The organism is Sorangium sp. So ce145 (genome assembly GCF_051525985.1).
Lineage (GTDB): Bacteria > Myxococcota_A > Polyangia > Polyangiales > Polyangiaceae > Sorangium > Sorangium cellulosum_B.
Window position 1 is genome coordinate 7,495,352 of sequence record NZ_CP150315.1, and the last position, 57,671, is coordinate 7,553,022.

37 protein-coding genes (1 of these 37 cut by a window edge) are annotated in these 57,671 nt (G+C 71.8%); 18 read left to right on the forward strand and 19 right to left on the reverse strand.

The window, feature by feature from the left end; all coding sequences use genetic code 11:
* The first annotated feature begins 676 nt into the window (after positions 1-676).
* Complete coding sequence (locus tag WMF34_RS27530; protein ID WP_231864274.1) at positions 677-1,573, forward strand: fatty acid desaturase; 897 nt, start codon at positions 677-679, stop codon at positions 1,571-1,573.
* 436 nt (positions 1,574-2,009) lie between these two features.
* On the opposite strand, the gene WMF34_RS27535 is transcribed toward WMF34_RS27530, so the two are convergent.
* The 6 genes from WMF34_RS27535 to WMF34_RS27560 all read right to left on the reverse strand — a co-directional run bounded on the left by WMF34_RS27535 (position 2,010) and on the right by WMF34_RS27560 (position 9,350).
* Positions 2,010-3,350 (reverse strand): IS4 family transposase, encoded by a 1,341-nt coding sequence (locus WMF34_RS27535; RefSeq protein ID WP_012237105.1) that lies wholly within the window; start codon positions 3,348-3,350, stop codon positions 2,010-2,012.
* Positions 3,351-3,632: 282 nt separating this feature from the next.
* Positions 3,633-5,324, reverse strand: a complete 1,692-nt coding sequence (locus tag WMF34_RS27540) for a hypothetical protein (RefSeq protein WP_437989644.1) — start codon at positions 5,322-5,324, stop codon at positions 3,633-3,635.
* Between the two features lie 180 nt (positions 5,325-5,504).
* Entirely contained in the window at positions 5,505-6,497 is a 993-nt protein-coding gene (floA, locus tag WMF34_RS27545) for a flotillin-like protein FloA (RefSeq protein WP_012237964.1), read from the reverse strand.
* Between the two features lie 50 nt (positions 6,498-6,547).
* A complete protein-coding gene (locus tag WMF34_RS27550) occupies positions 6,548-7,021 on the reverse strand; it encodes an NfeD family protein (RefSeq protein ID WP_012237965.1) in 474 nt (157 codons plus the stop codon).
* Positions 7,018-8,526, reverse strand: a complete 1,509-nt coding sequence (locus WMF34_RS27555) for an NfeD family protein (protein ID WP_012237966.1) — start codon at positions 8,524-8,526, stop codon at positions 7,018-7,020. The genes WMF34_RS27550 and WMF34_RS27555 overlap by 4 nt, the downstream gene beginning before the upstream one ends.
* 116 nt (positions 8,527-8,642) lie before the next feature.
* The gene (locus WMF34_RS27560) at positions 8,643-9,350 is read right to left on the reverse strand and encodes an alpha/beta fold hydrolase (RefSeq protein ID WP_044965904.1); all 708 of its coding nucleotides are present in this window, start codon (positions 9,348-9,350) and stop codon (positions 8,643-8,645) included.
* 472 nt (positions 9,351-9,822) lie between these two features.
* Between WMF34_RS27560 and WMF34_RS27565 the strand changes: the two genes are divergently transcribed.
* Positions 9,823-11,886 (forward strand): hypothetical protein, encoded by a 2,064-nt coding sequence (locus WMF34_RS27565; protein WP_437989645.1) that lies wholly within the window; start codon positions 9,823-9,825, stop codon positions 11,884-11,886.
* Between the two features lie 2 nt (positions 11,887-11,888).
* Here the strand turns inward: WMF34_RS27565 and WMF34_RS27570 are convergent, their stop codons facing one another.
* Together WMF34_RS27570 and WMF34_RS27575 are read right to left on the reverse strand one after the other, a co-directional pair.
* A complete protein-coding gene (locus tag WMF34_RS27570) occupies positions 11,889-15,896 on the reverse strand; it encodes a serine/threonine-protein kinase (protein ID WP_437989646.1) in 4,008 nt (1,335 codons plus the stop codon).
* A gap of 8 nt (positions 15,897-15,904) precedes the next feature.
* Positions 15,905-16,789 (reverse strand): hypothetical protein, encoded by an 885-nt coding sequence (locus WMF34_RS27575; RefSeq protein WP_437989647.1) that lies wholly within the window; start codon positions 16,787-16,789, stop codon positions 15,905-15,907.
* Positions 16,790-16,976: 187 nt separating this feature from the next.
* On the opposite strand from WMF34_RS27575, the gene WMF34_RS27580 reads away from it, so the two are divergent.
* Positions 16,977-18,383, forward strand: a complete 1,407-nt coding sequence (locus tag WMF34_RS27580) for a serine/threonine protein kinase (protein WP_012237971.1) — start codon at positions 16,977-16,979, stop codon at positions 18,381-18,383.
* 43 nt (positions 18,384-18,426) lie between these two features.
* Here the strand turns inward: WMF34_RS27580 and yddG are convergent, their stop codons facing one another.
* From yddG to WMF34_RS27595, 3 genes are all read right to left on the reverse strand, one after another.
* On the reverse strand, positions 18,427-19,422 hold the full coding sequence (yddG, locus tag WMF34_RS27585; RefSeq protein WP_157906942.1) for an aromatic amino acid exporter YddG: 996 nt from the start codon (positions 19,420-19,422) through the stop codon (positions 18,427-18,429).
* A gap of 143 nt (positions 19,423-19,565) precedes the next feature.
* The gene (locus WMF34_RS27590; protein WP_437989648.1) at positions 19,566-20,357 is read right to left on the reverse strand and encodes a helix-turn-helix domain-containing protein; all 792 of its coding nucleotides are present in this window, start codon (positions 20,355-20,357) and stop codon (positions 19,566-19,568) included.
* Between the two features lie 132 nt (positions 20,358-20,489).
* Positions 20,490-21,317, reverse strand: coding sequence for a matrixin family metalloprotease (locus WMF34_RS27595; protein ID WP_437989649.1), 828 nt, complete (start codon positions 21,315-21,317; stop codon positions 20,490-20,492).
* Positions 21,318-21,867: 550 nt separating this feature from the next.
* Between WMF34_RS27595 and WMF34_RS27600 the strand changes: the two genes are divergently transcribed.
* The 5 genes from WMF34_RS27600 (at position 21,868) to WMF34_RS27620 (ending at position 27,526) form a co-directional block, all read left to right on the forward strand.
* Positions 21,868-22,695: a TIGR02452 family protein gene (locus WMF34_RS27600; protein ID WP_044965908.1), complete on the forward strand. Its 828-nt coding sequence runs from the start codon at positions 21,868-21,870 to the stop codon at positions 22,693-22,695.
* Positions 22,696-22,908: 213 nt separating this feature from the next.
* Positions 22,909-24,573, forward strand: coding sequence for a serine hydrolase domain-containing protein (locus WMF34_RS27605; RefSeq protein WP_437989650.1), 1,665 nt, complete (start codon positions 22,909-22,911; stop codon positions 24,571-24,573).
* Positions 24,574-24,669: 96 nt separating this feature from the next.
* Positions 24,670-25,932 (forward strand): glucose-1-phosphate adenylyltransferase, encoded by a 1,263-nt coding sequence (glgC, locus tag WMF34_RS27610; protein ID WP_012237977.1) that lies wholly within the window; start codon positions 24,670-24,672, stop codon positions 25,930-25,932.
* Positions 25,933-26,107: 175 nt separating this feature from the next.
* Entirely contained in the window at positions 26,108-27,142 is a 1,035-nt protein-coding gene (locus tag WMF34_RS27615) for an aspartate-semialdehyde dehydrogenase (RefSeq protein ID WP_437989651.1), read from the forward strand.
* 9 nt (positions 27,143-27,151) lie between these two features.
* The gene (locus tag WMF34_RS27620; RefSeq protein WP_437989652.1) at positions 27,152-27,526 is read left to right on the forward strand and encodes a DUF4406 domain-containing protein; all 375 of its coding nucleotides are present in this window, start codon (positions 27,152-27,154) and stop codon (positions 27,524-27,526) included.
* 62 nt (positions 27,527-27,588) lie between these two features.
* On the opposite strand, the gene WMF34_RS27625 is transcribed toward WMF34_RS27620, so the two are convergent.
* Positions 27,589-28,596 (reverse strand): hypothetical protein, encoded by a 1,008-nt coding sequence (locus WMF34_RS27625; RefSeq protein WP_044965910.1) that lies wholly within the window; start codon positions 28,594-28,596, stop codon positions 27,589-27,591.
* A 488-nt stretch (positions 28,597-29,084) separates the two neighbouring features.
* On the opposite strand from WMF34_RS27625, the gene WMF34_RS27630 reads away from it, so the two are divergent.
* The gene (locus WMF34_RS27630; RefSeq protein ID WP_437989653.1) at positions 29,085-30,530 is read left to right on the forward strand and encodes a right-handed parallel beta-helix repeat-containing protein; all 1,446 of its coding nucleotides are present in this window, start codon (positions 29,085-29,087) and stop codon (positions 30,528-30,530) included.
* A gap of 217 nt (positions 30,531-30,747) precedes the next feature.
* Here the strand turns inward: WMF34_RS27630 and WMF34_RS27635 are convergent, their stop codons facing one another.
* A complete protein-coding gene (locus tag WMF34_RS27635; RefSeq protein WP_012237982.1) occupies positions 30,748-32,490 on the reverse strand; it encodes a glycoside hydrolase family 5 protein in 1,743 nt (580 codons plus the stop codon).
* A 631-nt stretch (positions 32,491-33,121) separates the two neighbouring features.
* On the reverse strand, positions 33,122-33,874 hold the full coding sequence (locus tag WMF34_RS27640; RefSeq protein WP_012237983.1) for a TVP38/TMEM64 family protein: 753 nt from the start codon (positions 33,872-33,874) through the stop codon (positions 33,122-33,124).
* 268 nt (positions 33,875-34,142) lie between these two features.
* Between WMF34_RS27640 and WMF34_RS27645 the strand changes: the two genes are divergently transcribed.
* Positions 34,143-36,053: a DUF4215 domain-containing protein gene (locus tag WMF34_RS27645; RefSeq protein WP_437989654.1), complete on the forward strand. Its 1,911-nt coding sequence runs from the start codon at positions 34,143-34,145 to the stop codon at positions 36,051-36,053.
* Positions 36,054-36,218: 165 nt separating this feature from the next.
* On the opposite strand, the gene WMF34_RS27650 is transcribed toward WMF34_RS27645, so the two are convergent.
* Complete coding sequence (locus WMF34_RS27650) at positions 36,219-36,998, reverse strand: hypothetical protein (protein ID WP_012237985.1); 780 nt, start codon at positions 36,996-36,998, stop codon at positions 36,219-36,221.
* A gap of 156 nt (positions 36,999-37,154) precedes the next feature.
* On the reverse strand, positions 37,155-38,381 hold the full coding sequence (locus WMF34_RS27655; protein ID WP_437989655.1) for a sigma-54-dependent Fis family transcriptional regulator: 1,227 nt from the start codon (positions 38,379-38,381) through the stop codon (positions 37,155-37,157).
* Between the two features lie 162 nt (positions 38,382-38,543).
* On the opposite strand from WMF34_RS27655, the gene WMF34_RS27660 reads away from it, so the two are divergent.
* Entirely contained in the window at positions 38,544-40,634 is a 2,091-nt protein-coding gene (locus WMF34_RS27660) for an ATP-binding protein (RefSeq protein ID WP_437989656.1), read from the forward strand.
* A gap of 113 nt (positions 40,635-40,747) precedes the next feature.
* On the opposite strand, the gene WMF34_RS27665 is transcribed toward WMF34_RS27660, so the two are convergent.
* Complete coding sequence (locus WMF34_RS27665; RefSeq protein ID WP_437989657.1) at positions 40,748-41,512, reverse strand: Kelch repeat-containing protein; 765 nt, start codon at positions 41,510-41,512, stop codon at positions 40,748-40,750.
* Positions 41,513-42,742: 1,230 nt separating this feature from the next.
* Between WMF34_RS27665 and WMF34_RS27670 the strand changes: the two genes are divergently transcribed.
* The 3 genes from WMF34_RS27670 (at position 42,743) to WMF34_RS27680 (ending at position 48,726) form a co-directional block, all read left to right on the forward strand.
* The gene (locus tag WMF34_RS27670) at positions 42,743-43,246 is read left to right on the forward strand and encodes a hypothetical protein (protein ID WP_437989658.1); all 504 of its coding nucleotides are present in this window, start codon (positions 42,743-42,745) and stop codon (positions 43,244-43,246) included.
* Between the two features lie 231 nt (positions 43,247-43,477).
* Positions 43,478-45,073 carry a carboxypeptidase-like regulatory domain-containing protein gene (locus WMF34_RS27675; RefSeq protein WP_012237990.1) on the forward strand — a complete coding sequence of 532 codons (1,596 nt, stop codon included), beginning with the start codon at positions 43,478-43,480 and terminating at the stop codon, positions 45,071-45,073.
* A 110-nt stretch (positions 45,074-45,183) separates the two neighbouring features.
* Positions 45,184-48,726: an AgmX/PglI C-terminal domain-containing protein gene (locus tag WMF34_RS27680; RefSeq protein WP_437989659.1), complete on the forward strand. Its 3,543-nt coding sequence runs from the start codon at positions 45,184-45,186 to the stop codon at positions 48,724-48,726.
* 19 nt (positions 48,727-48,745) lie between these two features.
* Here the strand turns inward: WMF34_RS27680 and WMF34_RS27685 are convergent, their stop codons facing one another.
* Entirely contained in the window at positions 48,746-49,786 is a 1,041-nt protein-coding gene (locus WMF34_RS27685; protein ID WP_437989660.1) for a Gfo/Idh/MocA family protein, read from the reverse strand.
* A gap of 449 nt (positions 49,787-50,235) precedes the next feature.
* On the opposite strand from WMF34_RS27685, the gene WMF34_RS27690 reads away from it, so the two are divergent.
* A complete protein-coding gene (locus WMF34_RS27690) occupies positions 50,236-51,006 on the forward strand; it encodes a hypothetical protein (protein ID WP_437989661.1) in 771 nt (256 codons plus the stop codon).
* Positions 51,007-51,022: 16 nt separating this feature from the next.
* Here the strand turns inward: WMF34_RS27690 and WMF34_RS27695 are convergent, their stop codons facing one another.
* A complete protein-coding gene (locus WMF34_RS27695; RefSeq protein WP_437989662.1) occupies positions 51,023-54,043 on the reverse strand; it encodes a PEP/pyruvate-binding domain-containing protein in 3,021 nt (1,006 codons plus the stop codon).
* Positions 54,044-54,379: 336 nt separating this feature from the next.
* Between WMF34_RS27695 and WMF34_RS27700 the strand changes: the two genes are divergently transcribed.
* The 3 genes from WMF34_RS27700 to WMF34_RS27710 form a co-directional block, all read left to right on the forward strand.
* Positions 54,380-55,312 (forward strand): hypothetical protein, encoded by a 933-nt coding sequence (locus tag WMF34_RS27700; protein WP_437989663.1) that lies wholly within the window; start codon positions 54,380-54,382, stop codon positions 55,310-55,312.
* A gap of 214 nt (positions 55,313-55,526) precedes the next feature.
* A complete protein-coding gene (locus WMF34_RS27705) occupies positions 55,527-55,871 on the forward strand; it encodes a hypothetical protein (RefSeq protein ID WP_437989664.1) in 345 nt (114 codons plus the stop codon).
* Between the two features lie 1,166 nt (positions 55,872-57,037).
* A protein-coding gene (locus WMF34_RS27710) for a hypothetical protein (RefSeq protein WP_437989665.1) crosses the window boundary here: on the forward strand, positions 57,038-57,671 show its start. The gene runs 2,777 nt beyond the window's last position; 634 of the gene's 3,411 nt are visible here — the first part of the coding sequence; the start codon lies at positions 57,038-57,040; its stop codon lies off the right edge, out of view.

A 57,671-nucleotide genomic window follows, 5' to 3' on the forward strand; every position in this document is an offset into this window, starting at 1 on the left:
CGTCGATCACAACGGTCGTAACCGACGTAACCGACGTGACCGACGTAACCGACGTGACCAACGTGACCGACGTAACCGACGTGACCAACGTGACCGACGTAACCGCCACGAACCGAAACAAACGACGCTGTCTCTGGAATCCAGCCAACCAGAATGCCCGACGCAACGCTCCGAAAGTCCCGTTGTGCTCCTGTTGCTAGGCTGCTAGATTGAATTCGTGCTCGTCTGCGAGCGTCTCCCGCCTTCTCTCGCAGTGGGACCGCCCATGGCGCTCCTTTGTTCGTCTGAGGGAATGGCCGTGGACGGCCTCGCCCTGGAGGTCGCTAACCCCTGACGGCCTCTCGGTGCCATCCCTGGATCGCGGTCCCGAGTGGTCGAACGTTCGTTTGCGCTTGATCCGGTGTCCACCGTTCGCTGTCACCCACGTGAAGATCCGAAGCTTCCCCGGGGAGTTTTGAGCGCCATGAACAACGACGAGAATCGACTCAGTCGTCCATCGGGGCGGCCAGCCGTCTGGAGTTTCACGAGGAGCAACGACGAGATTTGCCCGAGCCGCCCCTCGGGGAGGCCGTCGGGGAGACCCTCGGTCAGGCCGTCAGGGCGGCCCTCGGGGAGGCCGTCGGGGAGACCTTCCGGGCGGCCGGCCCTCTGGAGCGTCCTGCCGCTCGACAGCGGCTTGCTGCAGACCCGGACGATCGAGTGGCCGACGGTGGCGCTGTTCGCCGGGTCGTACGCCCTCTGGGTGACGGCCGTCTACGCGGGCATCGCGGGCTCGGTGTCGACCGTTCCGGCCGTGCTCGCGGCGGCGGTCGCCGCGTATGCCGCCTTCACGCCGATGCACGAGGCCTCGCATCGGTCGCTGGCGCGCTCCGCGCTGCTGAACGGCGTGATCGGGCGGCTGTCCGGGCTGCTGCTCGGGGCGCCGTTCCTGGCGGTGCGTCACTTCCACCTCGAGCATCACAAACACACGAACGACGCGGACCGGGATCCCGACTACTGGAGTGGGCGCGGCCCGTGGTACCTCCTGCCGCTCCGCTGGGCGACACAGGATCTCCACTACTACTATCTATTTTTGCGCTCCTACCACGCGCAGAAGCGCGCGGAGCGGCTCGAGACGGTCGCTTCGCTCGCGGCCATGCTCGCGCTCGTGGCGCTGGCCTTCGGGCTCGGCTATGGCGAGCTCGCGCTCCTCTACTGGATTTTGCCGGCGCGGCTGGCGATCTTCTTCCTCGCGTTCGCCTTCGACTACCTGCCTCACTACCCGCACGAGATCACGGCGACGCAGAACCGGTACAGCGCGACGCGCGCGGTCGACAGCGCGCTGTTCAACGTGCTGCTCTTCGGGCAGACGTATCACCTGATCCACCACCTCTACCCGGCCGTGCCGTTCTTCCGCTACAGGACCGTGTGGAAGCACCAGCGCGAGGAGCTCATGAAGCTCCGCTCGGAGAGCATCCCCCCGCCGCGGGCGCCGCTGCCCCTGATCGCGGCGGGCAGCCTCGCCGCGCCGCGGGCGCCCACGATCCAGACGGCTCACCCCACGCAGGGCGCGGCCGAGCTCGACGTCATCTGATCCGCGCCGCGCGGCGCCCCGCTCCACGGCGGTATCCGCCCACCTCTCTGCACCATGCCCAGCAGAGCGACGGTCCCCCGCACAGGAGACCGGCCCAGCCACCATGCCCAGCAGAGCGGCGGTCCCCCGCACAGGAGACCGGCCCAGCCACCATGCCCAGCAGAGCGGCGGTCCCCCGCACAGGAGACCGGCCCAGCCACCATGCCCAGCAGAGCGGCGGTCCCCCGCACAGGAGACCGGCCCAGCCACCATGCCCAGCAGAGCGGCGGTCCCCCGCACAGGAGACCGGCCCAGCCACCATGCCCAGCAGAGCGGCGGTCCCCCGCACAGGAGACCGGCCCAGCCACCATGCCCAGCAGAGCGGCGGTCCCCCGCACAGGAGACGGGCCCAGATCGGCGTTTTCGGCGCGCAAGCGCACCGGAGTCTCAGGATTGATCATATTTTCCCCACCTCCCTCGCGGCGCTCCAGCCCTGGACGAGGGTGAGCAGCTGCTCGTAGCCACGGCCCAAGGTCTGCCAGCCGGGCTCGCCGTTTCGCCGGAGGTGTCCGCCGAGCCCGGCGATCGCCAGGAAGGCATCGCGGGCCGTGGCGTTCTCGGGCAGGGGCTTGCGCGCGAAGACCCGCAGCACCTCGAGCTGGGTGGGCGTGAGCACGGCGGTCGCGGGCTGCTCCGGAGCGCGCCGAGCCTCGCTGCGCAGCAGCAATAGCTGCCAGGCGATGGGCGCGAAGAGCGCCAGCACGTTGCGCAGGCCGTGCAGGTCCTCGATCTGGCGCTTCTCGTAGGCGCATCCGGTCTTCAGGGCCTTGAAGAGCTCCTCCACCATCCAGCGCGCCCGGTACCAGTCGACCAGCTGCGTCAGCTGCTCGACGGACTCGACCGGCTCGCTCGTGAGCAGCACCCACTCGACCGGCGCTTCGCCCGGCGGCGGCTCGATCTCCCAGACGCGTACGACCCGCAACGAGAGCGTCGCAGGCAGCTCGCGCGGCTGGGATCTCGGTCGCCGCAGGGTCACGCGCGTGCTTCCAAGGGCGAGCTTGGCCAAGCGTCCTGCACGCGGAGGATGCAGCCGTTTCTGTTGAGGGCTGCGATTGCCTGCCGGCCGCGGCGAAAGCTCTACCTCGCGCACGGCCACCGCTTGAACATGCGCGAGCGCCTGCTCGAGCTTGGCCTCCGCTCCGAGGGCGTCAGCCTCGACGAGGCGATTGTGCGCGAGCCGAATCACGAACCGATGCCCTGCGCTCAAAAGCTGCGCGAACAGGCCGTAGTCGTCGCCTTCGCGGTCCATGACGTGCACCACATCGTGCGGCGCAGCGCCCAAGACCGCGACTCGCTCCACCTGCTCTCCCCAGCGGTCGTGCTCGTTGTCCGTCGTGCCGTCGTCGCGCACGTGCGTGCTCAGATCGAGCACGCCGAGCGGGCGGCGCGTTCCATCGCCGCTGACCGCCAGCGTGAAGTGGGCGAAGAACGTCTGCCCCGAGGAGCGCAGCCGTCCGAGCCCCTGCCGCTGGCCGTCCGAGCGGAAGGAAAGGGTCGTGGTGTCATGGATGGCGAGCACGACCGGCTCGGCCTCCATGCGCGCGAGGGTGGCGCGCACATGCGGAGCCAGAATCGCCGCGGGCGTGACGGCGTCGTTGCCGAAGAAACGGTACGCCGCCTCCAGCTCGCTGTCGGACAAGAGCGAGGGGAAGCTCTTGTCCGGCGCCTGCGCCAGCTTCTGCACCAGCTTGGTCTGGCGCTTCGAAAGCCGCGCATCGCCGAAGTGCGCGTCGCTCATCTCCTCGGCGAGTGCCGCTGCGTGCTCTGCTGCAGGTGAACCCATCCGCAGCTTTGATCACGTCGCCCAGCACACATCAAGCGAGATGTGTAGGATCTTGAGACTCCAGTGCGCTGAGCACCGAAAACGTCGAGGCGGCCCAGCCACCATGCCCAGCAGAGCGGCGGTCCCCCGCACAGGAGACGGGCCCAGATCGGCGTTTTCGGCGCGCAAGCGCACTCCAGTGCGCTGAGCACCGAAAACGTCGAGGTGGGCCCGTATCCGAAGCGGGTGACCGCCGCTCTAGAGGCGCGCGCGGCGGCGGGTGCGCAGCGCTCGCGGCGGCAGCAGGACCTCTCGGAAGAGCAGCGCCTCCGCCACGGCGCGGCGGTCCAGCGCGACGCGGGACGCGTCGAGGCGCGACCCGAACGCGTCGGGCCGTCGCTCGCTCGTGCCGAGCGCCGGGATCGCGGCGCGCGCCCTGATGAGGATCGACAGCGACTGCGCGGGCGCCCGGTGCGCCGCCAGGACCGCGCCCGCGAGGAGCGCCCGGGCGTCGAGGACGGCGGGGACCCGGCCGGCGAGCAGCGCGTCGCGCGCGCGCGACGCCTCCTGGCGCTCGTGGGGGCCGTAGTCGAGCCCGCTGATGTCCTGCAGACCGAAGCCGGACAGGGCGGTGAGCGGGCCGGCATAGAGGCGCTCCACGATCCACGCGGCCATGGCGGCGAAGGGCGCCAGCGGGACGGGGCGAAAGGCGCCCCTCACGGGCAAGAGCAGGTCATCGAGGCTCACCTCGGCGTGGCGGCGCGCCCACGCCTCCCGCAGGGCGCGCGCGTCCTCGTTGAGCCCGCCCCGCTCGAGGACCATGCACCCGATGAGCACGCGAAGGTGCGGCGGAGGATGCTCGTCATAACGCGCGCCGGTCACGTCGGTCTGGACGGCGATGGACGCGTACGGCTCGTCCTCCTGGAAGAACAGCTCGCTCATCGTGAGCACGTAGGCGGGGCCGAACATGAGCGTGCCGAAGACGTCACAGAAGATCTCCTCGAACCACACGCCGAACACCCGCCTGAGCGCGGGAGCCCCGATGCGATCGCCGTCCGGCGCGAGCGGGCGCATCTGCTCGCCCCCCAGGCCGAGCTCGCGGCGCAGGGCCGGCTCGAGGCCGTCGACCGAGGCCAGGAAATCGTGCCCTATCTCGTGCGCGAGCGCCGGCCAGCGCAGCGGGGTCGAGAAGAAGTCGACAGGGAGGAAGATGGGCGCGATCGACGTCGGGATGAAGCCCGTCCAGATCGCGAGATCGAACCCCGTGAGCTGCGTGGCCGGCGCTCCGCTCCGGAGCGGCAGCCCCTCCGCCCGCGCGAACGCGATCACGGGGGCGTAGCAGGCGTCGGCGAGGGCGTCCGCGTCGCCGAGCTCGGGCAGGAGCGACGGGTCGCGGCGCTGCCGCACGAGCACCGCGATCTCGCCCACGACGAGCTCGATGGTGTCCGCCGCGGCCTCCGCCTCGCGGGCCGCGAGGCCCGCGTCGACGGCGGCGCGCAGGCTCCCGATCTCGTGCGGGACGGCCTCGAGGAGCACGTCGGTGAAGCGCCGGTTCGCCCGTTCGTGACGCACCACGTGGCCGAGCGCCGCGGCGCTCTGCTCGAGCTCGGCGAGCCGCAGGAGCACCACGCGCAGCCGGTCGGCGTCGGGCGCGCGCGGGGCGCCGAACGGCATCCCCGCCCACGGCGCAGCGCTCGGCGGCCCGACATCAACGAGCCCCGTGTCGCTCCCCGGCGCGACGTCGACGAGCCCCGTGTCGCTCCCCGGCGCGACGTCGACGAGCGCTGGTTCGCTCCGCGGGGCGTCCTCGCCGCCGGGCCGCGCGGCGGCACGCGCAGCGCGCTCGGCGAGCCTGGCTCGCACGCTCCCGACCAGGCTCGCGAGCTTGACGATCGCCCAGATCACTCCGACGAGGGCGCCGACGTATTTCTCGAGGTCGATGTCACGCATGGCGCCCCTCCAGCGTCGTCGGGGCGCGGCCCTCCGGCCGCGCGGCTCTCCGGCCGCGCAGCGCGCGGAGATAGCGCCCGGGGCGGGCCAAGCACCTCGGCGAGGACGAAGCGCCGCACGAGCGCGCCGCGGCGGCCGAGCCACGCGAGGAGCGGGCTCGGTGGGTCGCGCGGCGGCACCTCACGACTCCCCGGCGGGATCGGGCTTGCCCCCCGTGGTGCCGGCGATGCCCTGGCGCATCTCGGTGTCGGCGATGACGTTGCGCATGTTGTAGTAGTCCATGACGCCGAGCTTGCCCGTGCGGAGCGCCTCCGCGACGGCGAGCGGGATCGTCGACTCCGCCTCGACGAGCTTCGCCCGCATCTCCTGCGTCTTGGCCTTCATCTCCTGCTCCTGCGCGACCGCGAGCGCGCGGCGCGACTCCGCCTTGGCCTGCGCCACCTGCTTGTCCGCCTCGGCCTGCTCCGTCTGGAGCTTCGCGCCGATGTTCGAGCCGACGTCGACGTCGGCGATGTCGATGGAGAGGATCTCGAACGCCGTCCCCGCGTCGAGGCCCTTCTTGAGCACGTTCTTCGAGATGGTATCGGGGTTCTCGAGGACGTGTTTGTAGTCGTCGGCCGAGCCGATCGTCGAGACGACGCCCTCGCCGACGCGGGCCAGCACCGTCTGCTCGCCCGCGCCGCCGACGAGGCGATCGATGTTGGCGCGCACGGTCACGCGCGCGATCGCGAGGAGCTGGATACCGTCCTTGGCCACGGCCGAGACCTTCGGGGTCTCGATGACGCGCGGGTTCACCGACATCGCCACCGCCTCGAGCACGTTGCGGCCGGCGAGATCGATCGCGGCCGCGCGCGAGAAATCGAGCTCCATCCCCGCCTTGCCCGCCGAGATGAGCGCATTGACGACCGCCTCCACCCGGCCGCGGGCCAGGTAGTGGGCCTCGAGCATGTCGACGGACACCTCCTCGAGGCCCGCCTTCACGGCGCTGATCCGCGCGTTGACGATCTGATCGGGCGGCACCCGGCGCAGGCGCATCGCGATGAGCGTGAGCATCGAGACCCCGGCGCCCGACGCCTGCGCGGCGATCCACAGCCGGAGCGGCACCATGTACAGCGTCGCGACGATGGCGACGAGCACGAGCCCGCCGATCACGATGACCGAGATGATCTCCATATCCCTCTCCACCCGTCCCTGTCCGTGAAGGGCCGCCTCTCGCGCGCTCTCTAGGGCTTGCGCGGCTCGACGACGACCCGATTCCCCTCCACGCTCGCGACCCGCACAGGCGTGCCAGCCTCCACGTAGAGGCCGTCGGTCACGACATCGACCGCGCGATCCTCGATCTCGACCGTGCCGGCGGGGCGGAGCGGCGTGAGCGCCCTGCCCTCCTTGCCGGCAAGCGCGGCGAGCCGCGCGTCCGGGCCACGCCCGCTCCGCTGGGTCTCGAGCAGCACCATCTTGCGGCCCACCGGCGTCCTCGGGACAGCCCAGAACAGGAGCCCCGTCACGCAGACGCCGGCGCCCAGGGCGAGCAGGCCGTAGCCGATCCCGAGGGCCACCCACGCGAGCGCGACCGCGCCGAGCACGGCGGCGCCGCCGAGGAGCCCGACGAGGCCGACGCCGGGGATGACCAGCACCTCGATGGCGAGCAGCACGAGCCCCGCCACGAGCAGCGCGACGACGAGCAGCGCGGGCGTCACGCTCCGCGCTCCTCGTCCGCGCTGCGCGCGACCGCCCTCACGACGACCCGGCCCCCCTCCGCGCGGATCACCCGCACGCGGGCGCCGGCCTCGACGTAGCCGAGCTCCGAGAGCGCCTCCACGCGGCGGCCGTCGAGCGCGACCTTGCCCGAGGGGCGCAGATCGGTCGCGGCCGTGCCGAGCCGGCCCACGAGCGACGCGGGCGCCGCGGGGCCCTCGGGAGGTCCTCCGACGGCGACGCCGCGGATCGCCGCGTCCAGAACGAACCGCCGCCCGAGGCGCGTCCTCGGCGCGACGCGGGCGGCGCCCACGGCGAGCGCCGCCGTCGCCGCGAGCGAGCCGCAGACCGAGGCGAGGGCGCGCGGCAGCCAGCCGGCATGCCAGGCGACGTCGACCGGCACGCGCTCGAGATCGAGCAGCGAAAGGAGGAGGGCGCTCGCCACGCACGCGGCGCCCGCGACCCCGGGGACGATGTGCCCCGGGACCAAGATCTCCACCGCGATGAGGATCGCGCCGACCGCGAAGAGCGCGAGCTCCTCCCAGCCGGCGAGCTTCACGACGTGGTGCCCGAAGAAGAACAGCGCGAGGCACGAGAGCCCGACGGCGAGCGGGACGCCGTGGCCCGGCGCATACAGCTCGAGGAGGATACCGAGCATCCCGAGGGTCATGAGGACCCCGGAGAGCGTGGGATCCGAGAGGAAGCGCGCGAGCTCCTCGGCGAAGCTGGGGCGCGGGCGGATGATCTCCGCCGGCTGGGGGCGGCCCAGGGCGCCGAAGAGGTCTGCCTCGCTGCCGGCCTGCACCTCGGCGACGCCCCACGCGAGCGCCTGCGCGCCGTCCAGCGTGAGCAGCTTCCCCTTCTCGTCGAGGCCGGGGACCTCCACGTCGGCGTCGACCATGGCCTCGGCGATGTCGCCGCGCCGCCCCTTCGCCTCCGCGGTCGCGCGCATCTCCTTCCGCATGTAGGACACGACCTTCTCGGCGACAGGCTTCATCTCGCCGCCCTCGCCGAGCTGCACGGGCGTCGCCGCGCCGAGGGTGGCGCCGGGGGCGACCGCGATGACATCGCAGGCGAGCGAGATGAGCGCTCCGGCCGAGATCGCGCGCGGGTTGACCCAGCACACCGTGCGGACGCGCGCCCGGAGCAGCGCGTCCCGGATGGCGAGCGCGGCGTCGATGCGTCCGCCGAGCGTGCTGATGTCGAGCACGAGGAGGTCGCCCTCCCCCTGGGCGGCGACGACGCGCTCCAGGAAGGGAGAGAGGCCGAGATCGATCGTCCCGGAGATCGCGACCACGGTGACCTTCCCCGCGCCGGGGATCGGCGGGAGCGGCCGCGGGCCCGGCGGCGCGGGGGCTCCGGCCGCGCTGCCCGGGACCGCGGCGGGCGCCGCCGCCTCGCCGCGGGCGGGGAGGCACAGCGCCATCGTCGCGAGGAGCGCGAGGAGCGGGGTCGCGCGCCGCGCCCACCTCGCGGCCTGTTCCAGCAGGCGCAACAAACCAGTCAAGCCCCGCTCCCTGCTATGGCGGCTCGGCTCGCGCCGCGCGCCATGCTCCCTGAGGTTCACGCCGAAGACCGCCGCGACAAGGGTAGCGCATGGCGGCGCTCCACGATACCCCCTGCTCAGGCGGCTCCGCCGCTGCCCGCCATGAACCGCGCCACCACGTCCGCGAACTCGGCTGGTCGCTCCACGATCCAGTCGTGGCTTCCCTTCGAGGAGACGACAAGGGTCGAGTCGGGGATCAAGCGCTGGATGGCGAGGGCCGAGCCGAGCGGCACCGTGAGATCGCGCGCGCCCCAGGCGAGCAGCGTCCTCACGCGCACCCGCGCCGCGTGGCCGCTCAGATCCGCGGTCGCGGCGATCCGCAGCAGGCTCAGCGCGCTCCGCGCGTGGAAGCGCAGGTTGTGGAGGAGCGCAGGCGTCCCCCGCGCGACGAAGCGAGGCGCCAGCAGCACCTCGGCCGCGCGGGCGAGGACGAGCGAGAGGACCGAGCCCGGCGGGTCGAATCCGATGGAATCGACGAGCACGACCCCGGTCAGGCGCTCGGGGTACAGCGCCGCGACGATCAGCGCCACGGCGCCAGACAGCGAGTGGCCGATCAGCGTGACGCGCTCGAGGCGCAAAGCCCGCAAGGCCTCGGCGACGCAGCGCGCATACCGCTCCAGGGTCCACGGCGCGCGGAGCCGCGAGGCGCGGCCCGAGCCGGGCAGCTCCAGGACGAGCACCCGCGCGTGGCGCGCCATCGCCTCGACCGTTGGCTGGTAGGTCGCGCCGTCGATCAGCATGCTGGGCAGAAGCACCGCAGGCTTGCCGGTGCCCGTCTCGGTCACATAAAGGATCTCGCCTCCGACCCGGATCTCACGCCCACGGCCTTCCGCCCGAGCCCCCCGCCTCGCCGCGGGGCCGGCGGAGATGGGCAGGATCTTCTCTCCTCGACCCGACCGGGGGACATACGAGCCGGCGACAAGGAGCGAGCGTCCGGCGCAGGATCCCGTCGTTCCGCTTCGTCGAACGCGCTTTCCCATGATCGGCGAGCCGTTGCCGGACGCGTGCCAGCGCGGGCTGGTTCGCCGCGAATCCGCCGCGGGGATCGCATGAAAACCTGGAAGGCCGTTGAGCCTGTCGCGCGCCGCGCTAAGCTCCTCGACACAGGCTTCGAGACATCAATCTCCAGGCTGATTGGGGGCCAGCTGGCATGTCGCCGCGGGCCGAGAGCCGGACGGCGCCTGCTCGGACAACCAGCTCTTCTGGAATGACAGAGGCGATATGTTGAGGTTCCGCTCCACGTCCGGAGATCGGAAGATGGCCGAGCTCAGCGTCTCGGCGCTCTCCGTATCCGCTGCGATGTCCGTCCTCTCCCAGGGTGCATGGGGGACGGACGCGCCGCCCGCAGCGGAGGTCCAGTGGGCCTATGCGCTCGTCGCTGCGCTCGGGTATCTGCCAGTCGCGATCGAGATCGCCGCGGCCACGCTGCGGCGGACGGGCATGTCGGTCGAGGCGTATTTGCGGAAGAACGCGGCGCAGCTGGACCCGGGGGGACCCGAGGGGGAGATCGTGGGTCTGGTGCTCGGCGACGCGCTGGCGTCGCTCGGCGAGGAGGCGCGCCGGGTGGTGCATGCGCTCGCCGTGCTGCCTGCGGCGGGCATCCCGCTGGAGGTGGTCGCCGCCGCGGCGGGGAAGCCGGCGCCCTCCGTTGCGCGGCCGCTCCAGCTGCTCGTGCATGGGCGGGTGGTGTCGCTCGAGCAGGGCCCGCAGACCTTCACGATAACCCCCCCCGTGCGCGCCGCGGCCCGCGAGGACGCGGCGGCCGACGCGAGGCGCTGGGACGCGCTCCACCGGGGGTCGGCGGACGCGATGCAGGCGCTGCTCTTCTGGACGGCCGCTGTCGAGGGGCGGCCGGAGGCGGCGTCGCGCCGGCGCGTCGCCTGCGACCTCTTCGCGGCCCTCGACCTCGCGCCGTTCCGGGACGGCGAGCGCGGCGCCGAGGTGCTGGCGCGGGCGCTCGTCGACGCCTGCACGGTGGTCGATCTCGGGCTCCCGGCCGAGCTCCAGCAGCGCTTGCTCGACGAGGCGGCGCGGCTCTCGGGCGACGCGCTCCCCGAGCTGCGCGAGCGCGCGCTCGCGGCGCTCGAGGGCGCGCGTCGCGCCGAGCTCGCGAGCAAGCGGCGCGGCACCTTCGGGACGCTCCGCGCGACGCCGGCCGCCCGCGAGCGCGGCCGCCCGGGTCACCGCGACGTCCTCCGCAAGGCGGTGCGCGCGAACGCGCAGCGCGCGGCGGCGCGGAGCTCGCCGCCGGCCGACGACGAGGTCTTCCGCAGCGCAAAGGAGCTGCTCGCTCGCGGCAACCGGCGCCTCGCCGAGGGCGCGCTCGAGGCCGCGGTGGCGGACTACGGCGAAGCGCTCGCCGGGTTCGAGGCGGCCACGCACGGGCGTGGCCAGGCGACGGCGCTGCTGCTCCGCGGCGACGTGCACCGGCGGCAGGGGGACCTCGCGGCCGCCTCGAGCGATCATGAGCGGGCGCTGTCGCTGTTCAAGGCGGCGTCCGACCGGGCCGGAGAGGCGATGGGTTTGCTCGCGCGCGGCAACCTCCGGCTCGACCAGGACGAGCTGGCGGGGGCGGCGAGCGACTACGGGTGCGCGCTCACGCTCCTCAGGGCTTGCCGCGATCGCCTGGGCGAGGCCAACGTGCTGAAGGCGCAGGGCGATCTGTGCTTCAGGGAGGGGGACCTCGCGGGCGCCGCGCGCGCCTACGACCGCGCGCTCTACATCCTCGAGGGCGTGGAGGAGCGCGTCCTCAGCCAGCTGCGCTCGCCCCCGCCGAGCAGCCGCGATGAGCGTCGCGGGGGGAGCTCACGCGCCCGCGCCGCGCGCGAGGTGCTCCCGCAGCCCGATCTCCTCCGGGCGCTCGGGTGCGAGCAGACCCATGCGCGCACGTGGCAGGCCCGCGGCGACCTGCGCCTGCGAGAGCGGCAGACGGCGCTCGCGGCGCGCGACTATGGCAATGCGATCTTGCTGTACCGGGACAGCGGAGATCGCCGCGGCGAGGCCGCCGCGCTCAAGGCCCGCGGCGACCTGCGCCGCCAGCGGGGCGCGCTCCCGGGCGCGCAGCGCGACTACGAGGATGCGCTGCGGCTCTTCGAGGAGCTCGGGGACAGCGCGGGCCAGGCCGCGGTGCTCCACGCGCGCGCCGATCTGCGCTGCGAGCGGGGCGATACCGCCGGGGCGGCGCTCGATTATTCGAGGGCGCTCGCCCTGTTCGACGCGACGGGCGATCCCGCTGCGCACCCGGGCGCCAGGGGCGCCGTCACGGGCGTCTCCCACCGCGAGGACCCACCGCGCCGCGCCGCGGCGGCTGTCCCGCGGTGAGGCTAGCTCCCTCGCTGCCGCTCGAGCCGCTCCCGCATCATGTTGGGGATACTCCCTGCGGCCTCGATCGCCCTCGCGAGCGCCGCGCTCGCCTCCGCGTGACGGCCTCGCCGAGACAGCGCGCGCGCCCGCGCCTCGATGACCTCGATCCGCTCCTGCCCCACGGAGAACCGGGCAGACCGCGCCTCCAGCTCGTCCCACTCCTCGGCGCTCGCCTCCCGCGTCGCCAGGTCGATCATCGACCAGTGCACCTCTTCCGCGGGGGCCATCACCGTGTCCTCGCGCCCCGCCGCGGCGGCCTTCGCCTGCTGAGCCCGGATCGCCTCGATGACCTCGCGCGCCCTGCTCTCCTCGCCGCGGTAGAGGAGCAGCCTCGCCAGGAGGAGACGCACCACCGGCCGCGCGTCCTCCCCGCGCTGCTGACGCTCCAGCGACACGGTCCGCTCCACGTGGGGCGTGGCCGCATCCAGGGCGCCCATCAGGTAGAGATACTCGCCCAGGTTGAACTCGCTCACGAGCTCCAGCATCCCGAGGCCCAGCTGGCGCGAGATGGTGAGCAGGCGGCACAGATCCGCGATCATCCCATTGGTGTCCCCCTGGCAGGCTCTGAGCAGCGCCCGGCCGTTGAACGCCGGCCCGAGGTGCAGGAGATCGCCGCGCTCCTCGCACATGTGGATCGCCCGATCCAGCGCGGCGCCTGCCTCGTCCAGCTTTCCCAGCCCCGGGTAGATGGCGCCCAGGAGGAGCAGCGACACCACGAGCGTCTCGTAACCCTCGTCGCCTAGCCCTTCTGCCTGCGCCGCCGCGCGCTCGAACTGTTGCGCCGACTCCTCCTCCCGGCTCTCACGGTGCAGCGAGCGCGCCACCCCCATCGAGAGCCGCGCCGCCAGCGCGGGCGGCAGATCGCCGCGCGCGAGCGCCCCCGCCCCCTCCACACGCTGCTTCGATCGGCCGTAGTCGTCCATCCAGTCGAGCGCCGTTGCCTCGTCGAGCAGGATCTCGATCTGCTCGATCACGTCGCCCTCCAGGGTCGCCATCGTGCGCGCGCGATCGAGATCGCCGAGCGCGTCGTGGTAGCGGCCCAGGCGGTAGCGCATCAGCCCCCGGCCCCTGTACGCCTTCCTCCGCCGCACCCCAGGCGCCTCGACAGGCTGCGCGAGCGCCCGGCTGTAGTAGAGCTCCGCCTCCACGTAGGCGTGCCGCGCGCGCGACCGCTCGGCGAGCTCCAGGTAGGCGTCCTCCGCGACCGTCGCGAGCCCCGCCTCGGCCGCGTGGTGCGCGATCCTGAGCCGCCGCTGCTCCCGGCCCTCGTGGGCCGCCTCGCGGTGGTGCTCGTACGCTGCCAGGTGGATCCGCCGCCGCTCGGCCTCGGCGACGTCCTGCGCCACCGCCTCCCGCACCAGCGCGTGCCGGAAGCGCAGCCGATCCTTCCGATCGCCGACCAGCACGCCCACCTTCAGCAACCGCTCGGTCCCGACGCGCGCGTCGAGCGGGAAGGCCGCGCCGTCGCCGCGGAGATCCAGCTGGCGCAGCACACCCGCGATCTCGTCGATCGACACCTCTGCGCCAAGCAGCGAGACGAGCCGCGCGTGCGCCCCGAGCGCCGGCCCGAGCGCCGCGATCTCCGCGTGCGCCAGCGGATCGAGCGACGGCAGCACAGGGAGGCGCTCGAGCTCGTCGGTCGCCAGGTACCACGCGTCACCCCGCAGGTGCCGGCGCAGGATCCCCTCGCGCTTGAGCCCGTGCACGAGCTCCACGAGCAAGAGCGGCACCCGCTGCGAGCGCTCGAGCAGGCGATCGATCGCCGGCTCCGGCACGTCCCGCGCGGGCAGGAGCAGCCGCCGGCACAGCGCCCGCGCGCTCTCGTCGTCCAGCGGCTCGAGCCGCAGGGCCTCGTATCGTGCAGCGCGCTCGCCCCAGGAGGGGTGCGCCTCGGCGAACGCCGGGCGCCCCATTGCGCAGATCCACAGCGACGTGGCCTCGTCCGCGAGCGCCGCGTACTCGAGCGCGGCGAGCGTCGCGTCATGAGCGAAGTGCGCGTCGTCGAGGAGGAGGATCACGGGCGACGCGGCCGCGCACTGGCGCAGGCACTCGCCCGCCGCCCGCACGCGCGCCGAGCGAAGCGCGCCAGGCGCGGCCCGGAGCGCCTCGAGCTCTGGGAAGATGTCGACGCCCGTCTGCTCGTCCACCCATCCGAGCGCCATCGCCAGCCCCAAGCGGAGCTCCTCGCCGAGCACGGCGCCGAGAGACTCCGGGAGCGCCCCGCGGACGCCGCTCTCCGGCGGCTGATCCGGCACGCAGAGCGCCTTGCGCACGAGCTCGTGGAGCGTCGCGTCCGACACGCCACTCGTGGGTTCCTGCCCGCGCAGCTCGATGATCCGGGCGTGCGGCAGGCGCTCGCGGAGCTGCTTGCCGAGCTCGACGAAGAGGCGGCTCTTCCCGTGGCCAGGCCCGCCCGTCACCGAGACGACCGTGGGCTTCTTCGTGCCGAGCGCCTCCTCGGCGCTCTGCAGGAGCTGCTCGAGGATGTCGCGACGGCCGACGAACCCGCCGGGGCGCGTCGCGTCCCGCGACTGGTCCTCGATGCCCGGCGGGAGCTCGTCGCCCGCCGCGGCGTGCGACCGCTCGGGGAGCGCGGCCGACGCCTCGGGCGTGAGGAAAGGCCCCAGCGGCCCGGAGGCGGACGGCCACCGCTCGGCGCGCGAGAAGAGCGGGCTCAGGAACCGCCGCGTCCCGTCCGGGCGCACCTGGATCGAGACAGACGCGAGATCGATGAGGACCCGCGTGCACAGCCCGCGTCGCAGGAGCTCGTCGGCCGCCCGCTGCGCGCGGCGCGCGGGGCTCGCCGTCCCCTCCTGGCCGAAGATGCCCACGTAACGAGCGCCGGAGGCGTGCGCGAGCTCGCCGCCGAGCGCCAGGAGCCTGCGCTGCACCGCGATGCGATCGGCCGCGCTCTCGAAGAACAGGAGCCCCATCACGCGGCGCTCGATGCCGGCCACGGAGCGCGACCCCTCCCGCGCGCTCGCCGCGACCTCGTCCCGGAGCGCGCGCTCCAGCGCCACGCGGAGCTCGCTCGCGCTCGCGAACCGCTCGCTCCGTTCCTTGGCCAGGCAGCGGTGCACCACCTCCTCGACCGCCCGCGGCACGGCCGCGCTGGCCGAAAGGCGCGGCGGTCTGCGGCTCCGGTGGTCCTCCAGCACCGCCGCGCGCGGCCCCCAGAACGGCGGCCGGCCCGCGAAGAGCTCGTACAGGATGACGCCCATCGCGTAGATGTCGGCGCGCGCGTCGAGATCGGGCCACCCGGCCGACTGCTCCGGCGCCATGTACTCGGCCGTCCCTACGGCGAGGTCCTCGTCCTGCCCGTCGTAACGCCACCCCACGACGCGGGCGATGCCGAGGTCGATCAGGGTCGCCCTCGCCTCATCGACGAGGATGTTCTCGGGCTTGAGGTCGCAGTGCACGTAGCCGCGCGCGTGCACAGCCTCGAGGGTCGCGAGCGTCGCGAGCCCGAGCCGGGCGGCCTCCTCGAGCTGCGGCGCTGGGCGCGCCGCGAGGCGGGAGGCGAGCGTGGGCGCGGCGATGTGCTCGATCACCGCGTAGGGCGAGCCGTCGTCCAGCGCCCCGCATGCGTGCACGCCCGGCACGTGGGGGGCGCCGATGGCCGAGAGCGCCTCGACCTCATCCCGGAGGCGCTGGCCTGTGCCGCGGCGATCGGCGCGCGCGAGCTTGATGGCCACGCGCGCGCCACCGCCCTCCGGCTCGGCCTCGAAGACGAGGCCGAAGCCGCCCTGCCCCAGCGTCCTGCGGGTCCAGTAGCCGGGGAAACGAGGCAAAGCGACGGGGACGACCTCCGTGATCTCCGGAGGAACCGACGACTGGCCGGACGGCGGCCGAGCGGACTGCGCGCACTCGGGGCACGCGCCCTGATTCCGCCGCCCGCAGGCCGGACAGCGCCCCGCTCCCTGGGTCGCGCGTTCCGGCTCCTCGTCTCGCAGGGCTTCCGAGCGCATTCACGCTCCTAGGGGCCGGCCGTCAAGAACGTGGTAACCACCTGGTCCGTGCGCACGTAAGGGCTGACGGAATGGTTCGTGACACACCCCCTGAAGTAGCCGGCCGTGGAGTCTACCCCGTTGCACATCTGATTGCACGGGCCCCAGATCACCATGGAGCCGCACTGCTGCCAGGTGACCTCCCCGGTGGTAGGGTCGGTCTCGACGTGGCCGGCCGCGCAGTCGCGTTGCACCTGGCGCGCACGAACGTAGCCCACCGAATCGTAGCAGGCTCCCAGGTAGGGCGTCGCGGCGAACAGGTTGCCCCAGAACGCGCCCTCTCTCACCGGATAGGCCGCGCGTTCCGCCGAAGTCGACGCCAGCTCGTTGTTTCGAAGGGAGATGTTCACCGAAACACCGTACCAGTTTACCCGCGCGGCGATGCAGGCCGAGATCTGATGCTGGACATAGGTATCGTTACCGATGCCATGGTTCGCCCACCAGTGCGCGTAGCCGAGATCGCCGTGGTACACCTCCGGGTGGGCGACCCCGCTGCTGTCGGTCCATGAGAACGCGAACGTCTGGTCGGGGCGCAGAGAACAGCTCACGATATAGCGCATGAGCTCCCGCGCCAGGGCGCCGCTCGTTCCCGGGTTCTTGATGGCCGCCAGCGCGGTCGAGTTCAGCGCGGTCGGGCTCAGCGCGTTCGGGGTCAGCCCGTTCGGGGTCAGCCCGTTCGGGGTCAGCCCGTTTGGGGTCAACCCGTTCCAGAGGTAGCCGTTGTGAGCAATGAGCTCGCTCTCGGCTTCCCCGACGAGCTCCTCCGCCTGCTCGTCGATCTCGGCGCCGATGCAGGCAGCAGTAAGCAGAGGTAATGCGAAGACCGCGACACTTCGTGAACAGCAAAGAACCATGACGGTCCCCCTTTTCATCGCCGCGTTTTGGCGTTTAAGGTCGAGTAGCCGCAAAGTTTAAGTTACCATTTCGAAATGCTTCTGCATAGCGCTTTAGTAAAGGATGCGTTCGATCCAGAGCGCTCGCTGGCAGCAGGGCTGTAACGCACCGCGACGCATCGCGACGCACGGCGCGGAGGAGCAGCAGATGAGCGACGAAGAAGACGAGACCAGGCCGTTTTCGGATTTCGAGAGGTCGGCCGCGCGCGGCGAGTTCCCGCCGGGCACCCTGGCGGGCGAGTACATCCTCGAAGGCTTCATCGCGCGTGGCGGCTGCGGTGTGGTCTACGGGGCGAGGCACGTCCAATCGGGCAGGCCCGCCGCGGTCAAGGTGCTGAGCGAGGCGGTGGCCCACTCTCGCCGCGTGGTCGATCGGTTCGCACGCGAGATCGAGGTGCTGCGGTCGATATCCCACCCGAACATTGTGGAAATCTACGGAGTAGGTGAGCTGAACAACTATCAGCCATTCTATGTCATGGAGCGCCTCGATGGCCAGACGCTCGACGCGCTGATCCGGTCCCAGACGCGGCTCACGCCGCGCGAGACCCTGGAGATGATGGAGCCTGTGTGCGCTGCACTAGCAGCCGCGCACACAGCGGGCATCGTTCACAGGGATGTGAAAGCGAGCAACATCTTCATCTGCTCGAGCCCGCCACGTACCGTGAAGCTGCTCGATTTCGGTATCGCAAAGATGATGGCGCCCGAGGAGGGGTCGACATGGCTCACCACCGCCGGACGTATGCCCGGGACGCCATCCATCATGGCTCCAGAGCAGATCCTCGGCGGTCCTATCGATGCGCGGGTGGACGTCTATGCGCTTGGCGTCCTCCTTCATCGTATGCTGGTGGGCCGGTTACCGTTCCACACACACGACATGGACGAGATGGTGCGGAAGCACCTGGAGGAGCAGCCGCTGCCCCCGAGCCTGCGGGTCCCGCTGCCCATCGAGCTCGACGCGGTGGTGCTGCGGTGCATGGAGAAGCGGCGGGAGCGGCGCTTTGCATCGGTCGAGGAGCTGATGTGCGCGCTCAGGGACGCCATCGGCGGGCCCGCGTCGGGCATGCCGAGCGGGCCCGACCCGGCGCACCCCGCGGTGGCGGTCTACCTGGAGGTCCGGATCCGCGGCGACGCCGGCGAGCTGGACGACGCGCTGAGCTTCGACATCGGTCGGGTGCTCGACATCGCCGAGTCGCAGCTCTCGCGCGCAGGCTTCATCCTCGCGTCGATCACCGGCAACGAGGTGCTCGGCGTTCGCCTCCTCCCGGCAAACGCAGCCGAGGCGCTGCGGGAGCGGCGCGCGGCGATCGAGCTCGCGACCGCCGTGCACCGGGCGCTGACCCAGCGACCGGAAGCGGACCCGCGCGTGCACGTCAACGTGTGCGTGCACGCGGACGACGTGCACGCCCGCCTCTCGCCGCAGCCCGAGATCACCGGGGGCGCGCTCATGTGCGCGGGGCACTGGGCTCCGGCCGACGACGTGCAGGGGGTGTTCGCGACGCCGAGCGCGAACGCGGGCCTGCTGGACGACGAGCCGACCCCCACGCGCCGCACGTAGCCACGAGCCGCAACGAAAGAGAGCGCCCTCGATCGCGGGCGCGTCAGCGCCGCGATCGAGGGCGGGTGATCCGGCGTGCGAACGTCGACAGCCCGCGGGTGCCGGTGCGGACGTTCGCCGCGGGCGCGGTCGACACGAGGCCGCCGAGAGCCACGAGCGCGCAGGCGGCGAGCAGCTGGGCGCTCGCCTCGGCGTGGCCGGCGACGCAGAGCAGCAGCGTCGAGAGGATCGGCGCGCCGTAGGACAGCACCCCGAGCTGCGGCACGTCGCCGTGCTTCGTCGCGTGATCCCACGCGACGAACGCGACCCCCACGGGGCCGAGCCCGAGCGCGAGCAGGCCGAGCGCCTCTCCGGCCGTGGGCACGACCGCGCGCTCGAACGCGAGGTGCCCGGCCAGGCCCAGGGCGGCCGTCACGGCGCAGGAGCCTGCGATGGCGTCGGCAGGGACCTCGGCGAAGCGGCGCTGGAGCACCGAGTAGGTCGACCAGAGGAGCGCGCAGCCGAGCGCGGCCAGGTAACCGGGCGTGTGTGTGGCGCTCAGGCCGACGGCGCCCCCGCCGGCGACGAGCGTCCAGACGCCCGCGAGCCCGAGCAGCGCCCCGACCACGTGCCTGCCGCGCAGGCGCCCGCCGGGGAGCGCCGCCGAGAGCAGGACGATGAGCAGCGGCCACAGGTACGAGATGACGCTGACCTGCACGGGCGGCGCGGCGGAGAGCGCATAGAAATAGAGGGCGTGATAACCGAACAGGCCGCCCACGCCGAGGATCCAGCTGCCGAGCGGCTGGCGCAGCGCGCCGAGGCCGCCCCCGCCGCGCCGGGCGAGCCGCGCCGCGCCGAGGAGCGCCGCGACCGCGAAGGTCGACGAGAGCACCTGGAGCGGCGGCAACCGGCGCACCGAGGTCGAGAGCAGGGCGAGGCTGCCCCAGAGCCCGATCGCCGCGACGCCCGCCAGGGTGGCGGCTCGCCGCGAGGGGCGCGCCGCTGGCGTCGCTGCCATCGCCGCGTCCGGTAGGGCGGCGCCGTGCGTCGTGTCCGACATGGCGCCGAGCATGGCGCGCCGGCCGGCCGCCGTCTTGGCTCAGGCTCCGGCGTCGTGTGCCGGGACTACGGGCTCGCGCCCCAGCGGCATTCACCCGCGCGCCGGCTGGCTCGCCGTGCCTGGGCTGCGCGCCTGCAGCGCGACTACGCTCGCCCGCGCCGCGGCTCGCCCCGACGCTCGGCCCGGACCGCGCGACGCAGGGCCGCCGGGGTCACGCCGCGGCGGCGCCGCAGGCTGCGGGTCAGGCAGCTCTGGTCGGCGTAGCCGCAGCGGATCGCGATCTCCGCGATCCCGAGCTCGGTGCGGGACAGGAGGTCGGTCGCGCGCGCGAGGCGCAGATCCGCGATGCGCTCCTGCACCGTCGTCCCGAGGACCGTGCGGAACAGATGGTGGAGGTGCCCCGGGCTCAGCTCCGCCCGCGCAGCCACATCCGCGACGGTGAGCGGCTCGTGCGCGTGGTCCTCGAGGAAGCGCAGCGCGCGGCGCAGCTTCTCCGGGGCGCGCATCGGGCCGAGCGCGCCGCGCGCCCCGCGCTCGGCCAGCGTGAGCACGAGCAGCCCCGCCCACCGCCGGCGCAGCGCGACCGAGCCGCCCCGGTCGAGCTCGTCCGCCGCGGTCCGGACCAGGTGCGCAGCAGCGGCGTCGAGGGCGATCGACCCGCCGGCGATCCTCTCGAACCACGGCGTGGCGCCGAGCGCTTCCGCGGAGGCGGGCGGCACATCGATGACGAGGAAGCGATTCCGGTCCGGCGCCGCGAAAGCGTGGCGGGTGTCGCACGGGACGAGAGCACCCGAGAGCCCGGATGCCATGAGCTCTCGACCGTCCATCGAGAGCGCTATCGCGCCTTCCAGAGGCAAGACCAGCTGGTGGTGCGCGTGGCGGTGCGCGACCACCTCGGCCGAGTATCGCCGGACGCCAATCTCGACCTCATCCATGGCGCGCCATGATCTCACGCGCGGCGCGCGCGCGCCATGGGCCCTCGGGCTCCCTACCTCGCCAGCGCTCCCGCCGGCGCGGCGCGCCGGACGCAGCGCGCGCGGGACGCAGCGCGCGCCGCGGGGCGGAGCTCACCGGCAGGGCGGGCCGTACAGGGCCGCGGCGCCGCGCGCGTCGCGCTCCGTCAGATCGAGGTCGCCCCAGTTCGTGCCGTTGCACCACGGATAGTGCATCACCGAGCCCGCGTCGTACGGCGTCAGGGCGCGCCAGCCGGCGTCCTCGAAGCAGGCGCCCGCCTCGGGCCGCGTGTGCTCGTGCCGGAACCCGAGCGCGTGACCGAGCTCGTGCCGCAGGACGCCCGTGAGCGTCCAGAGATCCAGCGGGCCGAGGGCGGTCGAGTCGATGAGGAGATTGCGCGCGCGGCGCGCGCTGTCGGGGAAGAACGCGCGCGCGTAGTACGGCTGCCCCTCGACCGGGCGCACGTCGAAGACGACCCTGTTGTTGCGCGCATCGCACGCGTCGTCCTGGTCCGCGCGGTGAACGAAGCGGACGCCCGCCACCTCCTCCCACGCCGCGGCGGCGCTCTCCATCGCGGAGACCACCGCGCCATGGTCGTCACCGAACGCCTCGCTCACGCAGTAGCTGAGGTTCCGCTTCTCCCTGTCGCTCCACCGCACGTCCCTCCCACGGCTCTGAGCGACGATGAGCGCTCCGCGCTGGACGTGGCGCTCATAGAACCGCTCGAGCCCGTCGAGGCCCTCGACGGGAATGTCGCCATCGACGATGTAGATGCCGCTCTCCGGCTCACGATAGGTGCGAGCCTCGAACTCGTCGAAGCTCACCTCCGTATCGCCGACCTGCTCGGAGATCTCCTCTCCCCCAGGCGCGCCGGCGGCGCACCCGACCGACGCGAGCGACAGGACGAGGAGACCAAGAGACTTCGTAGACAGGTGACTCATCATACAAGAACCTCTCGTTCATGCCTTTCCCTCTCGGGTCAGGCGAGGGCGCGCAGCGCCGCAGTGAGCTCCGCCGGACGGCGCCACGGGACCCCCACGGCGGGTCGGGCCGACTCGACTGCTGGTACTGACGCGGATGGCGTCCGGTTTCGTTGTCCGATATTGGCAAGCGACGTGCCGCACGCGCGATGGCTTGACTTTGCGGTGCAGAGGTCAAGCGCGGAGCGATGGAGTCCACACGTGTGGAGCGGGCGTTTGCGCACCTGTGCAAGGACTTGCGTATCGAGATCGAAGCGTGCCGGGGAGAGGGACAAGGCGGCGCGCCCGCGCGCGGTGGCGACCCCCGCGGGGCGCGCGCGCCGACGGGGGCGGCCGCCGGCGCGTCTCCGTGCGGCCCCGACGCGGCGCAGGGCGGGGAGCGCGGGCAAGCGCCGACTGGAGGAAATCGCCGGCCCGCCTGCGCCTCCGGCAGAGGGGGCTGCGCGCCCCGCCGCGCCCGCGCCGCGCGTTTCGCTGGACGAGCGGCCGCGGCTCGCCAATCCTTGGGCGCATGAAGCTGACCAGCATCGCCGCAGAGACCGTGCAGATCGCGAGTCGCGGCGAGTACATCGCGCCCTCGGGCGCGACCGTTCGCATCCGCGACCGCGTCCTCGCCGCGGTGAAGGGGACCGTGCTTTACCGGCCCGGATCACTCGACGCCTGGGAGCCGAAGGAGCGCCTCGATCGCCCGACGGCGATCGAGGTCACCGGCGAGACCACGGGGGCGGCGGGGCGGCGGCTCATCGAGCAGGAGGGCGAGGCCCGCGTCATGGCCCTCAACTTCGCCTCCGCCAAGAACCCCGGGGGCGGGTTCCTGCGCGGGGCCAAGGCCCAGGAGGAGGACCTCGCCAGGTGCTCGGCGCTGTACGCGTCCCTTGTCGAGCAGCGCGAGTATTACGACCAGAACCGGGCCTGCGGGAGCTTTCTCTATACCGACCACATCATCTACTCGCCGGACGTGCCGTTCTTCCGCGACGAGCAGCACGCCCTCCTCGACCGGCCGTTCGCGCTGTCGATCCTCACGGCGCCGGCGCCGAACGCCGGCGAGGCGTTCCAGCGCGACGACGCCACGGACCAGGAAATCCGGGCCGCCCTGGAGCGCCGCGCGGACATGGTGCTCGCCGCGGCGGGCGCGCACGGGCACCGGTGCCTGGTCCTCGGGGCGTGGGGGTGCGGCGTCTTCCGCAACGATCCGCGCGAGGTCGCCGACGTCTTCGCCCGGTGCCTCGAGCGCCCGCGCTTCCGCGGCGCGTTCTCGCGCGTGGTGTTCGCGGTGTACGACCGGGGCGCCGATCGGCCGAACTACCGGGCCTTCCAGGAGCGGTTCGCGCAGGCGTAAGCGCGAACTGCCGCCGGCGCCTCCGATCCCGCGCGCGCCGCCACGGCCCCGCGCGGCTCACACCGTGGGATCCCCACCCCAGAGCTGCGCATACCTCGCGCGACGTCGCGCTCCCCGCCTACCTCCACCGCCAAAATCGAGGACTGACCCCTTCCGCCGGGTCCGTTTCGGATTGTCGGGTCGCGATCGAAGAGCGAGAGTCATGGCTCCGACTTGAGGACGATCGACGACAGGCTCGCCGCGCTCCTCGCCGCGGCCGTCTTCTCCGCGTCACCCCTGCTCCTCTGCGGGTGCGCGTCGACCGCGCCCGCGCCGCGGGCCGTCGCGCGGGGGGCCGCGGCGCCGCTCGACCAGCGCTTCGCCAGCGAGCCCGCGCCGACGCCGCGCTTCCCCGATCCGGAGCGCGGGCGGAAGCTCCGCGCGGCGGCGGCCGACGTGCAGGCGCTCGCGCGGCGCGCCGCGGAGAGGGAGCGCTTGCCGGCGCTCGCGCTGGGCGTCGTCATCGACGAGGAGCTCGCGATCCAGGCGGTGCTCGGCGTGCGGGACGCCGCGGCGGGCGGGGCGGTCGACGAGCACACGCGCTTCCGCATCGGCTCCGTCACCAAGCCGCTGACCGCGGCGGCGATACTGCGGCTCCGCGACGAAGGGCGGCTGTCGATCGACGCGCCGGCGGCGCGCTACCTGCCGGCGCTCTCCGGCGTCGTCTACCCGACGCGCGACGCGCGGCAGATCACGGTCCGCGACCTGCTCACGCACAGCTCCGGCCTGCCGCGGCTCGGCGTGTTCCCCCCGGCGTCGACGTCGCGCGACGTCACCGAGCGGGAGATCCTGGCCACGCTCGACGGCTTCGGGCTCGAGAGCGCGCCGGGCACCGCGACCTCCTACTCGAACCTCGGCTACTCGCTCCTCGGGCTGGTCGTCGCGCGCGCCGCCGGCGTGCCGTACCGGCGCTACATGAGCGACGCGGTGCTCGGGCCGCTCGGCATGCGCGACGCCGCCTGGGACCCGTCGCAGGTGCCGCCCGGCGCGCTCGCGTCGCCCCACGCGCGCGGCGTCGACGACGACGGCGCCGTGGCGCCCATCCAGCCCTGGCGGCTCGGGGCCTCCGAGGCGACCGCGGGGCTCTACGCGAGCCTCGCCGACATGGGTCGCTTCGTCGGGTTCGAGCTCGCCGCCTGGCCCGCGCGCGACGCGCCCGAGGCAGGGGCCCTGCGGCGGAGCACGGTGCGCGAGTCGCACCTGATGGCGCGCAACGGCTCGGCGTTCCCGGCCGCCGGCGGCGACGACGGCCCCGGGCTCGGCTGGCACGTGCGCGAGGACTGCGACCTCGGCCACGTGGTCTTCCACAATGGCCTGATCGACGGATTCTCCGCGTCGGTGACGCTCCTCCCGCAGCGGGGCGTCGGCGTCGTCGCGCTCGCCAACGTCGCCGGCGCCGATCTCGAGTCGCTCAACGCGGACGTGCTCGGCCAGCTCGCGGCGACCGGCGCCATGGAGGCGCGCGTCGTCCCTCCCTCCCCGCCCGTGCGCCGCGCCGCCCAGGCCGTCGCCTCGGTCATCGGCCGCGCGCGCACGGGGGCGCTCGATCGCAGGCTCAGGCCCGGCTGGTTCCCGGAGGCTCACCTCGCCTCGCTGCGGGAGGCGCTGCGCGACGCCGGCGCGCGGGTGGGGGCGTGCGCGCTCGACGGCTCCGCCGTGGTGGAGAGCGCCACGGCGGCGCGCTTCGGCCTGCGCTGCGAGCGCGGCGCGCTCTCGCTGGCCGTGCGCGTGGACACCTCGCCGGACGCGCGGATCACGTCGCTCAGCGTGGAGGAGCAGACGGGGGCTATCGCCCGGCAAGCCCCCGGCCCGAGCGACCGCCCAGCCCGCTGCCGCTGAGCGATCTGTAGCCCGGTGGGTTCGCCACTCCTGCTAGTGTAACCGCGCCCATCGTCCCGGGCGTCGAACCGTCCCCCTCACCTCGCGGAGACCCGCTTGAAGCACAACGACGTGGTGGTTTTGATCCTCGGCGGAGGCGTAGGAAGCCGCCTCTACCCGCTCACCAAGCTGCGCTCGAAGCCAGCGGTCCCGACCGGCGGCAAGTACCGGCTGGTCGACATCCCGATCAGCAACTGCCTCAACTCGGGGTTCAACCGCATCCACATCCTCACGCAGTTCAACTCGGTCTCGCTCCACAACCACATCACGCAGACGTACCGATTCGACGTCTTCTCCGCCGGCGCGGTGCAGATCCTCGCGGCCGAGCAGACGCCGACCCACAGCGACTGGTACCAGGGCACCGCCGACGCCGTCCGCAAGCAGCTCGTCGAGGTGAAATCGCCGAACCCGCGGGACGTCATGATCCTCTCGGGCGATCACCTCTACCGCATGGACTACGAGCCCTTCCTCGAGCACCACCGCGAGACCCGGGCCGACGTCACGCTCGCCGTCCGCCCCGTCCCGACGGCCGAGGTGTCGCGCCTCGGCATCGTGGACACCGACGACGCCGGGCGTGTGGTCAAGTTCGTCGAGAAGCCGAAGGACATGAAGCTGCTCGACAACGTGCGGAAGCTGCCCGATCCGGCGAACCCGTGGCTCGCCTCGATGGGCGTCTACATCTTCAGCGCCAAGGCGCTCTACGAGATGCTCGAGCACGACAACGCCTCCGACTTCGGCAGCCACATCCTCCCCCGGGCGCTCGACACGCATCGGATGATGACCTACACGTTCGACGGGTACTGGGAGGACATCGGCACGATCCGCAGCTACTACGAGGCCAGCCTCGCGCTCACGGACTCCGATCCTCCGTTCTCGTTCTACGACCCGCAGCGGCCGATCTACACGCGCCCGCAGTTCTTCCCCCCGGCCCACGTCACCGCCGGCTCGGTCCTCGACCAGGTGCTCCTCGCCGAGGGGAGCCGGATCATCGAGTCGAAGATCTCCCGGTCGGTCGTCGGGCAGCTCTCCTCCATCGGGCCCCACGTCTCCATGTCGAACACGGTCATGATGGGCGCGGACTACGAGTCGCTGTTCCAGGCCCACGGCCCCGAGAGCACGCGGGGTCTGCCGCCCATCGGCATCGGCCGGGGGTGCACCATCGACGGCGCGATCATCGACAAGAACGCGCGCATCGGCGACGGGGTGGTGATCCGCAACATCCCCGACCGGCCGGACACCGACGCCCCGTACTACGCGGCCCGGGAAGGCATCGTGGTCGTCCCGAAGAACGCCGTCGTCCCGCCGGGCACGGTCATCTGAGCGCGGGCCGCGCCCCGGCCGCCGAGGGGGCGGCGGCTGGGCGCGCGGGCGGAAGAGGCGCGCTCGCGCGGGTAGGCATAGGCAAGGCAGGCCGGGTAGGCAGGCCGAACGCCGCCGCGGCGCCCGGCCACTCGCCCCTCGTCGGCTGGGCCCCGGTCTGGTAAAGAGCGCACTTATGCGAATCTGCATCCTCGGCGCCACGGGCCTTGTCGGCCGCGAAACCATCACCCTCATCGCGCGGGCCTGGCCCGGCGCGACGCTCGCCCTGTTCGCGAGCCGGGACCAGGAGCTCACCCTCGACGGCAAGTCGTACGAGGTGCTCGGCGCGTCGCGCCTCGAGGCGCAGGACGCCCCCCGCGGAGACCTCGCGTTCGTGGCCCTGGATGACGATCACAGCAAGCGGTACGTCCCGCGGCTCGTGGAGCTCGGGTACCGCGTGATCGACAAGAGCAACACGTACCGCGCCGACCCGAAGGTGCCGCTCGTCGTCGCCGGGGTGAACTCGAGCATCGTCGACGACTCGGTCCGGCTCGTGGCCAACCCGAACTGCACGACCATCCCGCTGATGCTCGCGCTCTCGCCGCTGCGCCGGGAGTTCGGGCTGAGCGCGGTCACGGTGAGCACGTACCAGGCGGTCAGCGGCGCCGGCATCGCCGCCCTGGACTCGTTCCTCGCGGACGCGCGCGACGGCTTCCAGGCCCTCGATCGCCTGGGCCTGCCGTTCAAGCCGTCGGGCTACGCCGGCAACACCGTCCCGCACAACGGCGGCACCGACGAGAGCGGCTTCTCCTCGGAAGAGCGGAAGCTCATCTTCGAGAGCCGCAAGATCCTGAGCATGCCGGAGCTCGGCGTCTCCGCGCAGTGCTGCCGGGTCGGCGTCGCGGTCGGCCACTACGAGAACGCGTGGATCACGTTCGATCGCCCGGTGGATCTCGAGCGGGTCGCGGGCATCCTGGGAGATCCGGCGAAGTCGCCCTTCGTGAAGCACCTGCCCGGCGCCGCCGGCGAGGGCCTGAGCGCGCTCCACTGCGTGCAGGACCGAGACCTCGCGCTGGTCGGGCGGATCCGCCCCGATCACCGGGACCGCGACCGGAAGAGCGTGTGCCTGACCGTGGTCGGGGACAACCTTCGGCTCGGCGCGGCCACCAACGCGGTCCGCGCCGCGACGCGCTGGTTCCCGAGCGCCGATCGGGACCTGCAGGCCCCCTGACGGCCAGCGATGCAACCCACCCAGCCCCTCATGATCCTCGTCGCCGGGCCGTATCGCTCGGGCACGGGCGATGATCCGGCTCTGATCGCGGCCAACGTTCGCGCGATGAACGACATGGCCGTGCGCCTCTTCCGGGCGGGCCACCTCCCCGTCCTCGGCGAATGGTTCGCGCTGCCGCTCATCGAGCACGCCGGGTCGCGGCAGCTCGGCGACGAGATCTTCAATGAGATCTTCCATCCCGTCGCCCGCCGGCTCGTCGCGCGCTGCGACGCTTGCCTGCGGATCGGCGGCCCCTCGAAGGGCGCCGACGAGATGGTCGAGCTGTCCCGCTCCATGGGCAAGCAGGTCTTCTTCAGCTTCGACGAGGTGCCGGGCTGCGCCTAGCCGCGGGTGCCACACGAGAGACACGTGGGAGGCGCACGAGGCGCCGCGGCGGCGCGGTCTCTTCAGGGCTCGGACCCCGGCCAGCCAGCGCCGACAGGGAGCGCCTGCACGTCGGGGAAGAGCATGTAAATACGCTTTCCATTCCACGTCTGCCCGTGGGGCGGCGAGGGCGCGGCCGCGGCGACGCTCGCGCGCACGGCGCGCCCGAGCGCGGCTGCGCCGTCGAGCGCCTGGCTGAGCGCCGCGAGCGCCTGCGCCAGCTCGGGGAGCGACGCGTCGCCCGACGTGCCCCGCGCGACGAGGGCGTCGACCTCGCGGCTGCGCACGCCGAAGTCCGACGGCAGCGGGTGCGCGGGCTGCGCCGTGACCGCGGCGTGGAGGAACTGGCGCTTCGCCACGCCGCCCGCCTCGCCGAAGCCCGCGACGAGCTCGAAGAGCGCCGACGCGACGCCGAAGCCTGGCTCCACCTCGCGGGGATCGTGGGGCTGGGAGCCCCTGATCCCCAGATCATCGAGGTACTCGAACCCCGTATGGCTCAGCGCGGCCGAGCGCTCCGTCTCGGGCAGGGGCGGCGCGACCCGCACCTCGCCGCTCTCGAAGACGATGACGCGCGCGTACGTGAAGCGCGCGTGCGGCACGGCGAGCCGCACGCGCGCGAGCTGCGCCGCGACCTCCGCCGCCGCGCCGATCTCGAAGCGCGAGCCCGGAAGGTGGCGCGCGATGCCCGCCAGCGTCATCCCCGCCGCGTCGGGCCAGGGGCACACGGCGACGTGCCGCGGGAGGGCCTCCGCCTCGCCCGGCGCACACACGCGCTCCAGCCCGAACGAGGCGGGGGCGAGGAGCGGCGGCCGCTGGCCCTCCATCCGCCGCAGATCGCCGAACAGCCAGGCGCGGTTCTCCCCGTGGTGCTCGGGCGCGAGCATCCGCGCGCCGACGAGCAGCGCGACGGTGCCCCCGGCGCGCGCGAGCCATGCCTCGGGCACGGAGAGGTGCTCGTACAGGAAGGCCTCGACGATGAGCTGCCACTCGCGGGGCGGCTCGGGAGGCAGGGGAGCGGCGGTACGGTACATGGCGGGTGCAGGGCTTCGAACAGCAGCGCGCTCGGCCCCGGATGCACACACGAGACGGGGGAGCTCGTGAAGTAGCGTATCCAAGCCGGGAGCGCCGCGGAACACGGCAGCGCGCCGCTGCCGCCGATCGGCGAGCGCGCTGCCGTGCGAGCCATCAGGCTCGCCGGCTGCTTCGGGCGCCATCGATGCGGGCAGCTGGGGAAGCCTCGAGCATCGAACCGGCGACGCGCAGCGCTGCAATCGTGCGCTCGCACGCGAACAACGCGTCGCCGGCCGAGAGCGGTGATTGGTATTGCCCCCACGTCGACACCCTCCTGGCGACGGCAGTCCTGTCGACGCTCGACGCTGCCCCTCGGGGGTCCGGGCGCCGGGCCCCGAGCGCGAGCGCGGACCAGGGGACGCCAGGTCTCTTTCACCGTTCGGAGCTTGGAATGAAGACTCGATTGCGCACCATCTCAGCGATACCCGCAAGCCTCATCGGATTGCTCATGGCAGCGGCCTGCGGCTCCGACGCCGGCAGCGACCCGGAGGGCAGCGGCGGCGGCTCGGCGACGGGGGGCTCGCCCGAAAGCGGCAGCTCGGCGACGGGGGGCTCGCCCGAAAGCGGTGGCTCTGGCGCGGGCAGCGGCGTCGCGAGCGGCGGGACGTCGGGCGCCGGCGCGGCGGGCTCGGGAGGCTCCGCCGCCACGAGCAGCACCGGCGGCAGCGGCGCGGACTCCGGCGCGGCGAGCACCGGCGGGAACGGCGCCGGAGGCGCGGGCTCCAGCGCGACCGGCACGGGCGGCAGCGGCGCCGGAGGGGCCGGAACGGGCGGCAGCGGCGCCGGAGGGGCCGGAACGGGCGGCAGCGGCGGTGGTGACGCCGCGTATCCGTGCGACGGAGACACGAGCGGCTACAACGCCGTGGTGACCCGGTCCGGATCCGACTGGACCGCGAAGAACGGCGCTCGCAACGTCTACAGCGGCGGCGACATGCGGGCCGCGATGCAGGCGGCGCTCGACAGCTTGAGCTCCGGCCGCACCAGCAAGCAGAGCGTCCTGGTCCAGGGCTCCGGGACCGTGGCCGCGAGCTCGAGGCTGAACGTGCCCAGCTACACCGTGCTCAACGTCTGCGGCACGATCGAGGTCACCGGCAGCGGCTCCGGCGACAACGCGCCCATCTACGCGCGCGGCCGGACCGACATCGAGATCCCGAACGTCACGATCAGCGGCACCCCGCTCTACGCCATGTTCTTCCGCGACGTCGAGAACCTGCGCCTCGGCCATGTCGAGCTGCGCGTCTCGAGCGGGCTCGGCGTCCGCATCGACAACCATGGGCGCTCGGACCGCGCCAACAAGGTGAAGAACATCGAGATCGACCATGTCTACGCCGAGGGGACCAGCTCTCACGGCGTCGAGACCTACGGCGTCGACGACATCCGCATCGGCACCGTCATCGCGCGCGACACCGGAGAATGCGGCCTCCTCCTGAACGACACGACCAACGCCGAGGTCGGGAAGGTCGACGCCGTGAACGCGGGCGCGGGCACCGGCTACGCGGCGTTCCGGCTCGCCAACCGCGCGGGGCGCATCGGCAGCGGCTACCCCACCAACATCCACGTCGGCCAGGTCATCGCCCGCGGCGGCGGGCGCGGGATCTTCTGCGTGTCCGAGAGCGGGGGCGTCACGATCGACCGGATCGATCTCGCCGACACCGGCAACAACGCGATCCTGCTCGAGAACTGCCACAACGTGAACATCGCCGCCGAATCCGGGACCGTCGACGGCGGCGGCGACATCCGCCTGGCCGCACGCACCGAGTTCGCGAACTCCTCGGACATCACGATCCAGAACCTCACGATCACGGACACGGCCGTCAACGAGAACCCCTGCGCCGAGAACAGCACTTTCCGCAACCTCACGCTGGTGAACGCCCGCGACAACAGCTGCGATTAGAGCGGCGGTCACCCGCTGCGGATACGGGCCCATCTCGACGTTTTCGGTGCTCAGCGCCCTTCCGTGCGCTTCCGCGCCGAAAACGCCGATCTGGGCCCGTCTCCTGTGCGGGTGACCGCCGCTCTGCTCGGCATGGTGCTGAGGTGGGCTGGGGTCACAAAAGAGAACCGCCCGCAGGTCCAGGCCCGCGGGCGGTCTGCTTCATCCGTTGCTCGGCCTACTTGAGGCGGGCCAGCATCTCGACCTTCTCGGTGTCCAGCCCCGTCCAGGTGCCCCAGCCCGACTTGTCCGCATCGGTGTACTTGTGGTTGTAGAGACCACCCGTATCACCCGACTCGGGGTTGATGGACCAGTACGTGAAGTCCGTCATCTTCTTCTTGATCAGGTAGTCGGTGTAGATGTTCTGCCACTCCCAGTCGTAGCGCTTGCCGGCAGGCAGGTGCGCCCACAGCTGGGCGAGCGGCGGATCCATCTCGTTCTTCGGCCAGTCCTTCACGCCACCGAACTCGCCGGTGATCACGCAGAACTTCTGGTCGTGCAGGAACCCGAAGTGCTCGTCCCACCCCGCTTCCAGCTTCGCGACGGCCGCTGCGTTGCTCCGCTCCACGATCAGCCCGCACCCGGCCTTGGCGGCCGCCTCGTCCTCGAGCCCGACGCACTCGGGCTTCGACTGATCGACGTGCTGCTTCTGAACGAACACGGCAGGCCCGTAGGTGTGGGGCGAGAAGCAGAGCCGATTCCGGGGGATCTGGATCGGGTAGGCCGTCTGTCCGTAGAAGTTCTCACCCCAGTTCGGGTTGAGGTTCTCATCACCGTGGGGCTCCGGCTCGAGCGTCAGGCCGCTGGCGCCCGCGGGCTGGTGGCTGCCGGACACGCCCTGGACCACCGCGATCATGTCGTCGTTCTCTTCGGCGATGACGTCGTAGCAGGCCTTGGCCATGTCCGCCCACTCGGGCCAGCTGTACTTCCACGGCTCGTTGAAGCAATCGATGCCGATGATGTTCTTGATGTTGAGCTTCTTGGGCAGCTGCGCGATCGTACGGATGTCCGCGAGCCACTTGTCGTAGTTGTAGGCGTCCTCGCCCGTAAGGCAGGTGTAGTCGTCCGCCTTGTAATCGTAGTTCTCGCGATCGCTGTCCACGTAGGGCTTGTTGTCGTCGAGCCTGCCCGCGCGCCACCCGAGGTGGTTCGAGCAGGAGTGGATGCCGATGATGACGTTCAGATTGTTCGCGCTGGCCTGCTTGAGGAAGTCCTCGAGCGCCTCATACGCGTTGGCGTACGGGTAGACGTCCGGGTCGTTGTTCTTGATCCGGGGCGAGGTGGTGCTGTAGTTGCCGTCCGGGTGGTTGGCGACCAGGGTCTGCGGCGCGATGGGGAGCCGGATCGTGTTGAACTTGAGGTTGGAGCTGGTGAGCTCCTTCATCGTGTCCGCGATCGTGCGCGGGGCGCTGTTCTCCGCCCACCACATCGACCCGATGAAGAGCTCCATGGCGCCGGGGCGCTCGAGATCGTCCTGTCCCTCGAGCCCGAACCAGTTGCCGCCGCGAACCTGGATCTCCTTGCCGTCCTGCGTCAGGCGGCCGTTGTCGAGGTTGACGCGGAATCTCCCGGTGGGGGAGCCGTCGGTGTCCGGCGTGGGCTTCAGATCCGGGTTGCCGCTGCCGCTGCCGCTCGGGATCCCAGCGCCCGCGCCGCTGGTCTCGCCGCTGCTCGTCGAGCTGCCCGCGCCGCTGCCGTTGCCCACCGAGCTGCCCGCGCCGCTGCCGTTGCCCACCGAGCTGCCCGCGCCGCTGCCGTTGCCCACCGAGCTGCCCGCGCCGCTGCCGTTGCCGCTGCCCGCGCCGCCGGAGCCCGTCGGCCCACCCCCGGTCGCGGTCGATCCATCACCACCGCAGGCGATGCCCATCAGAGCAAGGGCGGCGAAGGAACACAAGAAGATATGGCTTCTTCGGATTCTCATAGGTTCGTTCTTTCGTTAAGCACAAATTCAGAACACGGCGCACTGCTTCGAGCGACAACCCCCAAGGCTCGTCCGTAAGACAATCTCAGCCAGATCAACGGTTGGTCGCGCTCTACAGTCGACCCTGCGCAGAATTCGCAATCAAGCAACACCGACGGGTTGCCAACCGGGCTCGCATGTTACCCGCCACCAAACAGAGGGTCAAGACGAGACGCACCCCCCGACGCCCGGACCGGTTATCGATAGGGCGGTGTTTTTCCCACGACGGTGGATCGCAGGAGGCGCTCTCCTCCAACGGGATCCTGCAGGAGCGCTGCACGAGGGGGCGACCGCCACGAGGCGCTTGACTTTCGAATTGCACATCAATTGCCGAACCACCCGGGCGCCCTGCGCTCCCGGAGGGCGCGTAGCGTCATTCGATAGGTGCACAGCGTCATCCATCCTGCGCACAGCGTCAAACTCGACGGAAGAGGACATCGGTAGAGCTCGTCAATGGAAAGGCACGCTGAAAGACCGCGACTCGCCACGATGCCTGTCACAGGGGCACGCGACGCGTCGACGCGTCGACGCGCTGCTCCGGCCTTCATCGATGCTGACGGCGGCGGGTGTGCCGGCGGCTGAGCGGGTAACGCTACTCCCCTCCTCTTCCGATTCCGCGGCCCTCGCCCTCCCCTCGCGGTCTCCGCCAGCGCTCCGGCAGGCGCACGAGGAGCATCGCGAGCCCCGGCAGGAGCACCATCCCGGCGAGCAGCAGCAGGGAGGACGTGAGCCGCGCGGCCGAGGCGCCCACCGCGGCATAGGTCGCCGAGATGCCCAGGTTGGCCAGGGCGGTCACCGTGGCGAACGCGCGCCAGGGCATGCGGCCCGCGCCCGCGAAGACGAGAGACGCCTCCGCGAGCACGGGCACGCCGCGGAAGAGGAGCAGGAACCAGCGGCCGTGCCGCTCGGCGGCCCGCGTCAGGCGCGCGAGCTCCGCCTCGCCCACCATCCGCTGCAAGGCCGGCGCGCCCGCGCGCGCGCCGACGAGATAACCCAGCCCCGAGCCCACCATCATGCCCGCCCAGGAGACCGCCGTCCCGCGCCAGAAGCCGAGAAGCCCGCCCGCCGCCGTGCTCACCAGGCTCGATGGCACCGGCAGGACGATATCGCCGGCGAGCAACCCGCCGAGGACGAGCGCCGTCGCCACGGGCGAAGGCGGCGCCGCGACCAGCCTCCGCGCCGCGGCCTCGAGGCTGTCGGCGAAGAGGAAGAACGGCACGAGGATGACCAGGAGGAGCAGGCCGGAGAAGCCGGCCCACCCGGGCCAGGAGCGCCGGGAGCGCGCGGTCGCGCCGGGGAGGCGTGCGCCCCCCGGAGGACGGGTCGAGTCAGACGATCGCGACATGCAGCGCTCCAGGTCCGGTGACGGGCCGGCCGCCCTGCGAGGAGGAGCGAGCCGCCAGGCGCGCGAGTATACGTCCCTCACGCGGTCCGCCCTCGTGCGAAAGAGACGCTGGTTCAGGATTTGTCCACGCACAGGGGGAGTCGCCTTATTCAACAGCCCTGGAGACCGCGGCGCGCGCAGGAAGGGCTCGAATTCAGGGCACCCGCGTGGGAGACTGTCGCCAATTCACGCATCCCGAGAGGTCCCGGGCAACCGGAAGGAGCAGGTCATGCGTCCTCGATCTTCGTGGCTTGGTTCAACCCTATTCATCACGAGCTGCGCCGCCCTGGTGGCGAGCTGCTCTGCGAGCGCCGACCGCCCTCCCGGAGGCGGTGGCCCCGGTGGCGGCGGGGACAATCCCACCACGACGACCGGCGGCGATCTCGGCGACGGCGACACCACGGGGAGCGGATCGGACATCGGCGACGGCGACAGCGCGTTCCGTTGCGGCGACGGGAGCCTGACCAACGACGAGGCGTGCGACGACGGAAACGTCGTGGGGGATGACGGCTGTGCGGCGGATTGCCGCTCGGTCGAGCTCGGCTGGTCGTGCCCGCTGCCCGGGGTCGGTTGCACGCGCATCGCCCGCTGCGGTGATGGCGCCGTGGTGTTCCCGGAGCTCTGCGACGACGGCAACACCGAGGCGGGCGACGGCTGCTCGCCGACCTGCAAGGTGGAGGTCGGCTCCAAGTGCAGCGGCAGCCCGAGCGCGTGCACGCCGACGACCTGCGGCGACAAGACGCAAGAGGGCGCGGAGAGCTGCGAAGACGGCAACACGATGCCCTTCGACGGCTGCTCCTCGAGCTGCCAGGCCGAGCCCGATTGCTCCGCGGGCTCCTGCGCGTCCACCTGCGGCGATGGCCTCGTGCTGGGCGAGGAGTGCGACGACGGCAACAACATCGACGGCGACGGGTGCTCCGCGACGTGCACGGAGGAGCCGGGCTACACCTGCGCCGTTCCCCAGCCCTCGGGATCGATGTCCGTGCCTGTCATCTTCCGCGACTTCAAGGCGGCCCACCCCGACTTCGAGCCGAAGGGTCCTGCCAACAGCAGGCCGATCTTCAACATGGTCGGGCCCCGGCTCGACGCCCAGAAGAAGCCGACGTACATGGCCGCCGCCAACAGCCTGGTGACGAGCGCGGACAGCTTCGCCCAGTGGTACCACGACGTGCCCAACACCAACAGCACCACGGTCACCACCCTCACGCTCTGGGACACCGGCGACGGCCGCTTCGTGAACCGCTGGGGCGAGGACGGCCAGCAGTGGACCCTGCTGTCCCAGGAGAGCGAGCACTATTGCGGCAACGTGGGCAACGAGGTGGACGGCGAGGAGTGCACCTCGTCGGCCCAGGCCACCCCGCAGTGCGGCGACATCCACAGCGAGGCGTTCCACAGCTGCGAGGTGCGCGGCGGGGTCTACTGGGCGCGGTACATCGAGGAGACCTATGACGGGAACCCGCTGTTCTTCCCGGTCGACGACGATCCGTTCACCCCGGCGGCCGAGCGCGTCGCGGCCGACATCTTCCCGAGCTACGGCGGCGGCGACTGGCTGAAGGAGCAGGGCAGCCCGAAGCACAACTTCCATTTCACGAGCGAGATCCGCTACTGGTTCCAGTACAACGCGGGCGAGCAGTACGAGCTCGACTTCACCGGCGACGACGACGTGTGGGTGTTCATCAACGATCGCCTCGCGGTCGACGTCGGCGGCATCCACAGCGCCGTCAACGGGCGCCTCGTCATCGGCGCCAACGGGAGCGGCAGGGTCACCTACGCCACGGAGGAGAACGACAACATCCCGCCGCGGAACATCGACCTCGGCCTGACGGACGGCGGCGTCTACCAGATCGCGGTGTTCCACGCCGAGCGCCAGACCGCGGCGTCGACGTTCAAGCTCACGCTGCAGGGCTTCGCGACGGCGCGCAGCGAGTGCAAGCCCATCTGCGGCGACAGCGTCGTCAGCCTGGGCGAGGAGTGCGACGACGGCGTGAACGACGGCGGCTACGGCGAGTGCGCGCAGGACTGCAAGCTCGGCGAGTACTGCGGTGATGGCGTCGTCCAGGCCGTGGAGGAGTGCGACGACGGCAACAACCGCGACGGGGACGCCTGCGGCAGCGGCTGCCGCAACCTCATTCCGCGCTGATAACCCGCCCCGCTCCACCCCCCATCGGTCCCCAACGTGGACGTGAACGTGGACGTGGTCGTCAACGGTCGGCCGTGAACGACCACGTAAACGTAAACGTAAACGTTCGGATGTAGGAGAACGCGGCGCGAAGCTTGGTTGACGCCTATGCGGAGAGGGGCCCGCTCAGAAGCAGACCCCGAACTCCGGGTCGCCGATGTCGACGCAGCTCCCGCCGCTGGCACACGGCGCGCCGAAGCTGCTCCCCGGGCAGAGCTCGATGCAGGTGAAGGTGACGCCCTCCCCGGTCAGATCGCCGCACGCGGAGTTGGACACACACCCCTCGACGCCTCCACAGGTGCCTCCTACGGGGATGGTGCCTCCCGGGAGGCAGGCCGGAACCCCGCCCACCAGCGTTCCTGGGACACACCACTCGCCGCCGCCACAGCCGGCGCCGAACGGCGTGCACGCGCCGCCACCGCCGACCTCGGTCACCTCGATGGAAATGTCCAGCTGCCCATCCCCGATGGTGATGATCGTGCCGTCCGTCTGGAATTGATAGACCAGCGGCGTGACGGCCCCATCGTGAATCGTGAATGAGACGGTGGGAGGGGAGAGCAGCGTCGCCTGCACGGGCACAAACGTGCCCCCGTCATCGCGCTGCAAGACCCAGCCCTGCTCCAGGGTGCTCGAGTAATTGCCGGTGGGCAATGCCGCGCTGAGCACCGTCTCGCCCGGATCATCCGAGGTGCCGAGGTACGTGACGATCGGCCCCTCGATCCTGAAGAGCGCGTTGCTCAGCCGGTACACGTGCCCGTTGGTCTGCGCCACCAGGGCGATGCTCGCGCGGCCGGTGGACTCCGCTTCTTCCGTGCCGTCCGGACCGACGGCGCACGCCGGGAGCAGCGGCGCCGCCGCAAGGAACATTGCCGCGAACCCGACGTTGACAAGCGATGATCGACTCATGCTGGACCTCCTCCAAGGAAAAAGACGGGCGAGTATAACGCGCGCCGATACGCTCGCGGCGCCCGGATCAAGGATCGGAACGCCGGGACGACGCCGTTCGATCGGCGATGGTGATGGCTCGCTTCTGCGGTAAGCGGCGCGCGCGGGCCCGCCGGCTCAGGCCATGCACGCCGAGCGATCGCTCGCCGCGCGCTCCGGGGCTCCCGGGTGTGCCGGCACCAGCACCCGCACGGAGCGCGGGGCGCGCGGGGCGACCCCCGCGCCGGGTGAGAGCGTGAGGCACAGCTCTCCGCCCGCCGGCCTCGCCCGGAGCGCGAGGTGCACGGCGCCGCGGCGCGCAGTCCGGATGGCGCTCACCAGCACGCGAAAGAGCCCGCGCGCCAGGGTGTCGTGGTCCGCCTGGACCACCACGGGCTCGAGCTCCTCGATGCTGGTCGTGACGTTGAAGACAGCCGACTCGACCTCCAGCAGCTCCGCGAGATCCCGGATCAGCGCGTCGAGCGCCACCGGGCGCGGCGCCGCCGCCTCGCCCAGCGCGAGCGCCCGCCACAGCGCGGCGGAGCGCTGGAAGCGGCGCAGCACGCTGGCGGCGAGGTGGAGCAGATCGCGCGTCTGGGCGAGGACGCTCCCGGCGAGCTGATCCGCGGCGAGATCGATCCTGAGCCGCGCGGCGGCCCGCGCCTGGAGGATGTCCTGGAGCAACCGCCGCAGGTCCTCCATGGGCACGTCCCGCGCAGTGAGCAGACGATCCATGTCCCGCTCGAGCCGCATGGCGAGGAGATCCATCTCGATGGCGCGCGCGGCGCAGAGCAGAATTTCGCGGAGACGAAAGCCGATCTCGGGTCTCCTGACCGAGAGGCTGAGCACGCCGATCGCCGCCCCATCGCCGTCCCGGAGCGGGAGCCCATGGCATGTGAAGGCGTGGAATCCCTGAATGAAATGCTCCGGCCCCACGAGCTCCGTATAGCCATCTTCGGCGAGCGCCGTACCGACGCCGTTCGCGCCGCAGACGCTCTCCTCGAGCAACGCGCCCGGACCGGGCACCCGCTCGGGGCCGTGAATCGTCTGCTCGTCACCGCGGACATCCAGGAGGATCGCCCGCGCGTCCCCCACCATGACCGCATGACGCTCGTCGCCCGAGGCCAGGCTGAGCGCGTGAAGGTAGGGCTCGGAAGCGAGGAGGAGATCCTGGTGCCGCTCGCGCAGGCGCTCGGTGTCGAGCTCGCTCAGGAACTCGGCCTTGGGGCGGCGCGGATCGGCCCCTCCCCCGTGAGAGCGCACCCAGGCGCGGTGCACGTGAGGGCGCAGCTTCTCCGCCTCCAGGGCGCCGATCGAGCGGTAGAGGCGCCCCGCCTCGAGCGCTGATTCAAGCCACGCTGCCATGAGCCCACCCTCGTTCGAGCGCGCGGTTGCGTCCGCCATCGTCCGCGATGATGCTCCGGGATCTTGCACAGTTCGTACCCTCGACACGCCTCCTCGAGAAGCGAGCCGCGAGGAAGTGAGCTATTTCGAGTCTCCATTTTCCCAAGGAAGAGCGCGGACCGCATGCAGGCACCTACCGTCCTGATCGTCGATCATGACGAGGCCCAACGAGAGGAGATCCGCAGCACGCTCGAGGCCGCTGGGCTTCGGGTCGAGCTCGCGGCGACGATCGCGGAGAGCCTGCGAAGAGCCCATCGACCGCCGGACCTGGTGCTCATCGGCGCCGATCTGCCGGACGGCGAGCGGTGCGAGCTCTGCCAGCACCTCCAGGCGGCGCTGGGCGCGGTGGCCACCCCGGTGCTGCACGCCATCCGGCCGAACGCGGCATTCGGCCAGCCATCGGCGTCGAGCTCGACGCTCGGTTCGACGTGCGGCTCCGCGTATGGTTCCGCGTACGGTTCCGCGTATGGTTCCGCGTACGGTTCCGCGTACGATTGCTGTCGTGCCGGCTCGCGCGCATGGCCGGCCGAGAGCCGGCTCCTGGTGACGGCCGTCCGCGCTCTGCTCGAGGCGCGCGCGGCGAACGTCGCGCGCGCCGAGAGCGACGAGCGGTTCCGCGCGGCCTTCGATCAGGCGGCGGTGGGGATGGCCCACGTCTCCCTCGACGACCGCTTGCTCCGCGTGAACCCGAAGCTCTGTGAGCTGCTCGGATACACCGTCGAGGAGCTGCTGGCGCTCCGCGCCCAGGATCTCCGGCACCCGGACCACGCGGAGCGGGCGCTCCGGCACGTCCATGCGCTGGGCGATGGGGAGATCCCCTCTTCCACCACCGAAGAGCGCTGTGTGCGGCGGGACGGGTCGTTGCTCTGGGTCGCTGTCACGCGCTCGCTCGCCCGCGATCGCGCGGGGGCGCCGCTGTACGTCGTCGAGGTCGTGAAGGAGATCGAGCGCCGCAAGCGGGCCGAGGAGGCGCGGGAGCGGGCGCTCGCCTGCGAGCGCGTCGCGCGCATCCGGGTCGAGCTGGCGGAGGCGCGCGTCGCTCGCCTCCAGACGTTCACGTCCGAGCTCTCGCGCGCGGTGACGCCCGCGCAAGTGGCCGAGGTGGTCCTCTCGCTCGGACTCGCCGCGCTCTACGCCGACGCGGGGTACGTCGCGCTCCTCGCGGAGGACGACGTGATCGAGGTCCTCCGCGCGCCCGGCTACCCCGAGGACGTGGTCGCGCGCCTGCGCCGCATTCCGATGTCCGCGCGCATGGCTGTCGTCGACTGCATCCGCACGGGCCAGCTGCTGATCTTCGAGTCGCTCGCGGCGTATCAGGCTGCCTATCCCGACGCGCCGGCGGGCGACTGGGCCAAGACCCTGATCTGCGTCCCCATGAGGCTAGGCGGCGTGACCATCGGGGTGCTCGGGGTCACGTACCGCGACGCCTGCCGGATCAGCGAGGACGACCGGCGCTTCATGACGACGCTCGCCCTGCAGTCTGCGCAGGCCCTGGAGCGCGCGCGCCTCTACGAGGCCGAGCAGCGGGCGCGTCGGCTCCGCGAGGAGGCGCTGGCCATCGCGGCGCACGACCTCCGGAACCCGCTGTCGTCGATCATCCTGGCCGCGTCCCTGCTCGAGCGATCGGCCCCGGCAGACGCGGGGGGGCAGGCGATCCGCAATCGGGCGCGGCAGATCAAGCGCGCCGCGGAGCGCGCCGTCGAGATGCTCGGCGAGCTGCTCGACGCCGCGATCATCGAGGCGAAGGGCCTGAAGCTGGACATCCAGCCGTGCGAGGTGGGCTCGCTCGTGCGCGAGGTCACCGAGATGCTCGCGCCGCTCGCCGAGCAGAAGCGGATCCAGCTCCACACCCTCCTTCCGGGGAGCGGCCTGGAGCTCAGCTGCGACCGCGGCCGCATGCTCCAGGTGCTGTCGAACCTCGTGGGCAACGCCCTGAAGTTCACCGCCGAAGGACGGGAGATCACGATCGGCGCGGAGCGCCAGGGGCCCCATGTCCGCCTGTCCGTCAGCGACACGGGCACGGGGATCCGGCCGGAAGACATCCCGCGCCTGTTCGATCGCTACTGGCAAGGGCGGGCGGCGCGCTGCGCGGGCGCGGGGCTCGGGCTGTACATCGTCAAGGGCATCGTCGAGGCGCACGGGGGGCAGATCTCGGTCGACAGCGAGCTCGGCGCGGGGACGACGTTCTCCTGCACGATCCCCGTCACGCGCTGAAGCCAGGGAGGCCAACCCGCTCCTCACCGCATGCCCGACGGGTTGCACGACTCCAGCAAACTGGAGCCAGATCCATTTTATGAGCCGACGCTCCTGCGCTCGGCGCGCGGCCGTTACCGCGCCACGTCGACGGACTCGACGGATGAGGTCAGCTCGTTGTCCGCCGCGGATCGCCCGCCGAGGACGATCACCTCGCCGCCGCCAGGACAGATCAGGGGGCTGAAATACCGCGTGAACTCCAGGGCTCCCGCGGGCTCCCAGCCGTCGCCCGCCGCGTTGAGCCGGAAGAGGCCGTCGGCGATGTTGACGTAGAGGTCCTGTTCGTCGTTGCACGCCGTCGCGCCGAAGCCCGCAATCGGGATCTCCGAGGGGAGCGCCGGGCCCAGCGACCATGCCTCGGTCTTCGTGTCGAATCGGTAGACCTCGCCCGAGAACGCCATCCCCTCGCCGACGCCGCCGAGCGCATAGATCGAGTCACCGCGCCTCGCGACGCCCAGCGAGCGGAGCGCGAACGGCGCCTCGGGCAGGGGGACCCACGCCGCGTCGGGCGTGGAGAGATCGAGCACGACTCCCCGGGTCAGCAGCTCGCCGGGGCCCCCGAGCGTCCAGCCCCCGACCACGTACAGCCGGTCCCCCACCACCACGGCCCCGTGCCCGGAGCGCCCCTCGGGCAAGTCCGGCATGGCCTGCCATGTCCCTTCGCGCGGATCGTAGCGCTCGACCGTCGCCACCGAGGTGAGGACCTCCGGCTCGTCGATGGCGCTGTCCACGCGGAGGCCGCCGATACGGTAGATGAAGCCGCCGTGCGCCACGAGCGCGATGCTCTCCAGGTGCTCCAGATTCTGTACTTCCTGGCGTCTCCTCTCCCCGCAGCGCATGCGCGCCGGCCGCCGCAGACGCCAAAGCGACGGGTGCGCGGCCATCCTGGCGAGCCAGACGCCGCCGAATCTAACATGGCACGACGACCGCAAGTCGACGGCTCATTCGTTATGTCCCCACCCCAATACAGCCATACGGCCGCGCTTTCGGGCGAGGGCAGGCCCGGAACGTGTGCGCCGCACGCAGACTGCCGAGGAGCGGGGCGCTCTGGCCCACGGGCCCCCATCATGCTTTCGGCCTGGTCGCGTCATCGACCGATGGATACGACATGACCGCCCCAGGTACGCATGCGGACGGCCCATGAGAGGTTCCCCGAGTTCTGACGTCCCAATCGCCAACTGAGCTTTTCAAGATGCACGGAGGCCGGATCACGCGGAGCAGGGCGCGGCCGCACCGCGGTGCTTCGGCCGCTGCCGCTGGACGGCTTTCGCCATCGCCCCGCCTCAAAGCTCCCTGCGAGCGCGCTTGCCCGCCCCCCCGCGGATCGAGCGCATTCCTCGTGAGCCGTCCGGTCCGTATCGGACAGATCCCCTCCTCTCCTTGTGATGCGTCCCTCGTCAGGCAAGCACCGGCGCGACGTCTACGAGGCCCGAGGGCGCCCTCGCACCGCGGGGACCCTGGCACGGCGCACAAAGAAGGACACAAACGCACCTGAAACCGGCCACGCTGGACGGGGCCTTTGTGCGCTCAGCGTCGCTCAATGAAACACGCTGGACATGCCTGACAATGCTCCTGACAAACAGGCGCATTCTCGACTGGACGACCCGTGGCGCGCTTTGGGATGTTCCAAGATTGTTTAGTTTGGGTGCAACCACGGTGATCGCCCGAGCTGTGGCGCGCCGTCCACGCGTTTTTCGCCTGTTTAATGTATTCATTCTTTCTCCAGGACTTGCTCGGTGGGAAATGAGGGGTATCGTCAGCCCCGTCCGATTCGAGGAGTTCCTGTCCAAGCCGACAGGATATCCGGTTCCATAGGGGCGTACTTCGGAGTGGGCCGTCGTGGCGTGCTCTCTCCGCTGACGCCACGCGCCGTGAAGTCGATGGCAAAGGGCGAGGCCTAGGGTGACCTTCGCGCGAGCTCCTCGCCAGACATCACCGGCGCAGCGGTCTTCGGTCAGCGCAGGGCTCCACGAGAGCAGGCGTATCCGTCGCTCTCCGTGGGGGTTATCGCCGCGCGTTCATCTCAAGGCGTACGTTCCACAGGGCACGAAACACAAGGAGTTGTTCTGATGAAGAAGCTCGTTATCCTCGCCGCGCTCGCCACCATGTCAATCTCGGGAAGCGCCATGGCAGTTGACCGGGGTCCCACGCGCGCCATCCAGATCGAAGGGGCGTCGGCCGGCACGGCGACCTTCAACGCCGTCATCAATGCCAACGGCCTGAGTGACAACCTCCTGGCCCCGAACGGGACATGCCTCATCAGCATGACCTGGACCAACCCCAACAACGCGGCACAGTCCCGCTCCTGCACGGTCCGCGAGGTAAAGACGACCACCAACCCCAACTGCCCGGACGCGGACATCAATACCACGATGTATGCCGGCTCTGGCTTCAATACCAACTGCAGTGGATTCAATCAGTTCGGCATGGCGTTCGGGCCCCAAGGTGCAGGCTTTACCACCATCAGCGCCTCCATCGTCCTGGGCGAGACGGCACTCGGCACGCCGAGCTTCGGCGGGACGTTCCGGGATCCGTTCTCCTTCGGCTTCATCCAAGGCATCACGATCAACTAAGACCGAGCGCCGCCCGACGCGCCGCCATGCGGACGTCGGGTGCGCAGATCTCCCGGACCGCGCCTCGCGGCCGGGAGATCTGCTCGCTTGCGCCCAGCGATCATCGCCCATGTCAGCCGCTGCCTTGCCCGAGGGCGAGCGGGAGTCGCCCCCTAGGGCCCTGCTCCTCGTCGTCGTGACATCGCAGCGAGCGCCGCAGCCCCCTCACCCTGATCGGATGGAGACGTTCTCATGCAACCGCCTGTCCTGCATCACGCTACTCCCCGCCGATGGCCGCTCTGGTGCGCGCTGGCGGCGCTCGCGCTCGCCGCTGTCCTGTACCTCCGCTCGAAGCACGACGCGCCGCGCGCCGCGCTGCCCGAGCCCGCCCCCCGCTCATCCATGCATCAGCAAAAGTCGGGCTACGTCAACCGTGCGCGATGGGATCGCCCCGCCGCGCCCCCGGACCAAGCTGCCCCGGAGGTGCCGCCGATCTCCGGGACCGTTTACGACCTGAGCGGCGCCCCGGTCGCCGGCGTCACGATCGCCGCGACGACGTTCGACGTCGCCGGCAATTTCCCCACGACGGCGGCGTCGGCCGAGAGCGATGAGCACGGGCGCTTCGAGATCCGCGCCCCGAACGGAACCTACAACCTCGTCAGCAACAAGGAGGGATACGGCCCCATGCTCGTCGTCGCGCACAGCGGGGACGATGTCGCGCTGCTGCTCCCGAGGAGCGGGATCGTCGAGGGGCATGTTTACAACGAGCGCAAGGAGCCGATAACGCAGTTCACCGTGGACATCGTCGCGCTGTCCCCCGACAGCACGGCAGCGCCCGCGCCCCTCTGGTCGAAGCGCTTCGACGCGGCGGACGGGGCCTTCCGTGTGGAGCAGGTCCCCGGCTGGCCGGTCTTCCTCAGGGTCACGGCGGCCGATTACGCTCCTGTCTTCTCGGCGCCCGTCCATGTCGGGCCCGACAAGACCCAGAACGTCGAGCTGACGCTCTCGCGCGGGTGCACGCTGACGGGGACGGTTCATGACGAGAACGGCGCGCCGCTCGCCGGCATCTTCCTCGATGCGGAGACGCGCTTCATCACGGGCTCGGCGAGCCAGGGGTCCATGGATGCCGCGAGCCAGGCCCAGAGCGATCTCGAAGGGCGCTTTCGGCTAGAGCGTGTCCCTCCGGGCGAGATCCTGGTCCGCGCGTATGACGGCGGCTATGCCGCGACGACGGCCCAGGTCCAGGTCGCGCAATGTGACGCGCTCGACCCGATAAAGCTCAGGATGTCCAGGGGAGGCAGCGTCGCCGGCGTCGTGCGGGGGAGCGACGGCAAGCCTGTCGCCGGCGCGCAGATCATGGCGTCTCACCGGAGCATCGGCTTCGTGAACGCGGTGACCGACGCCGAGGGGCGCTATCGCTTCGAGAAGCTCCCGGCGGCCGTCATGCGCCTCGAGCTGGTGGCGAAGTCGCAGCGTACCGTGGTGTACGCCAACGTGAGTGAGGGGCAGGTCGTCGAGCGGGACATCTCTCTTCCCGCGGACAGCGCGGGCGAGATCCGCGGGCGCATCACCAGCGGCGGGAAGCCGCTCCGGGGTGTCCAGGTCGTGGTCGCGTGCAACCAGGGCGAGCCCGGGCTCGACATGCGCCACGTCACGACGGGCAACGACGGGACCTATCGGGCGACAGGGCTGCCGGATGGCGCTTACATGGTCATGGTCTCCTCGGCGGTCGAGGGCACCTCGGCCGTCGTTCGTGACGGCGGCGTCGCGCAGGCGGATCTGGACGTGGCCGGGCAGCCCCAGCCAGAGGAGGACTCGGTGGCTCCGGCGCACTTCACCGGCGACTGAGCGGCGCGAGGCGGGAACCTCCGGCCCGCCCGGGCTGTCGATCGCCCTGCCCCACCGCTCGCGGGCCTGCGCTCAGGCGCGGCCCGCCGCGCCACGACCGGAGATCCCCCGTGCCCACAGCCCTCCTCCGCAGCCGCGCTGCGCTCGCCGCGATCGCCGTCCTTGTCCCTGCCCTCTTCAGCTGCGCCGACAGCCCCTCGCCGCCTGAGACCCCCGCCTCGCTCTCGCGCGGGCCCGCGCCGGCCGCGCCGCGCCCCCTGCCCGCCGCGCCGGCCGTCGCCGTCGCGGCGCGCCGCGCCGAGTCGGCACCGTTCCGGCTCACCGCCGCGGACGGCACCGGGCTGCGCCTCGTCGCGCTCACCGGCCGCGCGGTGATCGAGGCGCCGCTCGCGCTCGCCGAGCTGCACCTCACCTTCGAGAACCCGGAGGATCGCGTGCTCGAGGGCACCTTCAGCGTGACGCTGCCGCCCGGCGCGAGCGTCGGGCGCCTCGCCATGAAGATCGACGACCGGTGGCAGGAGGGCGAGGTCGTCGAGCGCCAGCGCGCGCGCGAGGCGTACGAGGATTTCCTCCACCGCAAGCAAGACCCCGCGCTGCTCGAGCAGGCGGCGGGCAACGAGGTGAGCGCGCGGGTCTTCCCCATCCCGGCGCGCGGCGTGAAGCACATCGTCCTGTCGTACTCCCAGGAGCTCCGCCCGGACGCGCCCTTCGCCGTCCCGTTGCGCGGCCTGCCCACGGTGAGCCGCCTCGACATCGAGGCCACCGTCGCCGGCGCCGCGGCGCCCATCCACGCGCTGCGCCGGAACGACGCCGCGCCCGAGGCCGATTTCGTGGTGGATCCCGCGCGGCTCACGTCGATCGAGGCGCGCGGCGGCCTGCGCAGCGGCGAGCTCGTGCTCGCCCGCGTGAGCGCTCCGGTGGACGCGCGGCCCGATCCGCTCGCCTCCGCGGTGATCCTCGTGGACACGAGCGCCTCACGCGCGCTCGGGCTCGAGGAGCAGCTCGGCGTGCTCGCGGCCCTCGCGCGGGCGGTCGCCCAGGCAGGCGGCCCGGGCGCGCCGCTCACCGTCGCCTGCTACGACCAGGCCGTCACCCCCGTCTTCGACGGCGCGGCCGCGGCGTTCGGCGAGGTGGAGCTCGCGCGCATCCGCGAGCGGCAGGCGCTCGGCGCCTCGGATCTCGGGCGCGCGCTCCGCTGGGCCGGCGAACGCGCGCGCGCCCGCGGCCAGCGGCGCGTCGTGCTGCTCTCCGACGGCATCGCCACGGCGGGCGAGGTCGCGCCGGGCGCGCTGCGCGGCGCCGCGGCGGCGCTGCGGGGCGCGGGGGTCGAGCGGCTCGACGCGGTCGCGCTCGGCGGCCTCCGCGACGAGGTCGCGCTGCGGCAGCTCGTCGCGGCGGGCCTGCCCCGCGACGGCGCCGTGGTCGACGGCGCGCGCGGCGCCGCCGAGATCGAGCGGCGCCTCGGCTCGGCCACGCGCTCGGGGATCGCGGTGAACATCGAGGGCGCGCGCTGGGTCTGGCCCCGCGCCCTGAACGGCGTGCAGCCCGGCGACGAGGCGCTCGTCTACGCCGAGGTACCGGCCGAGCTGCCCGTCCGGCTCACGGTCGATGGCCGCACCACGACGCCCGACCTCCGCGGCGTGGAGCGCCCGCTGCTCGAGCGCTCCTGGGCCCGGGCGAAGATCGACGGCCTCCTCGCCCGAGAGGGCGCCGGGGGCGACAAGGACGCGATCCGCAAGCAGGTCATCGATCTCTCGATCGCGCACCGGGTGCTGAGCCCGTACACCGCGCTGCTCGTGCTGGAGACCGAGCACGACTACACGCGCTTCGACATCGCCCGGCGAGGGCTCTCCGACATCCTGACCGTGGAGGGCGGCCGCGTCGCCGTGCAGAGGCGCTCGCGGCCGCAGGCCGGGAAGCCGCCGGCCCCCGCGCCGGCCCAGAGCCCGGTCGCCGGCGGTTCGCCTGGCAAGCGCGCCGAGATGTTCTCCGAGCAGGCCGCCGACGTCTCCCCCGGCGAGAGCGCCGCCCTGCGCCCTCCCCCCGCGCCTCCGGCGCCCTCTGCGGGCGCGGACGGCCGATACTCCTTCGGCGCGGACGTGCTCGCGCCGTCGGGCGCCAGCGGGGTCGCCGGCGGGCTCGGGTTATCGGGCGTCGGCGAGGGCGGCGGCGGCCGCGGCGAGGGCATCGGCCTCGGCGAGATCGGCACCCTTGGCCACGGCAGCGGGGCCGCGGCCGGAGCCGCGGCGCCCGCGCCGAGCGCCGTGTCGGCCACGGGCACCGGCCAGGGCTTCGGCAGCGGGCACGGCCGCCTCGCTGGCAGCCACCGGACCGGGGCGCCGCAGGTCCGCATGGGCGCCACCCAGGTGAGCGGCCGCCTCCCGCCGGAGGTGATCCAGCGCATCGTCCGCCAGAGCTTCGGCCGCTTCCGCCTCTGCTACGAGCGCGGGCTCCAGCGCGACGCGGGCCTGCAAGGCCGCGTCATCGTGCGCTTCACCATCGACCCGCGCGGCGCGCTCGTCAACGCGCGCGACGGCGGCTCCGATCTGCCCGACAGCGCCTCGGTCTCCTGCGTGGTCCGCGCCTTCCGCGACCTCACCTTCCCCGCGCCCGAGGGCGGCAGCGTCGACGTGGTGTACCCGCTCCTGTTCTCGCCGCCCCCGAGCGGCGCGCCCGCGCTGGCCGCGCCCGACGACGCCGCGCCCGACGACGCCGCGCCCCCGCGATCGGAGCCGTACACCGGCCGCTTCAAGCAGATCCATGACACCCTCGCCCGGGGCGACGCGCCGGCCGCCGTGCGCGACGCGCGGGCCTGGCACGCGGAGACCCCCGGCGACGTGCTCGCGCTCGTCGCGCTCGGCGAGGCGCTCGAGGCGGCCGGCGACACGCCGGGCGCCGCCCGCGCGTACGGCTCGCTGATCGATCTGTTCCCGGCGCGCGCGGACCTCCGCCGCTTCGCCGGCGCGCGCCTCGAGCGGCTCGCGGGTGGCGCCGGCCTCGAGCTGGCGGTCGACACGTACGAGAAGGCGCGCGAGCAGCGCCCCGACCACCCCGCGAGCCACCGCTTGCTCGCGTTCGCCCGCCTCAAGCGGGGCGAGCACGCCGCCGCCTTCGACGCGCTCGCGGCGGGCGTCGCGCGGCGCTACCCGCCGGGGCGCTTCGCCGGTGTGGAGGGCATCCTGCGCGAGGATCTCGGCCTGGTCGCCGCGGCGTGGCTCAAGGCGGAGCCCGCGCGCCGGGCGGCCATCCTGGCCCGGCTCGCGAAGGCCGGCGCCGCGCTCGAGGGCGCGCCTTCGCTCCGCTTCGTGCTGAACTGGGAGACCGACGCCAACGACGTCGACTTCCACATCCGCGACGACCGCGGCGGCCACGCCTATTACGGCGACCCGACGCTGCCAGGCGGCGGGCGCCTCTACGCCGACGTGACCACCGGCTACGGGCCCGAGTGCTTCACCATCCGCGCGCCCCGGGAGCAGCGAGCGAGCCGGTACACCCTGCAGGCGCACTACTACGCGCGCGGCCCGATGGGTTACGGCATGGGCAAGCTGCAGATCGTCGACCACGACGGCAAGGGCGGTCTGACCTTCGACGAGCGCCCCTTCGTGGTCATGACCGACGGCGCCTTCGTGGAGCTCGGCGCCGTCACGCGCTGACGCGCCGCTAGAGCCTCCGCTAGAGCCTCTCCCAGCGCCCGCTCTCGACGGAACGGAAGAGCGCGTCGATGACCCGCATGTTGTCCACCGCGACCTCGATCGAATTCTCGACCGGGCTGCCCGTGCGGATGGCGCGCGAGAACGCCTCGCTCTGCAGGTGGTACTGGTCGACGGCGGGGAACGAGGTGACCCTGGCCGAGCTGCAGTTCAGCGTCGAGCCGTCATCGAGGAAGACCTTGCACGGCTGGTCGGCGGGGGCGTTGAAGGGGATCTCGATCTCGAGGCGGCCCCTGGTACCGAGCGCGTTCACGCGCTGGTAGGCCACCGCCTGCGTGCTGCACGTGAACGTCAGGTGCGCGCCGCCGTAGTCGACGAGGCCCGAGGTCACGCGATCGGTGCCGAACTCGGGATCGCGCTCGACGAGCGCGATCGCCCGCACGGGCTCGCGTCCGAACAGGAAGCGCGACGTGTTCACCGCGTAGCAGCCGATGTCGTAGAGCGCGCCGCCCCCGACTTCCTTCTTGTTGCGGATGTTGGTGGCGTCGCGGTTGAAGTACGAGAACGCCGCCTGGACGCTGACCAGATCGCCGATCTGGCCGCCTCGCACCCAGTCCCTGGCCTGCTGCCACTGCGGGTGGTTGCGGATCATGAACGCTTCGGCGATCAGCTTGCCCGTCTCGCGCTGGACGTCGACAAGCGCCTCGGCGTCCTTCGCGCTGAGGGCGATCGGCTTCTCGCACAGGACGTGCTTGCCGGCGCGGGCGGCGCGCGCCGTCCACGTCACGTGCAGGTGGTTGGGCAGCGGGTTGTAGACGGCATCGATCTCCGGATCGTCGAGCAGCTCGTCGTAGCTGCCGTACGCCTTCGGGATCCCGAGCGACCGCGCGGCGTCGCGCGCCTTGCCGATGTCGCGCGACGCCAGCGCGGCGAGCTGGGTCAGCGGCCCCCGCTTCATGCCGGGCAGGCTGACCGTCAACGCGAAGTTGCTCGCCCCGAGGACGCCCCAGCGCACGGGGGTGAGGGATTCGTCGGACGTCGGACCTTGGGCAGATGTGGACATGGGCACCTCGCTGCTCGCGAAACTAACGGTCGACGGCGCTCCTGTAAACGCTCGGCAAGCACCGGCGGAACCGCCGAGGCGCCGAGCGCCCCGCGATCTCCTCGCCGCCAATGACGTACCCGAGATCGACCAGGGGCGAAACAGGCGAAGCAGACGAGGCAGACGAGGCAGACGAGGCAGACGAAACAGACGGGGCAGACGAGACAGACGAGACAGAGCACGCCATCGAAGTCCCCCGTCACGCTCCAGACGTCTGTCCATCGGACGTCACGCCACGACTTCGCCCCGCGCGCTCGACACCCTCAGTAAACTCTGCCATTATTACCAGAATTGCAGCCTTTCAGTGGGGGGGGACTGATATGGCTCGAAATACCATGGTAGGTCTGATACCGCTCATCGTTCTGGCCGGAACCGGATGCGGCGAGGACGGAGAGTGGCTGGAAGAGCCCTTGGGCGAAGCGCAGAGCGCGCTGGAGGCCGGCAATGCGCTCAATCCCAACGCGCTGAACCCCAACGCGCTCAATCCCAACGCGCTGAACCCCAACGCGCTGGCCGTCGGCGCCTTGAGCCTCATCGCCCTTGGCTCGCAGGCGCTGACCGCGATCCTCGACCCCGGGCCGAACGGCGCCCTCTCGCGCGATCACCTGAGGTACGCCGTCGAATGTGCCCTCGAAAGCTCGCAATCATTCCGTTTCGGCTGGATCGACGCGTCTGGCGTCTATCACGACGAGATCTACACAGGCGTGCTCGGGCTCGCGAGGAGCTGGGCGTGGGTCCCGCTGGATGGTGACGACCAGCGCTGGGTCTCGGCGTGCCTCGCGGCGCGCACCAACTACTACGGGGTCCCCGTCGTGCTCTCTTCGCGTGGACCTACCAAGGCGATCAACAAACAAAACTCGCCGGAGCTGTCCACGTTCAGGAGGGAGGAGGGCGCGTTCTGGGGCAACATCTACGGGAGCTCGCCGGCGCTCTATGCCTGCCATGTTCCAGAGAACGATGCGAGCTCACGCGCGGCGCTTCGCGACTGCGCCGCCGGGCACATCGATGAGACGACTGGCTCCATCCAACCGTGCGGGGCGATCCAGCTCCTTGGCTCGTGTGATACCTATTGCGACCCCATCGCCCCCAAGAACGGCATCTACCACCCTTCCTGCTTCACGGATCCGGCGAACCGCCTGGCCACCATGAACTTGAATCCTATCACGGTCTTCCTCGAATGAGAGGGAGGCGTCGGGCCTAGTATTCGCGGCAGTCGCCAGGCGCCTCCAGCGTGCCGAAGCTGTAGGGCCGCGCCTGCTTGACCAGCAGCCGGCGCTCCGGGCCGATCAGCTTCCATTCGATCTGCATCGCGTACAGCCGGTTCTCCCCCTTCGGGTCCACCAGCGGCCGGTAATGAGCGTGGACGGACTCGAGCACGCACCCGAGCCGCTGGACCTCCGGGAACGACAGCACGTCGCGCCCGCGCGACAGGCTCGATCGCGTGTGGTACTCCGCCTTGATCGTGCGAGGCGGCGGCGTGTACACGATCTCGTCGCTGGTCACGCCGGGCGCGGGGTTGGTGACCGAGGCCTCCCCGATCTGCGCGTTGATGTAGTACTGGCTGTCGCGGGTGGCGTCGAGCGCGTTGCGGCTGATCGCCACGCCCTGCGCGCGCTCCGATTGCCAGGCCTGGTGCACAAGCACGGCCATGGCGGCGCGCGCCTGCTCGACGTGGCCGAACTCGCGTTCATCGTAAGCGCGCGTGTTCCACAGGCTCGCCCAGACGGTGCGCAGCGCGTCCTCGATCGAGCTCGACTCGGCGTCCAGGTCGCCGCTCGTCGACGTGTGCAGCCCCGCGCCGTTGAAGGTCGCGAGATCCTCGGTGTTGCTGCTGCTGCGCAGGCGCACGCGGTCGCCGCCGAAGCGCTGCTCGATCGCGCCCGTGACCTCGCTCAAGATCGCGGGGTCCACCGGGTGCGCCAGCATCCGCGCCCGCACCTCGGCCAGGCCCTCGGCGTGCGCGTGCGGATCGGCGCGAAACTCGGGATCCTGCTCGAGCTCGGCCAGGAGCTCCGCCGCGCCGCTCGCCTCGAAATGATCCATGTAGTGCGAGAACGGGATCGCGAACGCGGCGGGCGGCACGTACAGCGGCAGCAGGTCGAGCGGGCAATACTGCCCCACGCCGCTCACCCGGTACAGCTCGGCCATGCCTGCCGCCTTGGAGCCGATGCTGTCGCCCATGGCGTAGCCCGCGGCGTCGAGCGGCACGATCCCGCGCACGGAGCGATCGAGCGCCGGCGAGAGCCGCGCGCCGGTCGGCTTGCGCTTCTCCCAGTAAGCGTCCGCCTCCTGCGCGGTGGCCTCGCGGATGTCGAAGTCCGACGCGCGCACCTCGAGCCGCACCAGCTTGCCGAACAGGGCCTTCAGGCGCGCGTCGTCGCGCGCGCCGCGCAGGGCCATGTTCGGCGTGCCCCGGCCGCGCGCCAGCACGTTCACGTGCGCGAGCGGCGTCTGGAAGGCCTCGGTGATGAGGCCGCCCATGAACGCTGTCTCGTTCGGCACGTCGTCGGTCACCACGATCACGTTCGGCCCGAGCTCGGCCGTCTCGAGATCGCGCGCCGGGACGAACGTCAGCGTGCCAAAGCCCTCGGCCGGGTTGAGCGACTGGTACGTGAGCCCCTTGTACGGCGCGTTCGGCCCCACGATGGGCGCCGTCCCCTCGATCTTCCGCAGCTCGAGGATCTGGCGCCCTTCGGTGGGCCGTATCGCCCACGCCTCCGGGTCGGGCACCGCCTTCATCGCCGCGAAGAACGCGCGCCGCATCTGCTCGCCGACGATCTGGTCGCCGGGCGAGAACTCGACGGTCTTGGCTCCGTTGGTGTGCTCGACCAGCGTGCCGAGGAGGTAGCGACGGCCCTCGGCCCGGAAGTACTCGGTCTGGCTGAACAACCCCCAGCCGACGTTGAACTCCGCGGCCTGCGCGGGATCGCAGCGATCGAGGTGGGGCTCCTTCCGGATCTGCTCGCGGACAAACGTGTAATGGAGCGCCCACTTTCGCGTGCTCAGGAGGTGCACCGTGTCGTTCGCGGCCATGTCGACGACGAACTTGACGCCGAGCTCACCGACCGCGGTGCCGCCCTCGGCCAGCTCGGCGAAGTCCGCGGCCGTCTCCAGCCGGTGCGCGCGCCCGCTCGCGAGCTCACGCCCCGGGAGCTGGGCGCAGCCCTCGTTCGCCGCGCCGGGGCTCGCCGCTCCGCAGAAGCGCGGCGCCCCGGTGGCGTCGGGCACGCGGGCCAGCGACGCGCCCTCGGGCCAGGCCATGAAGTCGATGCGATCGCTCGGCTCCGGGCTGTCCTCGCGCCACAGCGTCGCCACGCCCTCGAAATCGGGCGACGCCTCGAGCTCGGCCGTGTCGCTCGCGCCCACCGGGACGCTCACCCGCTCGCCGGGCGCGAGCGTGACGGACGCATCGGGCCACGCGAGCAGCACGCCCGCGTCGGCGCCGGGCGGCGCCTGCCCCGGGGAGAGCGCGGCGAGGCGCAGCGCGAAGCCGTCGAGCGCGACGGGCGCGCCGCTCGCGTTCAGCACCTCGACGAACCCCGCGGGCCGCAGCGAGAGCTCGGAGATGACCAGCGGCCCGGCGATGGCCGGGAACGGCTCGGGCCACTGGAAAGGCGCGAAGCGGATGCTGTCGTCGAGGTTCGGCGGATCCGGCGGACCGCAGGTCTCGCCGTTCTCTCGCTCGGGCGTGGCATAACGGCAGATCGACGGCTCGCCCGTGCCGTCGGGCAAGCGCGCGTAGCTCTCGGACCGCGGCAGCTCCGGCACATTCACCAGGTCGGCGAGCTCGCACGACGCTGACCACAGCGCCACGCGCGCGCCAGAATTCGAGAGCTTGAACGGCAGGTGCAGCGGGCCCTGCTCCGGTGTGTCGTCGGCCCAGAACAGCGCCGTTCGCCCCGGCCCGAGCGTCAGCTTCGGCAGCCGTGTCGCCTTGCCGGACTTGTCGCTCAGCGCGTACTCCCCGAGATCGAGCGCGCGCTGGCCGATGTTCACCAGCTCGATGAAATCGTCCGTCTCGCCGACCTCGTCGACCCAGGCGCCGTCGTTGCCGGTCATCACCTCGTTGATGCGAAGATCGCCGCTCAGCGCGGGCGCGGCGGCCACGGGAAGCTCGAAGTCGCACACCTCCGGCTTCGGTGGGTGCTCCTCCGTCGGGAGCCGGGTCTCGCCCGAGCAGCCGACGCCAAGGGCGAGCGACAGGAGGGCCGCACCCACGCGCGGCTGGGACCAAGGGTGAACGTGATCGCTGGGTGAGCGCTCCATCATGCGTGCTCCCGTCGTTCCTGCACCGTCATGCCCGCTCCGCCAGCACGCGGCGTGCCGCGCGCACCGGCGCCTGGCGCGGCGCAGAAAGCTCGTGGAACCCAGTCCTTCGGCCGCACGGCGTGGCTCGCCGTGCGCCGGGCTGTGCCAGCTCCCGCGCCGTCACCGCCAGGGGGCCGCGCCGGCTGACACCATCAACTGCCCATTCGGCGGGCGCGCGACTTGGATGCTGGCTTCAGCTCTTGTAGCCTCGCGCGCATGCGTGAAAGCGTGCATGTACGGGTTGCTTTGATCGCTCTCCTCACCTGCGCCCTGGCCGCCTGTTCCGAGTCGCCGGCCGACGAGGGCGGCGCAGGCGGCGGCGCGGGTCCAGCCGGCAGCGGCGGCTCCGGCGGCGCCGCGGAGGCCAGCTCGAGCGCGGCCGAGGGCGCGACCTCCAGCGCCGCGACGGGCGCCGGGGCCGGCGGCGGCGGCGGCGGCGGCGGAGGAGGAGGAGAGCCCGAGGGCGGGTGCGGGAGCGTCTCGGAGGTGCCGCCCGAGCTGGGGTTCGACCCCTTCTACGAGAAGTACGTCGACGCCGCGGGGATTCCCGTCATCAGCTCCGAGAAGGTGCCTGACGCGGCGCTGCTGCGCGCCTGCTCGGTGGTCGTCCGCATGCTCGGCCACCGCGACGACGTGCGTCAGGCGATGATCGAGAACCACACGCGCGTCGCCGTGATGGCGGAGACGGAGGTGACAACCGACATCCCCGAGCACAGCGACCTGTACGAGGCGTTCCCGGGGACGGACTGGGACACGCGGGCCCGCGGCCTCGGCGCGACCCCCGCCCGGCCCGCGAGCTCCTGCGCCGAGGAGAACGTCCTGTGTTATCCGAGCGATCCGTACCTCGGCGAGGACATCCTTGTGCACGAGTTCTCGCACGCCATCGCGATCATGGGCATCGCCTTCGTCGAGCCGACGTTCAACAGGGAGCTCGAGGACGCCTTCGATGCCGCGCTCCAGGCCGGCAAATGGGAGAACACCTACGCGGCGACGAACAGGGACGAATACTGGGCCGAGGGGGTCCAGTCCTGGTTCGACGTCAACACCGAGGCGATCCCCACGAACGGGATCCACAACGAGATCGACACGCGGGCCGAGCTGCGCGACTACGATCGCCCGCTCCACGATCTCATCGCCCGGTACTTCGCCGACGACGCGTGGCGGCCGAGCTGCCCCTAGAACATCGATCACGTTGATCAAGCGAGAAATGAACCGCCAAGACGCCATAAGACGCCAAAAAAAAAAAAAAAAAAAAAAAAAACACAGAAATCTTGGCGTCTTATGGCGTCTTGGCGGTTCGAAATTCTGCGCTTTTCAGGCAGTTTCAACACGTTTGTCGCTCTAGCTCCGCCCGCCAGGAGTCCTGGCCACGGATCCGGAGAGAGAGAGTTACGTGTTCGAGGCGGCGAGCTACAACCCGATGCTGAGCGGCGCCGCCGGCGGCACGCAGCTGCAGGTGCGCGAGGGCGATCTCCAGCGCGTGGAGGGGCTCCTCGAGGTCCATCCCGGGGAGGCGGCCAGCAACGACGACGAGGAGAGCGGCCAGCCGGCGCCGCGGATTGAGGACGACTGGCCGTGGCTGCCGAACACGCGGATCGCTGGGAACGGCGATCCCGTGTCGTACGCGTTCGGGGAGCGCTGCCTGGTTGTGCATCACCGATCCAACGAGCGCATTCGGCTGCGCAAGTTCGTCTCCATCACGCTGGGAGATCCTGTTCGTCGCTCTCGATTGCAATAGGCGCGAGGATTGGCTCCTGCGCCGGCTCCACGTCCGGGCAAGTACACGGTGTTCGAACGGCCCGACACCGCCAGCAATACCGCGAACCCCCCAAGGTACAATACTTGGTTCGCCTGCGCCGGGCGCGCAGGCGCTCGTGGCCGCGACTGCCGACGAGGCGCTGCGCTGACGCGGACGGCTCGCTTCCGCCAGATGCAGCGCCGCCCGCCGGCCGCAGCGGGTGCGCGACGCTGGCCTCGCGCTTCCTCCCTGCCGTCCCGACCCCCGCGAGCGCCCCCGAGCCCGTGCTGCGCGCCGCGGCCTTGCGCCTGCGCACAACCGCCGGCCCTCCTGCGCAGGCCCGGGGTCCTCCTGCGCGGCGCCGGGGCCTCCTGCGCGGCGCCGGGGTCCTCCTGCGCGGCCCCATGGGTGTCCTTTGCTGCGCGTCGGCTTCCCTCGCTTTCGCACGGCCTCCGGAACTTGCGCGAACTGCTCGCCATCGAAGTGAAGCCGCCCTAGCTTCGGTAGGGTCCATGTCGTTCTGTCGATCGATCGCGCGGATCCCGCGAGCGTCCTCCTGCTCGGCTCCAGCGTGATGGCCAGCGACGCGATCTTGACGCAGGTCTGGGAATCGAACGACGACGGGCGGACCTGGACTCAGGCCGGGGTCGACTTCCCGAGCACGTTCCTCGGCGTGACCCTGGACAGCGCGCCCAGCGATCCGCGGCGCATCTACGTGAGCGGGCGCCGCAACGGCCCCACGTTCTGCTTGTGCGATTGCACAGGACCTGGACGACAGATCGGCACGTACGATGTCCCTTTCGAGCGCCTCGAATCCAAGGGGGCAGCGTGTGGCCTCGAGGACTTCGTGCGCGACGTGCGGGAGCGTCGGGTGCCGGTTGTGAGGCGCCGCGGATGCCACAGCCCCGCCTCCGGGGGGCATAGCCCCGCGCGTGGCGGCGCCTGTCGGAATTGTGCTGATGCGCGTCCGGAGGAGATGGCCCTCTTGCCCATTTCGACGCTGCGTTTCCGCGGTCTTGTGAGACGAGCGCCCCTCCGTCGCCAGCCGGCGTGCATCGAGGTGTGGCTTGACACCGACGGAAGTTCTCGCGCTAGGTAGCCTACCTATTACTGCGGGCGGAGGATTGGCAATGGTTATGCGGAGGCGCTGTCGCTCAGGGGAAGTCATGGCTCTGTCGGGTGGAGGTGAGGGGCGCACGCTCATCGCGTGGGTGAGCATCGCGCTCGTTGCGCTCGTGACCGTGGCGTGCGGCGACGAGCCGGGCACAGGCGAGCCTGGCGGACCCGGTGGCAGCAGCGCGACCAGCACGAGCGGACCAGGCGGCGCAGGCGGGACCGGCGGCGCAGGCGGGACCGGCGGCGCAGGCGGAACCGGCGGCGGCGCAGGCGGAACCGGCGGTGCAGGCGGAACCGGCGGCGCAGGCGGGACCGGCGGCGCAGGCGGGACCGGCGGCGCAGGCGGAACCGGCGGCGCAGGCGGAACCGGCGGCGCAGGCGGGACCGGCGGCGAGGGCGGGACCGGCGGCGAGGGCGGAACCGGCGGCGAGGGCGGAACCGGCGACGCCGTAGGTGGAACCGGCGGCGCAGGCGGGACCGGCGGCGGCGCAGGCGGGACCGGCGGCAGCGGCGGAGGCCCGGATTGCACGGAGGGTGCGTTGCAGAGCGTGCCGTGCGGCTTCAATGGCAATGGGGAGCAGGCACAGGTCTGCGCCGGCAGCGTCTGGGTCGACGAGGGCGGGTGCGACGATCCGGACGAGTGCATCGACGGAACCGAGCGGGCCGACCCCTGCGGCCATAACG

Coding starts and splice junctions, on each gene's coding strand:
- WMF34_RS27600 (WP_044965908.1), top strand. CDS start 21,868: ATGAAGCTGACCAGCATCGCCGCAGAGACCGTGCAGATCGCGAGTCGC.
- WMF34_RS27655 (WP_437989655.1), bottom strand. CDS start 38,381: ATGGCAGCGTGGCTTGAATCAGCGCTCGAGGCGGGGCGCCTCTACCGC.
- WMF34_RS27590 (WP_437989648.1), bottom strand. CDS start 20,357: ATGGATGAGGTCGAGATTGGCGTCCGGCGATACTCGGCCGAGGTGGTC.
- WMF34_RS27620 (WP_437989652.1), top strand. CDS start 27,152: ATGCAACCCACCCAGCCCCTCATGATCCTCGTCGCCGGGCCGTATCGC.
- WMF34_RS27540 (WP_437989644.1), bottom strand. CDS start 5,324: ATGCGTGACATCGACCTCGAGAAATACGTCGGCGCCCTCGTCGGAGTG.
- WMF34_RS27645 (WP_437989654.1), top strand. CDS start 34,143: ATGCGTCCTCGATCTTCGTGGCTTGGTTCAACCCTATTCATCACGAGC.
- WMF34_RS27660 (WP_437989656.1), top strand. CDS start 38,544: ATGCAGGCACCTACCGTCCTGATCGTCGATCATGACGAGGCCCAACGA.
- WMF34_RS27575 (WP_437989647.1), bottom strand. CDS start 16,789: ATGGTTCTTTGCTGTTCACGAAGTGTCGCGGTCTTCGCATTACCTCTG.
- WMF34_RS27675 (WP_012237990.1), top strand. CDS start 43,478: ATGCAACCGCCTGTCCTGCATCACGCTACTCCCCGCCGATGGCCGCTC.
- WMF34_RS27650 (WP_012237985.1), bottom strand. CDS start 36,998: ATGAGTCGATCATCGCTTGTCAACGTCGGGTTCGCGGCAATGTTCCTT.
- WMF34_RS27580 (WP_012237971.1), top strand. CDS start 16,977: ATGAGCGACGAAGAAGACGAGACCAGGCCGTTTTCGGATTTCGAGAGG.
- WMF34_RS27570 (WP_437989646.1), bottom strand. CDS start 15,896: ATGCGCTCGGAAGCCCTGCGAGACGAGGAGCCGGAACGCGCGACCCAG.
- WMF34_RS27670 (WP_437989658.1), top strand. CDS start 42,743: ATGAAGAAGCTCGTTATCCTCGCCGCGCTCGCCACCATGTCAATCTCG.
- WMF34_RS27625 (WP_044965910.1), bottom strand. CDS start 28,596: ATGTACCGTACCGCCGCTCCCCTGCCTCCCGAGCCGCCCCGCGAGTGG.
- WMF34_RS27685 (WP_437989660.1), bottom strand. CDS start 49,786: ATGTCCACATCTGCCCAAGGTCCGACGTCCGACGAATCCCTCACCCCC.
- WMF34_RS27635 (WP_012237982.1), bottom strand. CDS start 32,490: ATGAGAATCCGAAGAAGCCATATCTTCTTGTGTTCCTTCGCCGCCCTT.
- WMF34_RS27615 (WP_437989651.1), top strand. CDS start 26,108: ATGCGAATCTGCATCCTCGGCGCCACGGGCCTTGTCGGCCGCGAAACC.
- WMF34_RS27595 (WP_437989649.1), bottom strand. CDS start 21,317: ATGAGTCACCTGTCTACGAAGTCTCTTGGTCTCCTCGTCCTGTCGCTC.
- WMF34_RS27640 (WP_012237983.1), bottom strand. CDS start 33,874: ATGTCGCGATCGTCTGACTCGACCCGTCCTCCGGGGGGCGCACGCCTC.
- floA (WP_012237964.1), bottom strand. CDS start 6,497: ATGGAGATCATCTCGGTCATCGTGATCGGCGGGCTCGTGCTCGTCGCC.
- yddG (WP_157906942.1), bottom strand. CDS start 19,422: ATGTCGGACACGACGCACGGCGCCGCCCTACCGGACGCGGCGATGGCA.
- WMF34_RS27565 (WP_437989645.1), top strand. CDS start 9,823: ATGGCCGAGCTCAGCGTCTCGGCGCTCTCCGTATCCGCTGCGATGTCC.
- WMF34_RS27630 (WP_437989653.1), top strand. CDS start 29,085: ATGGCAGCGGCCTGCGGCTCCGACGCCGGCAGCGACCCGGAGGGCAGC.
- WMF34_RS27665 (WP_437989657.1), bottom strand. CDS start 41,512: ATGCGCTGCGGGGAGAGGAGACGCCAGGAAGTACAGAATCTGGAGCAC.
- WMF34_RS27535 (WP_012237105.1), bottom strand. CDS start 3,350: ATGAGCGACGCGCACTTCGGCGATGCGCGGCTTTCGAAGCGCCAGACC.